The organism is Pseudooceanicola sediminis (assembly GCF_003575965.1).
Lineage (GTDB): Bacteria > Pseudomonadota > Alphaproteobacteria > Rhodobacterales > Rhodobacteraceae > Pseudooceanicola > Pseudooceanicola sediminis.
On record NZ_QWJJ01000016.1, the window covers coordinates 56,048 to 112,171 of the forward strand.

53 protein-coding genes and 1 tRNA gene (2 of these 54 only partly in view) are annotated in these 56,124 nt (G+C 64.2%); 29 read left to right on the forward strand and 25 right to left on the reverse strand.

The annotated features are described in order from the left end of the window. Positions 1-310: the end of an alpha/beta fold hydrolase gene (locus tag DL237_RS16725; protein WP_158585671.1), read on the forward strand. The gene continues 656 nt to the left of window position 1, outside the view; 310 of the gene's 966 nt are visible here — the last part of the coding sequence; the start codon falls outside the window, past its left edge; it ends in the stop codon at positions 308-310. Positions 311-318: 8 nt separating this feature from the next. Here the strand turns inward: DL237_RS16725 and DL237_RS16730 are convergent, their stop codons facing one another. Beyond that, positions 319-1,563, reverse strand: coding sequence for an MFS transporter (locus tag DL237_RS16730; RefSeq protein ID WP_119400234.1), 1,245 nt, complete (start codon positions 1,561-1,563; stop codon positions 319-321). A 138-nt stretch (positions 1,564-1,701) separates the two neighbouring features. On the opposite strand from DL237_RS16730, the gene zapE reads away from it, so the two are divergent. Then, positions 1,702-2,763, forward strand: a complete 1,062-nt coding sequence (gene zapE, locus DL237_RS16735) for a cell division protein ZapE (RefSeq protein ID WP_233545036.1) — start codon at positions 1,702-1,704, stop codon at positions 2,761-2,763. A gap of 398 nt (positions 2,764-3,161) precedes the next feature. Here zapE and DL237_RS16740 read toward each other — a convergent pair whose 3' ends face one another. The 4 genes from DL237_RS16740 to DL237_RS16755 all read right to left on the reverse strand — a co-directional run bounded on the left by DL237_RS16740 (position 3,162) and on the right by DL237_RS16755 (position 7,409). Further along, positions 3,162-4,412 carry a bifunctional folylpolyglutamate synthase/dihydrofolate synthase gene (locus DL237_RS16740; RefSeq protein WP_407691919.1) on the reverse strand — a complete coding sequence of 417 codons (1,251 nt, stop codon included), beginning with the start codon at positions 4,410-4,412 and terminating at the stop codon, positions 3,162-3,164. Positions 4,413-4,444: 32 nt separating this feature from the next. Beyond that, the gene (accD, locus tag DL237_RS16745; protein ID WP_119400237.1) at positions 4,445-5,506 is read right to left on the reverse strand and encodes an acetyl-CoA carboxylase, carboxyltransferase subunit beta; all 1,062 of its coding nucleotides are present in this window, start codon (positions 5,504-5,506) and stop codon (positions 4,445-4,447) included. 63 nt (positions 5,507-5,569) lie between these two features. Then, positions 5,570-6,481, reverse strand: coding sequence for a CPBP family intramembrane glutamic endopeptidase (locus tag DL237_RS16750; protein WP_158585672.1), 912 nt, complete (start codon positions 6,479-6,481; stop codon positions 5,570-5,572). 16 nt (positions 6,482-6,497) lie between these two features. Continuing rightward, positions 6,498-7,409 (reverse strand): CPBP family intramembrane glutamic endopeptidase, encoded by a 912-nt coding sequence (locus DL237_RS16755; protein ID WP_119400239.1) that lies wholly within the window; start codon positions 7,407-7,409, stop codon positions 6,498-6,500. 104 nt (positions 7,410-7,513) lie between these two features. Here DL237_RS16755 and ilvD point away from each other — a divergent pair, with 104 nt between their 5' ends. From ilvD to DL237_RS16780, 5 genes are all read left to right on the forward strand, one after another. Further along, positions 7,514-9,271: a dihydroxy-acid dehydratase gene (ilvD, locus tag DL237_RS16760; protein WP_119400240.1), complete on the forward strand. Its 1,758-nt coding sequence runs from the start codon at positions 7,514-7,516 to the stop codon at positions 9,269-9,271. Further along, entirely contained in the window at positions 9,258-10,004 is a 747-nt protein-coding gene (locus DL237_RS16765) for a hypothetical protein (protein WP_119400241.1), read from the forward strand. The genes ilvD and DL237_RS16765 overlap by 14 nt, the downstream gene beginning before the upstream one ends. Before the next feature lie 147 nt (positions 10,005-10,151). Further along, complete coding sequence (locus tag DL237_RS16770; RefSeq protein WP_119400294.1) at positions 10,152-10,925, forward strand: DUF6478 family protein; 774 nt, start codon at positions 10,152-10,154, stop codon at positions 10,923-10,925. Between the two features lie 69 nt (positions 10,926-10,994). Next, positions 10,995-11,522: a hypothetical protein gene (locus DL237_RS16775; protein ID WP_233545037.1), complete on the forward strand. Its 528-nt coding sequence runs from the start codon at positions 10,995-10,997 to the stop codon at positions 11,520-11,522. Positions 11,523-12,023: 501 nt separating this feature from the next. Further along, positions 12,024-12,929, forward strand: coding sequence for a LysR family transcriptional regulator (locus DL237_RS16780; RefSeq protein ID WP_119400242.1), 906 nt, complete (start codon positions 12,024-12,026; stop codon positions 12,927-12,929). Positions 12,930-12,960: 31 nt separating this feature from the next. On the opposite strand, the gene DL237_RS16785 is transcribed toward DL237_RS16780, so the two are convergent. The 4 genes from DL237_RS16785 to DL237_RS16800 are packed head-to-tail and all read right to left on the reverse strand — an operon-like array spanning position 12,961 to position 16,070. Further along, positions 12,961-14,022 (reverse strand): OmpA family protein, encoded by a 1,062-nt coding sequence (locus DL237_RS16785; RefSeq protein WP_119400243.1) that lies wholly within the window; start codon positions 14,020-14,022, stop codon positions 12,961-12,963. Then, a complete protein-coding gene (locus tag DL237_RS16790; protein WP_119400296.1) occupies positions 14,023-14,589 on the reverse strand; it encodes a peroxidase-related enzyme in 567 nt (188 codons plus the stop codon). Positions 14,590-14,604: 15 nt separating this feature from the next. Then, on the reverse strand, positions 14,605-15,351 hold the full coding sequence (locus DL237_RS16795; RefSeq protein ID WP_119400244.1) for a GNAT family N-acetyltransferase: 747 nt from the start codon (positions 15,349-15,351) through the stop codon (positions 14,605-14,607). Then, the gene (locus DL237_RS16800) at positions 15,348-16,070 is read right to left on the reverse strand and encodes a competence/damage-inducible protein A (RefSeq protein ID WP_119400245.1); all 723 of its coding nucleotides are present in this window, start codon (positions 16,068-16,070) and stop codon (positions 15,348-15,350) included. Before DL237_RS16800 ends, DL237_RS16795 begins: the two co-directional genes overlap by 4 nt. A gap of 48 nt (positions 16,071-16,118) precedes the next feature. Here DL237_RS16800 and sfsA point away from each other — a divergent pair, with 48 nt between their 5' ends. Both sfsA and map read left to right on the forward strand, forming a co-directional pair. Next, positions 16,119-16,838, forward strand: a complete 720-nt coding sequence (gene sfsA, locus DL237_RS16805; RefSeq protein ID WP_119400246.1) for a DNA/RNA nuclease SfsA — start codon at positions 16,119-16,121, stop codon at positions 16,836-16,838. Between the two features lie 162 nt (positions 16,839-17,000). Further along, positions 17,001-17,795 carry a type I methionyl aminopeptidase gene (gene map / locus DL237_RS16810; protein WP_119400247.1) on the forward strand — a complete coding sequence of 265 codons (795 nt, stop codon included), beginning with the start codon at positions 17,001-17,003 and terminating at the stop codon, positions 17,793-17,795. 72 nt (positions 17,796-17,867) lie between these two features. Here the strand turns inward: map and rsmD are convergent, their stop codons facing one another. Then, positions 17,868-18,428, reverse strand: coding sequence for a 16S rRNA (guanine(966)-N(2))-methyltransferase RsmD (gene rsmD / locus DL237_RS16815; protein WP_119400248.1), 561 nt, complete (start codon positions 18,426-18,428; stop codon positions 17,868-17,870). Continuing rightward, positions 18,428-19,636, reverse strand: a complete 1,209-nt coding sequence (locus DL237_RS16820; protein WP_119400249.1) for an NAD(P)/FAD-dependent oxidoreductase — start codon at positions 19,634-19,636, stop codon at positions 18,428-18,430. Before DL237_RS16820 ends, rsmD begins: the two co-directional genes overlap by 1 nt. 90 nt (positions 19,637-19,726) lie before the next feature. Here DL237_RS16820 and DL237_RS16825 point away from each other — a divergent pair, with 90 nt between their 5' ends. Further along, positions 19,727-20,215 carry a peroxiredoxin gene (locus tag DL237_RS16825; RefSeq protein WP_119400250.1) on the forward strand — a complete coding sequence of 163 codons (489 nt, stop codon included), beginning with the start codon at positions 19,727-19,729 and terminating at the stop codon, positions 20,213-20,215. 336 nt (positions 20,216-20,551) lie between these two features. Here the strand turns inward: DL237_RS16825 and DL237_RS16830 are convergent, their stop codons facing one another. Continuing rightward, a complete protein-coding gene (locus tag DL237_RS16830; protein ID WP_119400251.1) occupies positions 20,552-21,145 on the reverse strand; it encodes a protein-tyrosine phosphatase family protein in 594 nt (197 codons plus the stop codon). A 124-nt stretch (positions 21,146-21,269) separates the two neighbouring features. Here DL237_RS16830 and DL237_RS16835 point away from each other — a divergent pair, with 124 nt between their 5' ends. Further along, positions 21,270-21,878, forward strand: a complete 609-nt coding sequence (locus tag DL237_RS16835; protein ID WP_119400252.1) for a GntR family transcriptional regulator — start codon at positions 21,270-21,272, stop codon at positions 21,876-21,878. A gap of 84 nt (positions 21,879-21,962) precedes the next feature. Here the strand turns inward: DL237_RS16835 and DL237_RS16840 are convergent, their stop codons facing one another. From DL237_RS16840 to DL237_RS16870, 7 genes are all read right to left on the reverse strand, one after another. Further along, complete coding sequence (locus DL237_RS16840; protein ID WP_119400253.1) at positions 21,963-22,847, reverse strand: mechanosensitive ion channel family protein; 885 nt, start codon at positions 22,845-22,847, stop codon at positions 21,963-21,965. Beyond that, the gene (locus DL237_RS16845; protein ID WP_119400254.1) at positions 22,844-23,140 is read right to left on the reverse strand and encodes a 4a-hydroxytetrahydrobiopterin dehydratase; all 297 of its coding nucleotides are present in this window, start codon (positions 23,138-23,140) and stop codon (positions 22,844-22,846) included. The genes DL237_RS16840 and DL237_RS16845 overlap by 4 nt, the downstream gene beginning before the upstream one ends. Beyond that, positions 23,133-24,332, reverse strand: coding sequence for a GNAT family N-acetyltransferase (locus DL237_RS16850; RefSeq protein ID WP_119400255.1), 1,200 nt, complete (start codon positions 24,330-24,332; stop codon positions 23,133-23,135). Before DL237_RS16850 ends, DL237_RS16845 begins: the two co-directional genes overlap by 8 nt. Before the next feature lie 33 nt (positions 24,333-24,365). Further along, the gene (locus DL237_RS16855) at positions 24,366-25,139 is read right to left on the reverse strand and encodes a glycerophosphodiester phosphodiesterase family protein (RefSeq protein WP_119400256.1); all 774 of its coding nucleotides are present in this window, start codon (positions 25,137-25,139) and stop codon (positions 24,366-24,368) included. Continuing rightward, on the reverse strand, positions 25,139-25,603 hold the full coding sequence (locus DL237_RS16860; RefSeq protein ID WP_119400257.1) for a RidA family protein: 465 nt from the start codon (positions 25,601-25,603) through the stop codon (positions 25,139-25,141). Before DL237_RS16860 ends, DL237_RS16855 begins: the two co-directional genes overlap by 1 nt. Positions 25,604-25,953: 350 nt before the next feature. Beyond that, entirely contained in the window at positions 25,954-27,333 is a 1,380-nt protein-coding gene (locus DL237_RS16865) for an HlyD family type I secretion periplasmic adaptor subunit (RefSeq protein WP_119400258.1), read from the reverse strand. Continuing rightward, positions 27,330-29,087 carry a type I secretion system permease/ATPase gene (locus tag DL237_RS16870; RefSeq protein WP_119400259.1) on the reverse strand — a complete coding sequence of 586 codons (1,758 nt, stop codon included), beginning with the start codon at positions 29,085-29,087 and terminating at the stop codon, positions 27,330-27,332. The genes DL237_RS16865 and DL237_RS16870 overlap by 4 nt, the downstream gene beginning before the upstream one ends. A 232-nt stretch (positions 29,088-29,319) precedes the next feature. Here DL237_RS16870 and DL237_RS16875 point away from each other — a divergent pair, with 232 nt between their 5' ends. Together DL237_RS16875 and DL237_RS16880 are read left to right on the forward strand one after the other, a co-directional pair. Then, complete coding sequence (locus DL237_RS16875; protein WP_119400260.1) at positions 29,320-30,165, forward strand: MlaA family lipoprotein; 846 nt, start codon at positions 29,320-29,322, stop codon at positions 30,163-30,165. Further along, the gene (locus tag DL237_RS16880) at positions 30,155-30,766 is read left to right on the forward strand and encodes an MlaC/ttg2D family ABC transporter substrate-binding protein (protein WP_119400261.1); all 612 of its coding nucleotides are present in this window, start codon (positions 30,155-30,157) and stop codon (positions 30,764-30,766) included. The genes DL237_RS16875 and DL237_RS16880 overlap by 11 nt, the downstream gene beginning before the upstream one ends. Positions 30,767-30,906: 140 nt before the next feature. Here DL237_RS16880 and DL237_RS16885 read toward each other — a convergent pair whose 3' ends face one another. Next, a complete protein-coding gene (locus DL237_RS16885; RefSeq protein ID WP_119400262.1) occupies positions 30,907-33,192 on the reverse strand; it encodes a transglycosylase domain-containing protein in 2,286 nt (761 codons plus the stop codon). Positions 33,193-33,448: 256 nt separating this feature from the next. Here DL237_RS16885 and DL237_RS16890 point away from each other — a divergent pair, with 256 nt between their 5' ends. From DL237_RS16890 to DL237_RS16915, 6 genes are all read left to right on the forward strand, one after another. Beyond that, positions 33,449-33,787, forward strand: coding sequence for a P-II family nitrogen regulator (locus tag DL237_RS16890; protein WP_119400263.1), 339 nt, complete (start codon positions 33,449-33,451; stop codon positions 33,785-33,787). Positions 33,788-33,819: 32 nt separating this feature from the next. Next, complete coding sequence (locus tag DL237_RS16895; protein ID WP_119400264.1) at positions 33,820-35,142, forward strand: ammonium transporter; 1,323 nt, start codon at positions 33,820-33,822, stop codon at positions 35,140-35,142. A 198-nt stretch (positions 35,143-35,340) separates the two neighbouring features. Next, positions 35,341-36,561 (forward strand): urate hydroxylase PuuD, encoded by a 1,221-nt coding sequence (locus DL237_RS16900; RefSeq protein ID WP_119400265.1) that lies wholly within the window; start codon positions 35,341-35,343, stop codon positions 36,559-36,561. A 169-nt stretch (positions 36,562-36,730) separates the two neighbouring features. Then, complete coding sequence (mutL, locus tag DL237_RS16905; protein ID WP_119400266.1) at positions 36,731-38,656, forward strand: DNA mismatch repair endonuclease MutL; 1,926 nt, start codon at positions 36,731-36,733, stop codon at positions 38,654-38,656. Then, a complete protein-coding gene (locus DL237_RS16910) occupies positions 38,653-39,888 on the forward strand; it encodes a DNA recombination protein RmuC (protein WP_119400267.1) in 1,236 nt (411 codons plus the stop codon). Before mutL ends, DL237_RS16910 begins: the two co-directional genes overlap by 4 nt. Positions 39,889-39,987: 99 nt before the next feature. After that, positions 39,988-41,190 (forward strand): hydantoinase/carbamoylase family amidase, encoded by a 1,203-nt coding sequence (locus DL237_RS16915; RefSeq protein WP_119400268.1) that lies wholly within the window; start codon positions 39,988-39,990, stop codon positions 41,188-41,190. Between the two features lie 31 nt (positions 41,191-41,221). Here the strand turns inward: DL237_RS16915 and DL237_RS16920 are convergent, their stop codons facing one another. Further along, entirely contained in the window at positions 41,222-41,929 is a 708-nt protein-coding gene (locus tag DL237_RS16920; protein WP_119400269.1) for a response regulator transcription factor, read from the reverse strand. Further along, the gene (locus DL237_RS16925; protein WP_119400297.1) at positions 41,926-43,809 is read right to left on the reverse strand and encodes a hybrid sensor histidine kinase/response regulator; all 1,884 of its coding nucleotides are present in this window, start codon (positions 43,807-43,809) and stop codon (positions 41,926-41,928) included. Before DL237_RS16925 ends, DL237_RS16920 begins: the two co-directional genes overlap by 4 nt. A gap of 309 nt (positions 43,810-44,118) precedes the next feature. Between DL237_RS16925 and DL237_RS16930 the strand changes: the two genes are divergently transcribed. The 8 genes from DL237_RS16930 to DL237_RS16965 all read left to right on the forward strand — a co-directional run bounded on the left by DL237_RS16930 (position 44,119) and on the right by DL237_RS16965 (position 53,037). Next, positions 44,119-46,053 carry an AMP-binding protein gene (locus DL237_RS16930; protein WP_119400270.1) on the forward strand — a complete coding sequence of 645 codons (1,935 nt, stop codon included), beginning with the start codon at positions 44,119-44,121 and terminating at the stop codon, positions 46,051-46,053. After that, a complete protein-coding gene (locus tag DL237_RS16935; protein ID WP_119400271.1) occupies positions 46,050-46,901 on the forward strand; it encodes an ABC transporter ATP-binding protein in 852 nt (283 codons plus the stop codon). The genes DL237_RS16930 and DL237_RS16935 overlap by 4 nt, the downstream gene beginning before the upstream one ends. Positions 46,902-47,093: 192 nt before the next feature. Beyond that, positions 47,094-48,080: a branched-chain amino acid ABC transporter permease gene (locus DL237_RS16940; RefSeq protein ID WP_119400272.1), complete on the forward strand. Its 987-nt coding sequence runs from the start codon at positions 47,094-47,096 to the stop codon at positions 48,078-48,080. A 135-nt stretch (positions 48,081-48,215) separates the two neighbouring features. Beyond that, positions 48,216-48,443, forward strand: a complete 228-nt coding sequence (locus tag DL237_RS16945) for a hypothetical protein (RefSeq protein WP_119400273.1) — start codon at positions 48,216-48,218, stop codon at positions 48,441-48,443. Position 48,444: 1 nt separating this feature from the next. Further along, positions 48,445-49,521 (forward strand): branched-chain amino acid ABC transporter permease, encoded by a 1,077-nt coding sequence (locus DL237_RS16950; RefSeq protein ID WP_119400274.1) that lies wholly within the window; start codon positions 48,445-48,447, stop codon positions 49,519-49,521. Between the two features lie 77 nt (positions 49,522-49,598). Next, the gene (locus tag DL237_RS16955) at positions 49,599-50,879 is read left to right on the forward strand and encodes an ABC transporter substrate-binding protein (protein WP_119400275.1); all 1,281 of its coding nucleotides are present in this window, start codon (positions 49,599-49,601) and stop codon (positions 50,877-50,879) included. A 60-nt stretch (positions 50,880-50,939) separates the two neighbouring features. Beyond that, positions 50,940-51,764, forward strand: coding sequence for an ABC transporter ATP-binding protein (locus DL237_RS16960; protein ID WP_119400276.1), 825 nt, complete (start codon positions 50,940-50,942; stop codon positions 51,762-51,764). 52 nt (positions 51,765-51,816) lie between these two features. Beyond that, positions 51,817-53,037, forward strand: a complete 1,221-nt coding sequence (locus tag DL237_RS16965; protein ID WP_119400277.1) for a phenylacetate--CoA ligase family protein — start codon at positions 51,817-51,819, stop codon at positions 53,035-53,037. Between the two features lie 229 nt (positions 53,038-53,266). Here the strand turns inward: DL237_RS16965 and ykgO are convergent, their stop codons facing one another. After that, a complete protein-coding gene (gene ykgO / locus DL237_RS16970; protein WP_072857948.1) occupies positions 53,267-53,392 on the reverse strand; it encodes a type B 50S ribosomal protein L36 in 126 nt (41 codons plus the stop codon). Positions 53,393-53,468: 76 nt separating this feature from the next. Continuing rightward, a tRNA-Val gene (locus DL237_RS16975) sits at positions 53,469-53,543 on the reverse strand. Positions 53,544-53,690: 147 nt separating this feature from the next. Here DL237_RS16975 and DL237_RS16980 point away from each other — a divergent pair. Beyond that, on the forward strand, positions 53,691-54,551 hold the full coding sequence (locus DL237_RS16980; RefSeq protein WP_119400278.1) for an N-formylglutamate amidohydrolase: 861 nt from the start codon (positions 53,691-53,693) through the stop codon (positions 54,549-54,551). Positions 54,552-54,665: 114 nt separating this feature from the next. On the opposite strand, the gene DL237_RS16985 is transcribed toward DL237_RS16980, so the two are convergent. Then, complete coding sequence (locus DL237_RS16985) at positions 54,666-55,931, reverse strand: DNA polymerase IV (protein WP_119400298.1); 1,266 nt, start codon at positions 55,929-55,931, stop codon at positions 54,666-54,668. A gap of 89 nt (positions 55,932-56,020) precedes the next feature. Between DL237_RS16985 and DL237_RS16990 the strand changes: the two genes are divergently transcribed. Beyond that, a protein-coding gene (locus tag DL237_RS16990) for an NUDIX domain-containing protein (protein WP_119400279.1) crosses the window boundary here: on the forward strand, positions 56,021-56,124 show its 5' portion. It continues 367 nt past the right edge of the window; only the first 104 of its 471 coding nucleotides appear in the window; the start codon lies at positions 56,021-56,023; its stop codon lies off the right edge, out of view.

Consider the following 56,124-nt stretch of genomic DNA (forward strand, 5'->3'; position numbering starts at 1 on the left):
GATCGGCACCAGAGGCCTGCTACGCTCGGTCCTGTCGACCCGGCGCTTCATGCTCAGCGAGGATCTGTCGAGCGAGCATGAGGCCTTTGCCGCCTTCGGCCTGCCAGTGCTGGCAATCTGGGCTGAGGGGGATCGCGTCGTGCCCCTGCGGGCAAGCGATGCACTGGCGCAGGCCAACCCCGCCGCCCAGCAGGTGGTGATCGCGCAGGCGGGGCACGGCATGGTGCACACCCACCCCGCGCAGGTGACCGCGCCGATCATCGCCTTTCTTTCAGGCGCGCCGACAGCCGGGGTGGAAACCGGGGCCTGATCCATCCGTCATGCGGGCAGGGCCGGGGCCACGCGGTTTTCCCGGATCGGCAGATGCACCAGTGCGCTGAACGCCCCGATGCCGACGCCGATCCACCAGACCAGCGTGTAGTTGCCATAGATGTCGTACATGCGCCCACCCAGCCAGACGCCCATGAACCCGCCGATCTGGTGGCTCAGGAACACGATCCCGTACAGCGTGCCCATGTAGCGCATCCCGTACAGGTGCGCGATCAGCCCGCTGGTCAGCGGCACGGTCGCCAGCCACAGCCCGCCCATCAGCCCCGAAAACAGCAGCACCGACCCCGGCGTGATCGGCATCAGGATAAAGGCCCCCGCCACGATGGTGCGCAGCGTGTAGATCCCCGCCAGCAGGTATTTCCGCTGGTACCGTTTGCCCAGCCAGCCCGCGAACAGCGTCCCCACGATGTTCATCACCCCTATCAACGAGATCGAGATCGCCCCGAGCGCCGATGTCGTGGTGATCCCCAGCCCCGCCAGGATGCCGCCCGTGGCAATCGGCCCGCACAGCTCGGTCACGAAGGCCGGAAAGTGCGCCGTGATGAACGCCAGCTGATACCCGCATGAGAAAAAGCCAAGGAAAATCAACGTGAAACTCGGGTCTTTCGCGGCGCGTGTCAGGATCGCCCCCAGGCTTTCCTCCAGCTCGGCGCGGGTGGCGGGCGAACTTTCGGTTTTCAGGAAGGGCAGCAGAACCAGCGTGCACAGGATCGCGGCGGCAAAGACCATGAACACCGACTGCCATGGCATCATGCCCAGCAACCACTCGGCCACCGGCGCGCCAAAGACCTGGCCCGCGCTGCCCGCCGCCGTCACGACCGCCAGCGCCATGGACCGGTTTTCCGGCGCGGCGGTGCGTCCGACCACCGCCAGGATCACACCGAACCCGGTGCCTGCGATGCCAAAGCCGACCAGCACCTCCAGCCCCCAATGCGCCTCGGGCGTCACGGCAAATGACGACAGCACCAGCCCGGCGGCATAGGCCAGCGCGCCAAGCACCACCGCCAGCCGGTCGCCCATGCGTTCTGCCAGCGCGCCGAATATCGGCTGCCCGATGCCCCAGGCCAGGTTCTGGATCGCGATGGCCAGCGAAAAGTCGGCGCGCAGCCAGCCGAACTCGCTCGCAATCGGGATCTGGAACACCCCGAACGACGCGCGGATGGCAAAGTTGACCAGGATGATGGCACAGCCCGCGATCAGCACGGGGGTGAACAGGCGGGCGGAAACGGGCATTCTGGCTCTCCATTGGGTTGCGCGAGATTACTGTTCTGGCACAAGCCGTCAATTGAAGGTTTGTGGCCTGTCCCATTCGCATTCGTGACCTTTCCCCGGTGCGCGCGGCAGGGTATCACCCCGGGTATGAGCGCCCCTATGTCTGATCTTTACGCCGCCCGCGTGGCCGATGGCACCATCAAGCCCGATGATGCGCAGCAGGCCGTCCTGCCCGAATTTGACCGCATTTGCGCGGGCCTTCAGGCCGCGCCTGCGAAGCGCGGCCTGTTCCGGCGCGCAAAGGATCCCGAACCGCCAAAGGGGCTCTACCTCTGGGGCGGGGTCGGGCGTGGCAAGTCCATGTTGATGGACCTTTTCGTCGAAACCCTCGACGTGCCGGTGCGCCGCGTCCACTTCCACGCCTTCATGCAGGAAATCCACGAAGGCCTGCACGCCGCCCGCAAGGCCAATACCGAGGATTCCCTGGCCCCCGTTGCCGCAAAGGTCGCGGAAGAGGTCAAGGTTCTGGCCTTTGACGAGATGCAGATCACCGACATCACCGACGCGATGATCGTCGGCCGCCTGTTCGAGGCGCTGTTCGCCGCAGGTGTCGTCATCGTCACCACGTCGAACCGGGTGCCGGATGACCTGTACAAGAACGGGTTGAACCGTCAGCTGTTCCTGCCCTTCATCGCCCAGATCAAGGACCGGCTGGTGGTGCATGAACTGGCCAGCCCGAACGATTACCGCCAGAACCGCCTGTCCGGTTCCCCGGTCTATTTCACGCCGGTCGATGCCGAGGCGCGCGCCGCGATCGAGGGCATCTGGCAGGATCTGACGGGCGGCGACGCCGCACCGCTGGTGCTTAAGGTCAAGGGACGCGAGGTCGTGATCCCCGCTTATCGCAACGGCGTCGGGCGCGCGCGCTTTCACGATCTGTGCGGCGCGATGCTGGGTCCGGGCGATTACCTGGCGGTGGCAGATGCGCTCAAAGTGCTGATCCTGGAAAATATCCCGTCGCTGTCGCGCTCGAACTTCAACGAGGCAAAGCGCTTCGTCACCCTGATCGACGCGCTGTACGAGGCGCGGGTGCGCCTGATCTGCTCCGCTGCCTCCGACCCCGAAACGCTCTATCTTGAGGGCGAGGGCGTGTTCGAATTCGAACGCACCGCCAGCCGGCTGCGGGAAATGCAGGATCAATCCTGGGGCGCGCCAGACTAGGGCGCCGTCACGGATCTGATGTCGGAAAAAAGATGGCGGCTAGCTGAGCTTGGGGCGATCTGCTCTCAAACCGCCTGGTCGAAAAACGGAGCGGGGGTCGTTGAACCGACCCCCTGATTTTGCCCGTTGGTCCCAAGCCTGAATGACGTCTTGCGAATCGCTGTGATAGGCTGCCGATGCGATGGGCGAGACGACTGAGAATGCCTGTATCTGAAAGGATATTAGGCGATATTTTTCGAATCGGTCAATACCGCGCGAATCGCTTTTGCCAAGTTTCTGCCACGATTCGCCGCGCTGATTCGGAAAGCCGAATCGGAACAGTCGCTTAGGCGTTTCCAGGCCGCGCAAAAAAGAGTCGGATTGTCGGGGCAGGTACGTGAAACGCGGCCGCCACAGGTTCAGCCGTTGGTTTCCAGCACCCTGCCGGCCAGGTACAGCGACCCGCCGATCAGGACACGGGCATCGGGGCAGGCGGCGATGATACGCTGCAAGGCGATTTCGACCGTCTCGGCGACAAAGGCTTCGTGGCCGGTGTCGCGGGCGGCGGTGGCGGTTTCCTCGGCGCTCAGCGTATTTGCCTCGCCGGGAATCGGAACTGCCGTCAGGCTTTCCACATGCGCCGCCAGCGGCCGCAGATAGCCGCGCACGTCCTTGGTGTTCAGCATCCCGCAGATCATGTGCGTGGGCCGTCCGGCCATCTGGCTCAGGTGCAGGGCCAGCGCCTCGCCCGCGGCGGGGTTATGGCCCCCGTCCAGCCACAACTCGCCCAGCGGTGCACTCTCGGCCAAGGGTCCCTTGCGCAGGCGTTGCAGGCGGGCGGGCCACTCTGCCTTGGATACCGCGGCCTCGCAGGCGGTCTCGCACGCGGCCTGGCCCAGCGTCAGCTGGCGCAGCACGGCGATGGCGGCACCGGCGTTCACGATCTGATGCGCCCCCGGCAGGTTCGGCAGCGGCAGATCCAGCAGGCCGGTTTCGTCCTGGAACACCAGGCGACCGCGCTCTTCCCAGACATGCCAGTGCTGGCCATGCACAAACAGCGGCGCGCCCAGACGTGCGGCCCGCGCCTCGATCACCTCCAGCGCGGCCTCGCTCTGCGGGGCCACGACGCAGGGCACACCCCGTTTGAGGATGCCGGCCTTTTCCGCCGCGATCTTTTCGATCGTGTCGCCCAGAAAGCCTTCGTGATCCATCGAGATCGGCGTCAGCACCGTCATCGCAGGGCGCGCGACCACGTTCGTCGCATCCAGTCGCCCGCCCAGCCCGGTTTCCAGCAGGCACCAGTCGGCGGGCTGGCGGGCAAAGCCCAGCAGCGCGGCGCAGGTGGTGATCTCGAAATAGGTGATCGGGTCGGGGCCATTGGCGACCAGGCATTCATCCAGCAAAGCACTCAGCGCCGCTTCGGAAATCAGCGCGCCGTTCAGGCGGATACGTTCATGAAACCGCACCAGGTGGGGCGAGGTATAGGCATGAACCGATGCCCCCATCCCCTCCAGTCCGGCGCGCAGCATCGCCTGGGTCGATCCCTTGCCGTTGGTTCCGGCAAGGTGGATCACCGGCGGCAGCTTTTCTTCGGGGTGATCCAGCGCAGCCAGCAACCGCCAGACGCGATCCAGCACAAGGTCGATGACCTTGGGATGCAGCCGCATCATCCGGTCCAGCAGCGCGTCAGACGGTGCGGCGGTCACTTCTTGTCTTTCGCCTTGTCCTTGCCCGCGTCCTTGGGGACCTCTTTCGTCGCGGCCTTTGCCGGGGTCGGTGCAGCGCCTGCGGCAGGCTTGATGTCCTTGGCCTTGGCGTCGCTGACGCCAGAGGTCGGCACGACGACGGCCGCGGCTTCGGGGTCCGGCAGGGCCGCTGCCTTGTCGGGGGCGGGCAGGTCGCCGCGCACGGCGGGCGGCAGGCCCATCAACATGCGGGTGATCTGGATCAGCTCCTCGCGCATCTGGGTACGGGGGGTCACGCGGTCCAGCATGCCGTGGTCCAGCAGGTATTCGGCCCGCTGAAATCCTTCCGGCAGCTTTTCGCGGATCGTCTGTTCGATCACCCGCGGCCCGGCAAAGCAGATCAGCGCGTTCGGCTCTGCGATATGCACGTCGCCCAGCATTGCGTAGCTGGCCGTCACGCCGCCCGTGGTCGGATGCGTCAGCACCACGATATAGGGCAGACCGGCCTCTTTCAGCATCTGCACGGCGACCGTGGTGCGCGGCATCTGCATCAGGCTCAGGATGCCTTCCTGCATTCGCGCGCCGCCAGCGGCGGAAAACAGCACCAGCGGGCATTTCCGCTGCACCGCGCGTTCGGCGGCGGCCACGATGGCATTGCCGACGTACATGCCCATTGACCCGCCCATGAAGGAAAAGTCCTGCGCGGTGGCGACGATGGGCGTGCGCCCGATCTCGCCCTGCGCCACCAGCATCGCTTCGTCCTCGCCGGTCTTGCGACGGGCCTCGCGCATCCGGTCGGGATATTTCTTCTGGTCGCGGAAATGCAGCGGGTCATTGACCGGTTCGGGCACATCGACTTCGGTAAAGATACCGCCATCGAACAGCGCCCTGAAACGGTCACGCGGTGAAATCGCCATGTGATGCCCACAAGACGTGCAGACATTCAGGTTATCGCTCAATTCCCTGTGAAACAGCATCGTGCCGCAGCTGTCGCATTTGCTCCAAAGGTTCTCGGGCGTTTCCCGCCGCGAAAAGATAGAATTGATGCGCGGCCGGACGTAGTTGTTGATCCAGTTCATCGGCGATTTGCCCCCGGGGTTGCCAGTCGCGCATGAAATAAGCGGCTGCGCGCCGGATTGCAATCAACGCCTTATGGCAATGCGTGCCGCCAGCCAGGCCAAGCCGATGGTGCCCAGCTCGATGATCAGCGCCAGACTGATCAGGGGGCCCTGGGCCAGGGCCGGGTCGGCCAGGCCGTCGCTGGCCGGAAACAGAAACAGCGCCAGGCCGGAATCCGGGCCGCCGGCCTCGCCAAAGCACAGAAAAGCATAGGCATTATTGGCCAGGTGCAGCCCGATCGCGGGGCCTAGATTGCCACTGCGCGCCGTCAGATCCGATGCGGCCAGGCCAAAGCAGAAGGCCCAGATCAGGTACTGCCAGTTGTCCACCGGCGCGGCCCCGTCCTGCCAGTGTACGGCGGCAAACGCCAGGTTCGGCACCACCATCCAGACCAGCGGCGCGCGGAATCGTGCCGCCAGCTGTTGCTGGATAAAGCCGCGATACAGCAATTCCTCGGCCCCGGTCTGCACCAGCAGCGCGGCCAGCGCAAAGGGCAGCACGGCCAGCCAGCCCGCCATGCCACGTGCGCTTTCGGCAGCGCGGAAATCCAGCCAGGGCGGCAGCAGTTGAATCGCCACGAACACCGCCGCCGAGGCCGCAAATGCCAATGGCAGCATCGCGCCCGCCTGCTCCGGCGGACCGGTCAGGCTGGCGAAACCGCGTTTGTTCAGCCGCCGCGCCACCAGCCAGACGGCGCCCCCCAGACACCCGTAAGAGGCCAGTTGCACCACCAGCCCCAGGGCGGTGTCGCCGTAAAACAGCGCCTTGGCCAGGTCGGGCGCAAGGTACGCCAGCCCCCCGTCAAAGGCCCAGATCCCGGCATCGAACAGCCCCTCGATCAGCACCAACCCCAACAGCAGCCGCCACACCTGGGACGAGGCGCGCGCCGGTGCGGCATAGGCCACATGCGGGGCATAGGCGCGTGGTGTTCGCATCAACATCAGCATCCGCTCAGCGCCGCAAGGCCAGCCGGGCGGCCAGCCACAGCACCGCCGTCGTCGCCAGGTCCAGCGGCATCAGCGGGGTCAGCGCCGGGTCCGACGCCTCCACCGGCAAATGATACAGCGCCAGCCCGCCCAGTTCGTCCCCGAATCCGATGAACAGGATGGCCAGCACGTTGTTGATGAAATGCAGCGCCAGGGCTGGCCCCAGCGTCCCCGACCGCGCTGTCAGATCGGCGGCCGTCAGGGCAAACAGCGTCGCGCTGGCGACGAACCACAGCCCGTTCGGCCCCGCCGCGCCCTGGTAATGCAGCGCGCCAAAGACCAGCGATGGCAGCACCATCCAGACCAGCGGGTTGGCAAATCGTGCGGATAGTCGCGATTGCAGATAACCGCGAAACAACAGCTCCTCGGCAGCGATCTGGATCAGGATCGCGGGCAGGGCAACCGGCAGCAGGCCCACCCAGGGCGCAAGGCCCAGGTGCCGCTCAGGGCGCAGGTCCGCGGGCATCGGCAGCAACCACACGATGGCCTGCAACAGGGCCACATGCCCCGCAACGCGCAGAAACTGCGCCCCCGCCAACGGCCATGGCCCGATCAGCGCCGCCAGCCCGCGCCCATGCAACAGCCGCAGCATCAGCGTCAGGGCCACCAGCGCCGCTGCGAAAGACCCCAGGAACAGCAGCGTCGCCGCCGCGCCACTTGCCAGCGCGTCTCCCCCCGCCGCGTCAGCCCCCGGCGTGCCGGTCTGCACTGCCCGGGTCGGGTCGCCCAACCCGAACAGGCCCGCCGCGCCGATGAACCACAGCGACAGCAGCACCACATACAGCACCGTAAAGATCCCGAAGCCCGCCGCCGTGCGCCACAGCGCCGCCGGATCGTCCTGCCAGTGCGGTGCGTGCCGCTGTTCCGTTCTGCTCATGACGCGAAACTATCCTCGCCGTTTCGTGCCCGCAATCGCCCTTGTGCCTCTGCCGGTGGTCATTTATCCCCAAGCCAGCCAAGTTTCCGGGGGGAGCCGCACCGATGACAAAGTTTGACAAATCCAAATTGCCCAGCCGCCACGTGACCGAAGGTCCGGCGCGCGCACCGCACCGGTCCTACCTCTACGCCATGGGCATCTCGGAAGAGGAAATTCACCAGCCCCTCGTTGGCGTGGCAACCTGCTGGAACGAAGCGGCCCCCTGCAATATCGCGCTCAGCCGTCAGGCACAGGCCGTCAAGCAGGGTGTGAAGGCGGCCGAGGGCACGCCGCGCGAATTCACCACCATCACCGTGACCGACGGTATCGCCATGGGCCACGAGGGGATGCGCTCCTCTCTCGCCTCGCGCGAAGCGATTGCCGACACGGTCGAGCTGACGATGCGCGGCCACTGCTATGATGCGGTCGTCGGCCTTGCGGGCTGTGACAAGTCGCTGCCGGGCATGATGATGGCGATGGTGCGTCTGAACGTGCCGTCGGTCTTCATCTACGGCGGCTCCATCCTGCCGGGCAAGGCGCCGCAGATCGAAGAGATCCCCGCCGACTTCCGCTCGCGCGATCTGACCGTGCAGGACATGTTCGAAGCCGTCGGGCGTTTCCAGAACCAGGAGATGTCCTCGGCCGCGCTCGACATGCTGGAACGTGTCGCCTGCCCGTCATCGGGGGCCTGCGGCGGCCAGTTCACCGCCAACACCATGGCCTGCGTCTCCGAGGCGATCGGGCTGGCGCTGATGAACTCCTCCGGTATGCCAGCGCCCTATGAATCCCGCGACCAGTACGGCGAGGCCTCGGGCCGCGCCGTGATGAACCTGATCGCGAAAAACATCCGCGCCCGTGACATCGTCACCAGGGAATCGCTGATCAACGCCGCCCGCGTCGTCGCCTGCACCGGCGGCTCGACCAACGGCGGGCTGCACCTGCCCGCCATCGCGCACGAGGCCGGGATCGATTTCAACCTGACCGACGTCTGCGACATCTTCCGCGACACCCCCTACTTCGTGAACCTGAAACCGGGCGGCGATTACGTGGCCAAGGACCTGTACGAGGCCGGCGGCGTCCCCGTCGTGCTGAAGGAACTCGACAAGGCCGGCCTGATCTATCGCGATTGCATGACGGCCAGCGGGTATTCCATCGGCGAGGAGATCGACAAGGTCACCCGCGAAGCGGACGGCAAGATCATCCACTCCATCGCGACCCCCATCACCAGGACCGGCGGCGTTGTCGGCCTCAAGGGCAACATCGCCCCCGAAGGCGCCATCGTGAAGGTCGCGGGCATGAGCCCCGAAGAACAGGTCTTTACCGGCCCGGCGCGCGTGTTCGAATGCGAGGAAGACGCCTTCGAGGCGGTGCAGAACCGCGCCTATTCGGTCGGTGACGTCATCGTCATCCGCAACGAAGGCCCCGCAGGCGGCCCCGGCATGCGCGAGATGCTGGCGACCACGGCGGCCCTGTCCGGCCAGGGCATGGGCAAAAAGGTCGCGCTGATCACGGATGGCCGTTTCTCGGGCGCGACGCGCGGTTTCTGCGTCGGCCACGTCGGCCCCGAGGCGGCGCATTGCGGCCCCATCGCCCTGTTGAAGGACGGCGACATGATCACCCTGGACGCCATCAAGGGCAGCATCGACGTCGACCTCTCCGAAGAAGAACTCGCCGCCCGCAAGGCCGAATGGACCGGCCCGCGCGATACGATCTATGCCTCCGGCGCGCTGTGGAAATACGCCCAGCTTGTCGGCAGCACCTATCTCGGCGCCGTGACGCACCCGGGCGGCAAGGCGGAAAAGCATATCTATGCCGATCTCTGAGCGGACAGGCCTCGGGCGCGTCCTGCGCCCGGTCGCCCTGTGTGCCATGCTCGCCCTGCTGGCGGGCTGCGAGGCAACCGGCAATGCCGGTGCCCTGGCACGCGAAGACAAGGGCCAGGCCCTCAGCTTTCTGTCCAGCGTGAACCGGTCCTCGGGCATGGTGCTGCGCAGCGCCGAGGTGGCAGGCGGCGATGTCGTCATCCACGGCCCGGCCGGCTATTGCATCGAAGGCCGCAGCCTCAAGAAACGCGCCCGCTATGGCTTCGCGCTGCTGGCGCGCTGCGACATCCTCAGCGGTGGCAAGATCGGTACGCCTGTCGCCCTGGCCCTGCTGACCGTCACTGTCACCCCCTACGGGCAGGGGGCCGGTGATCCGGCGGACCTGCCCGATGCCCGCACCCTGTCGCGCGAATTTCCTGCGGGCGACGTGCTTGCGGCCAGCGACGTTGCCTCTGTCCGGTTGCTGCACCTGGCGACAGGGGGGGATTCCTTTGCCCCCGGTGCCGACCCCCGGCAGTGGCGCGCGGCCTTCGTGCTGAACGGGTATCTCGTTTCCCTGGCGGCCTATGGCCCCCAGGGCAGCACCGTCGCGGACAAGGGCGGGCGGGCGCTGTTGCTCGACATGGCCAAGTCGATGCGCACCGAAAGCCCGAAAACCCCGGCTCGCGCCACGGCGGACACCCCCGCACCCGCGCCTGCGACCCCTGAAACCGAGGCGACCAAGGCGGGCTGAGGCGGGAAAAACATCGCCCCGTCCATTCTGCCTGTTTGTTTCGTTGAACCTTTTGCGCCTATGCTGAACTCCGGGCGCATCCTGCGGGTGCGCCCGGAGCGCAGGGCGATACGGTCGAATGGCCGGGCAGGGGAAATGGCAGGGACCATGGCAAAGACAGGCAGGTCGGTTCTGGGCAAATGGGTGGCCCGGCGCGAATTGCGGCGCTGGCGCGACCGCGCTGTCCTGGCCGACGGCCTCCATCTGTCGCAATTGCGGGGCCAGTGGACGCAGGCCCGCGCGCTGCGCGATGAACTGGATCGGCTGATCCATGTGGCCGACAGCAGGCTGGCGCTGCCTGCCATCGGCTCCACCGCCTTTCCTGTGCCCCATGATGCCGATTGGTTCTGGCGGCCGCAGCTCTGGCGGGCGCCGCTGCCACGTTCGGGTATCGCCTCGGTACGCTCGGGCGAACAGCTCGGCGAAGAGGTCAGCCTGTTTCACGATTGCGCCGCGTCCGAAATCTCGTTGCGCCAGATCCGCAACTTTCGCGAGGCCGACCTCGCCCCCTTTGCGCTGCGCATGGATGTCTTTGCCTTTTCCGGGTCTTTCCTGTCCATCGTCGTCGACCTGCCCGAGGCGGCGGTCACCGACCTGCGCCGCCGTCACCTGATCTGCCTCGACACCGCCGTGCAGATGGAAAAGCCGCTCGATGTCTATGCCCGTCTCAATATCCGGCACGGCCCGAACACCGAACAGATCGTCCTGCAAGTGCCGCTGAACGAGGACGAGATGACAGTCGAATTTGACCTGGCCTACAGCGCCATCAACGAAAAGCGGGTCGAAAAGGCTTGGATCGACCTGATCTTCGACGGTCCTGCAATGAACGAATTGACCTTGCGCGATCTGACCCTGTGCCGCCGCCCGCGTGCCGAACTGTGACGTGCCGATGCGGACTGTGGGACGGCGCAATCGACCACCCAACGCAGGCCCGCCCCCTGAGGAGAGGTTATGACTGACGCGACCCTGACCAAGATCCGCCTGCATTCTGGCCAATGGGAAGGGCTGCTTGTCCTGCCCGACATTGCCGCGATTGACCCGGCACCGGCCCTTTCCGGGACCGGCACGGGGACGACGGACGCGACACCCCTGCACGGGACAGCAGCAAGCGCGGGTGCCGACGCGGATACGGCCGGGGGGCGGCCCGCCGGGGTCGCCACGACCGCCAATGCCGCCGCCGGCATGATCGAGGTGCTGTTGCACAATGAACCCGTCGCAGGGGTACGCGTTACCGCCTTGGACAAGCCGGGTGAATTTGCCGTGGTCATTCCCATTCCGCCCGACGCGATTGCGGATGGCGTTCAGGTGATCCTGATCCGGCACCGCCAAAGCAACGCCGTGCTGAATGCCTTTGCCATCCTCTCCGGTGACGTGCTGGGCGACACCCTGCATACCGAGGTGTCCTTGCTGCGAGCTGAGCTGGACATGCTGAAACGCGCCTTTCGCCGTCACTGTGTGGAGGCCGGGGCGGGCGGCTGAAACCTTTGGCAGCCTCCTCGGCATGTCCGCGCAAGGCCCGACTGGTCCGCAGCCATCGCCGATGACGCGACGCGGTGCCCCTCACCGCGCCGCACCACGCGATGCCGAACCTCGGCCTGTACCGCGCCTTCGTGCAGGCCCGCGCCCGCCTTACTGTCGGAAGGGCGCGCCGTATAGTATGGCGCCGCCCCCCGGTTTGCCGCCGACTGTTTCGCGCGCTGCGGTTTGGCGATTTCTGGCAGCCGACGCCGGGCCGAACACCGTTCAGATACCGACAGGATACCGACGTTGAAACCGATGGAAACTTGCGCCCCCACAGCCGTGCAGACGGGGCGAGCCGCTGCCCCGACGTTTGTGTCCAAATTGGAATTTCAGTGTTTCGCCGTTTCCCTGCCTTCAACGATCCTCGACAAAACCGCTTTATTGTCCGTCCCTTGCCCCCTTTCTGCCCGATTTGACGCCAATAAACGTCAGGACCATGTAGCGAGGCAGGCGTTCAGAATGGACAGGCTCACGGAAATGGAGGCATTCGCGACGGTCGTGGATCAGGGTGGATTCACCGACGCCGCGAAAAAGATGGGGATTTCCAAATCCGCCGTCTCCAAACATGTTTCCTCCCTCGAAGCCCGCCTCGGCGCGCGTCTTCTCAATCGCACCACGCGCCGCGTCGCCCCGACCGAGATCGGGTTGGCCTATTACGACCGCGCCCGCCGTGTGCTGAACGATGCCGACGAGGCGGATGCGCTGGTCACGTCGATGCAATCGGCCCCGTCGGGTCAGCTGCGCATCTGTGTCGCAACGGATTTCGGCGTCAATCACCTCAGCCCTCTGCTTGTGGATTTTCTAAGGGAATTTCCACAGGTTACGGTCAACATGGTGTTGGAAAACCGCCCCGTCGATCTGGTGTCCGGGAGCTTTGACATGGCGATCCGCGTCGGAGCGCCGGATGGCGCGCCCCTCACCTCGCGCAAGCTGGCCGAGACGGCGCAGCGCATGGTGGCCAGCCCCGGCTATATTGCCAGCTTCGGCCGCCCCGCACGTATCGACGACCTCAAAAATCACAAGCTGTTGCATTATTCCGACCTCGACAGCGGCAGTGTCTGGCGTCTGATCGCCCCATCCGGGGAACAACGCCAAATTCGCACGGCGGGGTGGCTTTCGGTCAATGACGGCCAATCGTTGCTGAACGCGGCCATCTCGGGGTTGGGCATTGCCTACCTGCCCAGTTTCCTGTGCGCGGACGCCCTGAAAGAAGGACTGGTCGAGGATGCGATGCCCGACCTGGCACCGGACCTGCAAGGTATCTACGCAGTTTATCCGTCAGCGCGTTTCACCCAACCCAAGGTGCGCGCACTTGTCGATTTTCTGGTGGCCGCGTTCCGCGACAAAGGCCCGGAAAAGTGGTGAATTTCAATTCGTTTCAATAGAGTACGGCGATCTAGTCGAGGCTCAGCAGAACGGCTTCTACCCTGCGGTTGGCCTCCCGGCCGGCCTCGGTCAGATTGGTTGCGCGCGGTGCAAGGTAACCCGCGCCCTCGGCTGTCATCTGGCCCGAGGGCACGCCGTAGCGGCGGCTTAGTCGCTCCATCACCGCGCGTGCGCGGCGTTTGGACAGGGCGATATTGCCCGCCAGCGAACCTTCGGTATCTGTGTGCCCGACCAATGCCACGCGCCGACCTGCCCCTGCCTTGAGAAACGCCGCCAGGGCCGTCAGCGCATCATAGGGGGCCTCGGCCAGTTCGGCTGATCCGGTGGCAAAGATCAGGTCGCCCAACACGACCCGACCACCTTGCGTCAACGCGGCGGCCATGGCTGCGGCGTCAGGGTCGGTAATCGTCACCTCATCAGCCGTGACCCCGTCCGCAGGATCACCGGGACTGTCGGCATGTGCGCCAACAAGGGAACCGCCATCGATGCCGTCTTGAGTGGCGTCCGCGGGATCGTCTTGCGGGAACAGCGCGACCGGCGCCGGGGTGATATGTACCAACTGGATATAGCCCACCGGCCCGGCCCGACTGACCAGAAGAAAGACGTAATCGGCATCTTTGCCGACGCCACGCCGCGCCGACAACGCCCGGAAATCGAAAAGGTCGACGTTCATGTCCGGCGCCTCGATCACATCGACGGCAAAGCGAAAGTCAAAGCCACCGCAGGCGTCGGTGTCGCATTGCAGCAGCGGAACAAAGCCCATGCCTTCCAGCTTTTCGCGCAAGGGTGCCAGCAATTGCAGGGTGGTCATCTGCCCGCCCACCTGCCAGGCCATGCGGCTGACCTCTCCCTCCAGGGGCAGACTGGTCACGTTCCCGTCGGCAAACGGGGCCGTCGGCAGCGCAAAGGAATCGATGCTGGTGACACTGTGGGTCTGACGTGCCGAAAATGGCAATTCAAAGGCCAGTGGCGCGGCCTGACCATCCAGGGCGCGCACCGCCAGCCCGAGTCCCAGCAGGGCAGCGATGACTTTGCCTTTTCTCGATATGGCGTGCCGCGCCCCTGTTTGCATTCAGCGGGCCTGCCCGTGATATTCCGGGTTCGGTTGCATCTCGATGGCATTCGCGACGCGATTGGACATGTTGAAAAAGCCGGTGACATTGGCAATGTCCCAGATGTCGCGGTCCGTAAAGCCGACATCGCGCAGCGCCTGTCGGTCCGCTTCGCCGATTGTCGCGCTGTCCGTCGTGATCCGTGCGGCAAAATCCAGCATGGCGCGTTGGCGTTCAGACAGGTCGGCGGCGCGATAATTCATCACCATCATCTCGCCCAGCTCGGGGCGGCCAGACAGCTCTCTTACGGCAGCACCATGCGCGGTCAGGCAATAGAAACAGTGGTTGATTGAGCTGACGACGACCGCGATCATTTCGCGTTCCAGCTTGCTAAGCCCGCTCTGGCCCAGCATCAGGTCATTGTAGAGCCCGGCAAAGGCATCCAGCTTGGCAATGTCGAAGGCATGGGCCTTGAGCACGTTTGGCACCATGCCGAGCTTTTCGTCGCACAGGTCGAAATACGCCTGCGTCCGTTCGGGCAAGGGTGACACCATCGGCAGATCCAGGGCCGTAATCTTCTCGTTCATGACCATCTCCTCCTGTCAGTCTTTCTGACGGTAATGGTAATGACCGACCTTTGTCATGCCGAGCGCAGTGTAGAGTGCGTTTGCGGCGATATTCGCCTGCGTACAGACGACCGAGAACGTGTTTGCCCCGTTCTGCGCCGCCCAGCGGGCCGCGTCGATCATCATTGCCTTGCCCATCCCACGCCCGCGCATCGCCTCCAATACCTCGAGCGCGTGCAGCATTCCGACGTGATCCGAAACCGCGACAAAGGCGGTCCCGGCGGGCGAATTGTCGAAACGTCCGATCAGGGTCGTGCGCGGCTCACCGGCGCGCAGCATCACGTCGATCCGCGCGTCACCAATGCCGCCCGTGGCCCAGATCTCGCGCTGGATGGCCAATGGTTCCCAGGTGGCCAGGCTATGCTGTTCCGGGCGCTTTTCCTGTTCAGCCAAGACGTTGACGGGGCAGGCATAGATGTTCACCGGGTCAACCACGACATAGCCGCGCGCCGCCAGCTTGGCATCCAGCGCTTCCTGCCCGGGGCGGAGGCTGAACAACAGCGGCTGCGACATCGCACGCATCGCGGCCTCTGCTTCGACGACGTCCGCATCTGTCACAGGCCCCATCGCGGACGCAGCCGAGACGCGCTTGCCCCCACCGCCGCCACGGCGCAGCAGCCATGCGCCCTGGTGGCGCATCTGCGCGGGCGGCCAGGTCGCGTCGACAACCGCCATGTAGCGGTCGGTATTCTCGACCACGGCGGAGGAGGGGGCGGTGCTCATGCGGGAAAGCTTTCGGCCAGCCGCGACATGGCGGCGTCGATCATCGCGCCGTCGCTGCCCCGGATCACGATCGTCGCGCCATAGACGCCGTCGCGTTGGAACGGGTACGACCCGATGGACAGATCGGGATAATCCCCTGCCAGCAGGCGCAGCGGGCCGGCGATCTCGCCCTCGCCGCGATTGATGCGCAGCGACTGGCTCAGCAGCGGCTTGCCCCCGGTCAGACGCGGCAGGATCGACGCGACCATCGCCTCGAATACGCTCGGGACACCGGCCATCACATGCACGTTGTCGACCGAAAAACCCGGCGCGATGGACACCGGGTTGTCGATCAGGGTCGCGCCATCCGGGATACGCGCCATGCGCAGGCGGGCCTCGGTGATCTCAACGCCTCGCCCGCTCCAGTGATTGACCAGCAGGTCGCGGGCATCGTCGCGCACGTCGATATGCTGATCAAAGGCTTCGGCGATGCAATCCGCGGTGATGTCGTCATGGGTCGGGCCGATCCCGCCAGAGGTAAAGACCTCGTCATAGGCGGCCGACAGCGCCTTGACCGCCTTGATGATGGCCTTGGCGTCATCGCTGACCACGCGCACTTCCTTCAGGTCGATGCCGACCTTGGTCAATTCGTTGGCAAGAAAGTACATGTTGGCATCCCGTGTGCGCCCCGACAGGATCTCGTCTCCGATGACGAGCATGGCAGCGGTGGGGTTTGGCATGGGGTCAGCCTCCTTGAGTGTGATTACAGAAATCTATAGGGCGCGCTCATGCGCTTTCAAACCCCCCTTGTTCCGGCCATCTTGTTGCGACGCTACAAGCGTTTCCTTGCAGATATCCGGCTGGCGGACGGACGCGAGGTTGTCGCCCATTGTGCCAACCCCGGTTCGATGATGGGGCTGGCCGAACCAGGCAGCCGCATCTGGGTCGAAGCCAACGACGATCCCAGGAAAAAGCTGAAGTACGGCTGGCGTCTGGTCGAACATCCGGGCGGCCATTTCACCGGTGTCGACACGTCCGTCCCCAACCGCGCCCTGCGCGAGGCGCTGTTGGCGGGGCAGGTGCCCGGCCTGCAAGGCTATGCCCAGATCCGCCCCGAACAGAAATATGGCACTGAATCGAGCCGTATCGATTTCCTGCTGACAGACCCCGACCGCCGCGATTGTTATGTCGAGGTCAAGTCGATCACCCTGTCACGCCAGCCGGGCCTGGCCGAATTTCCCGACAGCACGACCCTGCGCGGGCAGAAACACCTGCGCGAGCTGGCCGAGGTCGCGCGTGCCGGACATCGGGCGGTGATGCTCTACCTCGTGCAGCGCACCGATGCCCGCCGGACGGCGATCGCCGCCGATATCGACCCTGTCTATGCGGCGGCCTATCGACAGGCCCGCGCTGCCGGGGTCGAGGCGCTGGCCTTTGCCTGCCATATCACACCGCAGGAAATCACGCTGGGGGCTGCGTTGCCTGCGCCGGACGTGGATGCGGCGTGATGACACTTTGGCCCGAATGCACGTGCCTCTCTGGCATTTTGCGGCGGAATGCACTAGATCAGGCCTGTGGCGCCTGCCGGATTTCTTCGTCGTCTCGCCACACATTGGGCGAGACCGTATCGACAAAGGCGAAATGAATTGAAACAGGAACATCGTGGTCGCATGACGCGTGAAGGCATTCGCATACACGAAGCCGCCGATTTCGACGGCATGCGCAAGGCGGGCGAGGTCACGGCCCGCATTCTCGACGAAATCGCGGACCATATCTTTGTCGGCCAGACCACCGGAGAGATCGACCGCATCATCGAAGAGAAGGTGACCGAATACGGCACCACCTCGGCGACGATCGGATACAAGGGGTACAAACATGCCTCCTGTATCTCCGTGAACCATGTCGTGTGTCATGGCATCCCCGGCGACAAGAAGCTGAAAGACGGCGATATCCTGAATATCGACGTGACCGTCATTCTGGATGGCTGGTTCGGTGACAGTTCCCGCATGTATGCCGCCGGCAACCTGCCTCGCAAGGCCGAGCGTCTGATCGAGGTGACACATGATTCCCTGATGCGGGGGATCGAGGCCGTCAAACCCGGCAATACCTTTGGTGACATCGGTCACGCCATCCAGACCTATGTCGAGGCACAGCGCATGTCGGTCGTTCGGGATTTCTGCGGACATGGTCTTGGCCGCGTGTTCCACGCACCCCCCAACGTGCTGCACTATGGTCGCCCCGGCACCGGCCCGGTGCTTGAGGAAGGCATGTTCTTCACGATCGAACCCATGGTCAACGTCGGCCGCCCGGAAACCAAGGTGCTGGCAGACGACTGGACGGCCGTGACCCGCGACAAATCGTTGTCGGCACAGTTTGAACACTCCATCGGTGTCACTGCGGATGGGTGCGAGGTGTTTACCCTGTCGCCCGGCGGGTTGTTCCACCCGACCTACAAGCAGGGCTGATCCTGGCCCGGCGGGGTGGCGCGTGGAGATCACGCGCGACACCTTGCCAAAACCCGCGTGCCCTAACCTGCCTCAGATCTTGCGCAGAAAGCTGATCGTGCTGTCGCCAAAGGGGCGCGCGTCGATCACCTCCCAGCCTTCGGGCGCTGTGACCTGCGCGCTTTCCTCCCAGACGATCAGCGCATCGCCGTCGATCCAGCCCTGTGCCAGCGCACTCCGCAACGCCGTTTCTCCCAACCCCTTGCCATAAGGCGGGTCGAGAAAGACAAGCGTTGCCGCTGGCTCGGGGCAGGGGGGCAGCCGGATCGCATTGGCCTTGATCAGCCGCACCCGCTCCTTGATCCCCAGCGTCGCGATATTCTCGGCCACGAGGCGCCCGGCGACCCGGCCATCATCGACAAACGTGCAGGCTTCGGCGCCCCGCGACAGCGCCTCCAGGCCAAGCGCGCCTGTTCCGGCAAACAGATCCAGCACCTGTGCGCCCTCGATCGGGTCGCCAAAGCGCCCGCCGGACAGGATGGAAAACAGGCTCTCGCGTACCCGGTCGGTGGTCGGGCGCAGGTGCGCACCCGCGTCGCCCTTGCCAAGCGCGGCCAGCCTGCGGCCCCTGAACTCTCCCGCAATGATGCGCATCAGGCGCGCATCAGGGTCTTGAGGTCCACGGACGCATCGGCAACCAGTGCCGGGTCCGCCGTCCTGCCGGCCTCGATCAGACGTTTTCCCACCATGTAACCGCGTGGATCATTCATCGCGTCGACCGCCAGCAATGTGTCGCCCGCGTAGTACCAGTGGCTCACCGCGCCCTTGTCGCCATGACGCGCGACAACCCGGTCGTACCCTGTGTTCAACCCTGCGATCTGCAATTTCACGTCGTACTGATCCGACCAGAACCAGGGTTTCGGGTCATATTCCTTGCCCGCCCCCAGCATGTTTTCCGCCACGCACTCCGCCATGTCGATGGCGTTCTGCACGCTCTCCAGCCGCAGGCGCGCGCCCTTGAACGGGAAACTGGCGCAATCACCCGCCGCCCAGATCGCGGGGTCGCTGGTGCGGCCCTGCGCGTCGCAGCGGATGCCGTTCTCGATGTCCAGCCCGGCCTCTTCGGCCAACGTCTCTCCGGGCAGGATCCCCATGCCGATGATCACGAAATCGGCTGCAATCTCGGTCCCGTCACCCAGGATCGCGCCGGCGACGTCGCTGTCTCCGACCAGCCGCTCCAGCCCCGTACGTTCGCGAATGTCGACGCCATGGCCCCTGTGCAGCGCGCGGAAATAGTCCGACGTCGCCTCGCAGGCGACACGTTGCAGGATGCGCGGTGCCATCTCGATCAACGTCACCTTCAGGCCCTTCTTGGCGGCCACCGCCGCTGCCTCCAGCCCGATGTAGCCGCCCCCGACGATCAGCACCCGCGCCCCCTCACGGAACTGCGGCTCCATCGCGTCTACATCCGCAAGGGTGCGGACAGAAAAGACATTGCCCAAAGCCCCTCCAAGCGCCTCCGGCAGATGACGCGGCACCGATCCGGTGGTCAGGGCCAGCTGGTCATAGCGGATCACCTCACCGCCCCGAAAGATCTCTTTTGCGGCGGGGGAAATCGCCTCGACCGGGGTGCCCAGCCGCAGTGTGATGCGGTTGTCGTCGTACCAATGCAGCGGGCGCAGGTACAACCGCTCCTCTGCCATATCGCCCAGCAGGTAGGATTTCGACAGCGGCGGGCGCTGATAGGGGGGTGCGTTTTCACCGCCGATCAGGGTGATTTCCCCGTCGTGGCCAAGGCTTCTCAGCTTGGCGACCAACGATGCCCCGGCCTGTCCGGCGCCAATCACGGCGATATGCGTCATCACTTTGTCCTTACTGTGTCTGGCTCCCCCCGGCGGGACAGCTATAGTCGCTGCCATGTGGAACACAAATCAATGACAGGACACAAGCATATGACCATTTCAACAGGGGATCACCTCCCCGACGCCACCCTCGTCGCAATGACCGACTCCGGCCCGGCGCCGGTTTCGATGAAAGACAAGACCGCGGGTCGCAAGGTCGTCATCTTCGGCCTGCCCGGCGCGTTCACCGGCACCTGCTCCACGGCGCATGTGCCCAGCTTCATCCGCACCAAGGACCAGTTCGATGCCAAGGGCGTGGACGAAATCATCTGCGTGTCGGTCAACGATCCCTTCGTCATGGGCGCCTGGTCGGAAACGACCGGCGCAGGCGCGGCGGGCCTGACCTTTCTCGGCGACCCGTCCAGCGAATTCACCAAGGCCATCGGGATGGAGTTCTCTGCTCCGCCTGCCGGTCTGATCGATCGTTCCAAACGCTATGCCATGCTGGTCGAAGATGGCGTGGTCAGCGTCCTCAACCTCGAAGATAACCCCGGCGCCTGCGAGATTTCGGCCGGCGAAGGTCTGCTCGATTCGATGTGATCTGGACGAAACCGGGTCATGCAGCTTTTGGGGGGTGGGGTGAACCTGCCCCCCATCATGCCGATGATCAGGCGCGTTAATCAGAAAACCCGAAGCCTCATCCCCAAGGCTTCGGGCCGGTACAGCAGGTGCGTTCTGCCCCGATGCTGCGACTTCTACCCCATTCCCCTTATCGACCCAGCAATGGTATCGAGCGTCTTGGTTTTGGAACGGCATGTGCTTGACGCTAACGTAAACCGTATCTGCATGACAAATTAATGTCAACGAAATGAGTCCCCATCAGGCGCGCGTTGGCATCACCCGACGCGCCTTCTCCGCGGTGCGGTGCGGCCCCTGCTAAGACGGGGCGTCGCGCATCGGAAAGCGGTCCGCGCCAAGGGGGGAGCGCGCGTGCAACCATGCGATCTGGACATCACTTTCGACCGCCTCGGGAAAGGCGCGACGGACATGGGCGATGGCCTGATCTGCCGGCATTCCGCGTTCGATCAACACCAGCGCGGTGACCAGACCACTGCGCCCAGCCCCGTACTGGCAGGTGATGGCGAAGGTGCCGCCCCGGTTCAGCATCGCATGCAGGCGTTGCCGCAGCACCTGCCAACGGCCCAGAAAGGCCGCGTCCGGCGCGGCGTAATCGCGGATCGGCAGCAGGATGGCGTCGATCCCCGCGTGCACCAGCGCATCGTAACCCTGTTGCAGCGCACCTTCGGGCAGTTCGCCGGGTTCGGGCAGCAGCAAACAGACCTCTGCACCCATGGCGCTGATGCGGTGCAGCGTCAGTTCCATCCGTGCGGGATCTATATAGGCGCGCCCGTCGATCCCGCTGTCCAGGCCCGGAAAGCCCGCCATCACCACGTTGCCGCCACCCGGAATCGCGACGCGGGCGCGCACGGATCCCTCGTCAGGGTTGTCGGTGTCGAGGGGCTGGGTCACGGGCCTATCCTTGTTTCGGGCGGCTGGGTCGTTTCCAGATCTTAACGTTTGGTATACAGTCGTGTATCGCCTTGATAACGCTTTTTTGGCGCCAGTTGCGCCGCACAACCAGGTTAGTACACCAATGAGACAAAACAGCAGCGACATTGCGGCGGTGATCCGCGAACGGATCTGCCTGCATGCCGGTGCCGAAGAGATGGTGTTGCACGAAGGCCAGCTGGCCACCGAGTTCGGCGTATCCCGCACCCCCATTCGGCAGGTCCTGCAGATGCTGGCGTACGAAAGCCTGGTTGAAACCCGTTCGGGCATCGGCACCATCGTGCCCCCGTTGCTGGCGGCGTCGCGGGACCGCGATGAAACGGCCTTTCGCGCGATACTTGCCGCCGCGGCGGCCTGTCCGTCACCGCACGGCCACATCCCGGAAACCGTGCGCCTCAGGCTGGGCGAGGGTCGCCGCGCCCTGCGCGACACCAGGATGTCCGAGGCTCAGGCGCTGTTTGCAAGCCTCGCCGCCCTGCTGGATGCCACCGTGGCGCTGATCGGGGATCATATCGTCGTTACCGCGCTGCGGGCGGCATATTGGCGTCACATCCGCTGGACCATCGCCCAGGATAGCACGACGCGCGCCGCCGCCCTGACCCGACTGCGCCAGTTGATTGCCGATTCCGAAGGTCTGGCAGACGCTGACGATCTGCCCGGCCTGTTGATGCTGCTGACGCGCAACGCGATCTGAAAACGAAAATGCGCCCCGGCCCTGTGTTCGCAAACGCGGGCGGGGCGCATCTTGTCATGCGGTCCAAGGGGCATTCCCGGCAGGTCAGTCCACGGTGTTGGCCGTCGATCCCGGTTCGCCGCTGGGCTGCTGCAAAAGGGTCCGCGTGGGGAAGGGGATGTCGATCCCGCCCGCATCCAGCGCTTCCTTGACCTTGCGCTTCATGTCGGCCTGAAACTGGAACAGCTCGGCACGATCGCACCAGACCCGGACCAGAAAATCGACCGAGAAATCCCCGAGGTTGTTCACCTGGATAAAGGGCGCGGGCTCTGCGTGGCTGCGCGGATCGGACATGATCGTGTCACGGATGATGTCTTCGGCCTGCTTGAGGTTGCTGCCATAGCCGACGCCAAAGACCCACTCCGCACGGCGTGTCGGATAGATCGAATAGTTGACGATCGTATTGCCCCACACCTCGCTGTTGGGGATGATGATCTGTGTATTCGACAGGCTCGCCAGTTCGGTGAAGTTCAGAGAGATGTTCTTGACCGTCCCCATCTGCCCGTTCACTTCGACAAAATCGCCGTTCTTGATCGGGCGGAAAAAGATGATCATCACGCCGGCGGCAATGTTCGACAGCGTGCCCTGCAGCGCCAGACCGATGGCCAGACCGGCGGCACCGATGACGGCGACCACCGATGTCGTCTGCACACCAAAGGTGTTCAGCACGAACAGGAACGCAAAGGCGATGATCGCATAACTCAGGATCGAGCCGAGGAATTCGAACAGCGTCTCGTCCAGCCGTTCGTGGCGCTTGGACAGGTTGGTGATACGACGCTTGGCCCATCCGGCCAGGAACAGGCCCGCCAGCAGGATCAGGACGGCGGCAAGGACATTGCCAAACAAACTCGCCAAAAAATCCAGCGTCAACAGATCGCCAATGCTCTTGCCGTTCAGGATCTCGGTATTCAGTAAAGTGTCTAGGTTCATGTCAGGATCTGATCCATCTTTCTTGCCAGTTTCGCGTCCAGGGCCGTGACCCCGCCCACGTCATGCGTGGTCAGCCTGACCGTAACCTTGTTGTACCCATTGCTCCAGTCCGGGTGGTGATCCCACTTTTCCGCCCAGAGCGCGGCACGGGTCATGAAGGCGAAGGCTTCGGTGAAATCCGCGAACTTGAATGTCTTTTTCAGGACGTCCTTTTCAGCGTCGAGTTCCCAGCCTGTCTCATACAACGGGGCCAGCAGCGTCTCGCGGCCGGATTCGCTCAGTTTCTCAGTCATCTTGTTCCTCCTGTGTGTCGCGGCGGAAAGGTCCATAGGCGGTCAGCACCTCGATATCCTCGTCCACCGCGCGGGCCTCGGCCTGAAGAAATTCTTCGATGGCGTGGGCAAGGCCCGGATTTGCAATCCAATGCAGTGAATGCGTGTGGGCGGGCAGGTATCCGCGCGCCAGCTTGTGTTCGCCCTGGGCGCCCGCCTCGACGCGCGCCTTACCATGCGCGATGGCATAGTCGATGGCCTGATAGTAGCACAATTCGAAATGCAGGCAGGGGTGGTGTTCGGTGCAGCCCCAGTACCGCCCAAATAACACCTCGCGCCCGATGAAATTCAGCGCCCCCGCAACATAGCGCCCGTCGCGTTCTGCCAGCACCAGCAGCACGTCGTCGCGCATCGTTTCCTGCACCGCATCGAAGAAGGCCCGCGTCAGGTAGGGCGTGCCCCACTTGCGATTGCCCGTGTCCGTGTAAAACCGCCAGAAGGCATCCCAATGCTCGGGCTGGATGTCGTCGCCGCTCAGGGCGTGGATGGTGCCGCCAAAGGCCTGCGCCTGCGCACGTTCCTTGCGGATGTTCTTGCGCTTGCGCGACGACAGACTGGCGAGAAATCCGTCGAAATCCGCGTAGCCGTCGTTATGCCAGTGGAACTGCTGCGAATGGCGGCGCATCAGTCCCATCGCCTCGCCCGCCTCGGCCTCGGCCTCGGTGCAAAAGGTCACATGCACGCCCGAAAGATCGTTGTCCGAGGCAAGCTGCACAGCCCCCTGGACAAGCGCCGCTGTTGCCGTCGTCTCGTATGCGGGTTTGACCAGGAACCGCCGCCCGGTGGCGGGTGTGAACGGCACCGCGATCTGAAGCTTTGGGTAATAGCGCCCGCCCGCCCGTTCAAACGCATCGGCCCAGCTGAAATCAAAGATGTATTCGCCCTGGCTGTGACCCTTGGCAAACAGGGGTGCGGTGCCGATCAGCGTCTCGCCATCATAGGCCGCAAGGTAATGGGCCTCCCAGCCGGTGCGAGGCCCGACCGACCCGCTGATCTCCAGCGCGTTCAGGAAACGCCAGGTTGTGAACGGGTCGTTGGGGCGTCCGCCATCGGCCGCTTCGGGGCAGGCGCAGGCATCCCATTCCGCTTCCTCCAGCCCGCTGATCGCGGACAGGGTGCGGATTTCAATCGTGGTTTCCGGGGCTTTATCCATGCCCCGGACTATCTGTGCCGCGCCGGGGCAGGATCAAGCGGGAATGGCCGCCGCATAGCCTTCAAAGGTCACATTGTCGGCAAGTTGGCGCGCGTCGGCCTCGGCTGCGGCACTGCGGATCGTCCAGCACAGCACCGGCCAGCCCTGTTGGGCAATCTCGCGGACGCGCGCGCGCCCCAGATCTGGCGCGTGGTGGCTGATGAACGATGCGCCCGTGCGCTCCATGTCGGGGATCGCGGCCAGACGCGCGCAGGTCTCGGGCGACAGCATCGTCCAGTCGCGCGGATCGTAGGCGGCGGTGATCAACCCGCGCGGGGTGTCGGGCATCAGCTCCGCCATCCGTGCCACGCTATGCGGATTGAACGACATGAAGGCCAGCGGCCCGTCATAGCCCCGCGCGGTTTCGGCGGCCGCCGCTTCAAGTGCGCCGATCGCGTCGCCCATCTGCCCGTCCTGATCCTTGATCTCGACCAGCAGCGGCACCCGGCCTGCCACGATCTCAAGCGCTTCGGCAAAGGTCGGAATGCCGCTGGGGCCATCGTTCAGCAGGGTCGTTGCCAGATCGGCGGCACTCCGGCCCTTGATCGGGCCGGTGTCACCGGTCAGCCGGTCCAGCGTGTTGTCGTGAAACACCATCGCCACCCCGTCAGAGGAAGGCTGAAGGTCGATCTCGATTCCGTAACCCGCCGCCACCGCGGCTGCGATGGCCTCGCGGCTGTTTTCCGGTCGCCCCGCCGCGCGGTCGTGCAGCGCACGGTGGGCGATCGGGGCATGCAGAAAGCTCTGCGGCAGCGGCGGGCGTTGCATCAGGCGATCTCGAAGATGGCTTCGATTTCGACGGCGACGCCAAACGGCAGGGCAGCGGCGGATACGGCCGAGCGTGAATGACGGCCCGCGTCGCCCAGCACCTCGACCAGGAAATCCGAGGCGCCGTTCACCACCTTGGGCTGATCGCCGAAATCGCCGGTAGAGTTGACGAAACCCGTCAGCTTGATCACGCGCTTGAACCTGCTCAGGTCGCCGCCGCAGGCGGCCTTGGCCTGGGCCAGCAGGCCGATGGCACACAGTTTGGCGGCGGCGGCACCGGCCTCGACATCCATCGTGTCGCCCAGCTTGCCCTGGACCAGGCCGGTGGCGTCCTGGCTGACCTGACCCGAGACAAAGACCATGTTGCCGACGGTCACGAAAGGCACGTAGTTCGCGGCAGGCGCTGCGGCGACGGGCAGGGTGACGCCAAGCTCTGCGAGGCGGGATTCGATGGCATTGGTCATGGTGTTCTCCGTGTTGGGGCGCTGGATGGTCGCGCCGCTTGCGCGGACGCTACAATCCGGGGCCGGGATTGCAACCGTCAATGCACCGATTGTCCGCCTCCCTGCCCTGAGGCGCGCGTATCGGATGGCCAGCGGGCCGGGTGCAGGGGCGCAACCCTTTAGGCACCTGTGTCGTGGTGGCGGCAAACGGGCTCGCCCTGCTGCTGCATGATCGCTTTGCGGCCATTGGCACCGTGCAACACGCGCCTGGTCGCGCAAAGCCAAGGTGACGACGCGGCGGGCTTGACCGCGATACCTGCGCCGCGGGTTGTGGCGTGGTCAGATGCGGCGCCCACTGCGCGCCCCGGCACCTAGCCCTCGCGCATCGCCTTGGCAAAATAATCCGTCAGCGGTTTCAGCAGGTAGGCCAGTGGTGTCCGGTCCTCGGTGCGCAAATAGGCCTCGACCGGCATCCCCGGCAGCAGGGTCAGGCCCGCAGGCAGCTTGGCCAGGGCGGCCTCGTCCAGCCGGATCTCGACGCGGAAATAGGTCCGCCCCGTCGCCTCGTCGCGGAACGCATCCGCAGAGATGCGTGTCAGGTGGCCGGCCAGTTCGGGTGTCGTGCGCCGGTCGAAGGCGGGAAAGCGCAGCATCACCTCCTGCTCCAGATGCAGCGCATCGATGTGTATGGGCTCGACCTGCGCGGCAATGACCAGGGGGCGGTCCTGCGGCACGAGATACATCAGCGGTTCTGCCGGGCGCAGCACCGATTGCGGCGCAAAGACGCTGAGGTCATAGACCAGCCCGGCAACGGGCGCAGTGATCTGCAACTTGTCGAGGCGCGCACGCAGGGCACGTCGACGCTCGGCCAGTTCCATTTCGCGATAGGTCAGGTCGCGCAGGGTTGTGATCGCGCTCTCCTGTCGCTCGGTTTCAAGCTTCAGCAGGTCGAGACCGATCTCGGTGATGCGCCCCTCCGCCTGGGCTTTCTGGGCGGTCAGGTCACCGATGGCGCCGCGCAAGCGGGCCTCTTCGCGTTGCAGGGCCTGCACGCGGGCAACCTGCGACAACCCCTTTCCCAGCAGAACGCGCTGTGTTGCCAGTTCCTGTGCGATCAGCGTCAGCTGCGTGTCCAACGCCTGCGACTGGGCCGCGATTCCGGCGATCTGGCTGTTGACCTGCTGAACGCGCTCATGCACCTGGCTGACCTGTTGCAGCTGGGCCGCGCGCCGCGCCACCAGCAATCGCTCCTGCCCGCTCAGCAGGTCGGCAACCTCGGGCTGCCGGGTCGCGGCCTCGGCCAGCAGCGGGGGCGGCACCAGGTGGCGCAGCCCGTCGCGCTCGGCCTCCAGACGCGCATGGCGGGCCATCAACTCGAACAGCTGCCCCTCGACGATGGCAAGGTCCGACCCGAGGGCGTCTGGTGCCAGCCGCACCAGGACCTCTCCGGCTTCGACCCGCTGGCCTTCGGCAACCAGTACGGCCTCCACCACGCCGCCCTCGGGGTGCTGCACCACCTGGCGATTGCGCTCGACCTCCAACTGGCCGGGGGCGACGATTGCCCCGGCGATCCGGGTCAGCGCCGACCAGCTGCCGAACCCCGCCAGCAGGATCAGCAATGTCACCCCGCCCAACAGCAGCGGAAACCGCACCGAAAACGACCTGTCGCGCCTGCCGTTCAGGCCGGACCCCTTTGGCAAAGGCGCATCCGGGCTGCCTGACCGGGGTGGTGTCCTTGCGTCACCCGTCATTGCACACCCCCCTGCATGCCGCCCTGCACGGCACTGCGCCGGATCTGGTCGTGGTTCTGCACCACTTTCCGCAACACGTCGTCACGCGGACCGAAGGCCACGCGATTGCCATCCTCCAGCATCAGCAAAAGATCGCATTCCTGAATGGCAGCCGGGCGGTGTGCCATGATCATCACCGCGCGCCCCTCGGCCTTCATCGCCCGGATCGCGGTGTTCAGCGCCTCGCTGCCCTCGTTGTCCAGGTTGGAGTTCGGCTCATCCAGAACCAGCAGCACCGGCGCGCCGTACATCGCCCGCGCCAGGCCGATCCGTTGGATCTGGCCGCCGGACAGGCGCGTGCCATGTGGGCGCACGGCCGTGTCATAGCCCTCGGGCATGCGCAGGATCATGTCGTGTGCGTCGGCCGCCCGCGCCGCGGCGACGACCGCCGCATCGTCCGGAACCTCGGCCATGCGGGCGATATTCTCGGCAATCGTGCCCTCGAACAGCTCCACTCGCTGCGGCAGATAGCCGATCAGCTGGCCCCGCACCGTCGCGTCGTAATGCTCCAGCGATGCGCCATCCAGCCGAATGCAGCCGCCCGCGCAGGGCCAGGCGGCGGTCATCGCCCGGGCCAGCGTGGATTTCCCCGCCCCGGACGGCCCGATCACACCAAGCGCCTGACCGGGCCCGATCGAAAACGTCAGCATCCGCAACGCCGCCATGGAGTGCCCGGGCGGGATCACGGTGGCTTGCACGACCTCGATATGTGCCTTGGGATGGGGCAGCCCGGTGCGTGGGGCTATGACCGGGACCGCGCCCAGCAAGCGGGCAAGGTTCTGCCAGGCCTGCCGGGCGCGCAATGCCAGCGGCCATTGCGAAATCAGCATCTCGATCGGCGTCAGCGCCCGCCCCAGCAGGATCGAGCCCGAGATCATGGCCCCCCCCGTCACTTCGCCGCGCAAAACCAGCCAGGCACCAAGGCCCAGCATCCCCGATTGCAACGCCAGGCGCAGCGACCGCGTCAGCACGGAAAATCCCGCCGTGACATCCGTCGCCATGATCTGCTGCGTCAGCGCGCGTCGGCGCATCCGGTGCCAGCGCGCAAAGGCTGCGTCGCCCATTCCCATGGCCCGGATCATGCCGGCCTCCGTGCGCATCTGGTCGGCCTGCGCCTGGGCGGTGATCGCCGCCCGCAGCGCCTCTTTCTGGGGGGCCTGGCTGCGCATCCTGCTCAGGGCGGCCACCCCGATCAGCACGGCGCCCCCGCCCAGGGCCATCAGGCCCAGCAGGGGGTGAAACAGGGCGATTGCCCCCAGGAAAAGCGGTGTGAAAGGCAGGTCGAACAGGGCCGCCGGCACCGGAGAGGCCAGCAAACGCTGGATCGCCTCCACGTCTTGCAGGGCGGTGTCGGCATCCGGGTCGCGTTGTATCGCGCTCTGACGCAGCGCCGCGTCATAGGCACGCGGATCCAGCGTCGCCTGAAACCGAGCACCGATCCGCGACAGGATTCGCCCCCGCACCAGGTCCAGCACCCCCATGTTCAGATACAGGAATGCGGCCAGGATCGTCAGGGCCAGCAGCGTCTCGACGGAACGCGAGGTCAGAACCCGGTCGTAGACCAGCAACATGTACAGCGGGCCGGTCAGCATCAACAGGTTGGCAAACACCGAAAACAGCCCCGCAGCCCAGTACAGGCCCCGGCTCCTGCGCCGCAGGTCGCGCAATTCCTGCGCCCCGGCTTCGGTTTTGCGATCTCGGTTTTGCTGCCGCACGATATGCGCCTTTCCGCCTATTCAGATTTCCGGGTTTCCCGTCATATGCCATCGCAATAGACTGCGCCTGCGGCATGCCGTACTGGCTCGGGCCGATCCGATTTGTCGCCAATTGGCCACAGGAATCGCGCTCGCCCACTATTGCTATGGCCCCAATGCGCTTAAGGATTAGATAAACGTGGGCCGCAATTGGCGGCGCGCTCATATGGGATTTAACACGAATGTTCTCTGCATGATTTCACGCACCGCTCTCCGCGCGACCCGTACTGCCCTGACCTCGCCCCGTGCCGTCCTGTCCGTGATCCTTGTCGCGGCGACACTGGCGTCGGCGGGCTGCACGCGTCCGGCGCCCGAGGCCGCGACGCAGCAGTATTTCGACCCCTACGAGGCGCGCAATCGCAAGATCCACAACTTCAACAAGGGCCTGGACAAGGCCGTGCTGCGCCCCGTCGGTGTGGCCTACGCCACCGTGGTCCCCGAAGAATTCGCGACCCTGGTGACGAACTTCGGTGAAAACCTCGCCACCCCGGCGGACGTGGTCAACGATGTCCTCCAGTTCCGGCTCAAGGATGCCTTCGTCAACACGGTTCGCTTCACGATGAACTCGACCATCGGCCTTGGCGGGCTGATCGACGCGGCGACCCTGTGGGGCATTCCGGCGCGCGACACGGACTTCGGCGAAACGCTGTATGTCTGGGGTGTGCCCGAAGGCGCCTACATGGAGCTTCCGATCCGTGGCCCGTCCACCGAACGCGACACCGCCGGGCGCATCGTCGACTTCTTTACCAATCCGCTTGGATATGTCCTTGACTCGCCTGAGAAATCCTATGGAACGCAGGCCCGTGTCGTCAGCGCGATCGGGTATCGCGGCCGCTATGCGGACACGGTTGACTCCGTGCTCTACGACAGCGCCGACAGCTATGCGCAGTCGCGGTCGATCTACCTGCAACGGCGGCATTACCAACTGGGCGACATCGCTGCGACCTCGCAAGCCGAAGATGCCTATACCGACCCCTATGGCGCCCCTGCGGCGTCCAACACTTACGACGACCCTTATGGTGACCCCTATGCTGAATGACCTGACCCGGCGCCGCTTTGTCGGCGGTGCACTGGCGCTGGCGATCGCGCCGCTCTTCCTCTCTCCCCGTGCCGCTCTCGCGCTCAGCGATGCGCAGGCCAAGTCCATGGTCGACAGCCTCGTCGCGCGGATCAACCAGGTGATCGCCTCGGGCAAATCCGAGGCGGCGATCATCCGGGATTTCGAACAGATCTTCGACCAGTACGCCGATGTCTCGATCATCGCGCAATCCTGCCTCGGGCCGGCGGCACGCGGCCTGTCAGGGGCGCAGCTGGCGGCCTACACAGCGGCCTTTCGCGGGTACATCACCCGCAAGTACGGCAAGCGGTTCCGCGAATTCGTCGGTGGCCGGATCGAGGTCAACGACGCTCGCGAGGTCAAGACCTGGCACGAGGTGATCACCACCGCCTACCTGCGTGGCGAAGCCCCGTTCGAGGTCAAGTTCCTGGTGTCCGACCGGTCCGGCCGGGACCTGTTCTTCGACATGTTCATCGAAGGCATTTCGATGCGCCTGACGGAACGAGAGGAAATCGGCGCCATGCTTGACCGCAACCGTGGTGACATCGCCGCCCTGACCGCAGACCTGCAACGCGCCGGCTAACGGACAGGCGGATTTTCGGCCCACGACAGGGCCGCCCTGAAAGAAAGCCCCGAATGGTCCACGCCATTCGGGGCTTTCGCGTTTCGGGCCCTTCCCGACCGCACAATGTGCAGATCAGGAAGGAGAGGCGTGGGCAGCAATCAGTTCAGGCCAAAGATATCCTTCAACGCCTTCTGGATGATCGTGTCCAGGCGTTGCGGTTGCTGCTGGCTCTGCCTGGCGTTGTCGCTGCTGGCGGCGACATTGCGCCCGGCGTTGGGGTCGGGCCGCAGCATGGGCAGGGGTTTGGGTTCGACCCCGTCCTCGACCCGGCTCATCACCTCGTGAAAGATCTCGGCGGGCAGGCCGCTGCCGGTCACGCCGGTCAGCGGGGTGTTGTCGTCATAGCCCATCCAGACGCCGGCCACGTAATCGGCCGAGAACCCGATGAACCACGCGTCCCGCGTGGATGATGTCGTTCCGGTCTTGCCGGCGATTTCGTGATCGTCCAGCCCGGCGCGCGTACCGGTCCCGTGCAGCACCACCTGGCGCATCATGTAGATCAGTTCCTGCGCGGCACCTTCGCTGATGACACGCTCGCCGATCCCGCCGTCGCTGCCCATCAGGGGCTGGCTGTCGCCCTGCAATGTCACCGATTCGATGCCATAGGGTTCCACGGACGACCCGCCATTCAGGATACCGGCATAGCCGCCGACCATCTCGATCAGCGTCGATTCCGAGGCCCCGAGGGCCAGCGCCGGCCCCTGCGCCAGGTCGCTCTCGATGCCGAAATCCGATGCGACCTTGCGCACGTTGTCCAGCCCGGCGGCCTCGGCCAGCCGTACCGCGGGGATGTTCAGCGACTTCATCAACGCCTCTTCCAGCGTCACCGGGCCGCGGAACTTGTGGTCATAGTTCTCGGGTTTCCACGGGCCTGATCCCGGCACGTTGATCGTCAGCGGTTCATCCTGCACGACATCGTTGTAATGCCACCCGAGGTCCAGCGCCGCCCCGTAGACGAACGGTTTGAACGCCGATCCGGTCTGACGCAGCGCCTGCGTGGCCCGGTTGAACACACCCTTCACCCGCGTGTCACGGCCGCCGACCATCGCGCGCACTGCGCCGTCCGGCCCCATGACGACGATGGCGGCCTGCGCCTTCGACGTGTCCTTCACCTTTTCTTCAAAGATGTACTTCATCGCTTCTTCGGCGGCCTTCTGGATCCGCTGATCCAGTGTCGTCCTGAAAATCACGTCCTGCGTCGATTTCTTGGTCAGGAAATCCGGCCCGGACGACATCACCCAATCCGCGAAATACCCCCCCGACTGTGCCTCGGCCGCGGCGGACAGACCGGCAGGATGAGCAATGGCGTTGCGCGCCTGCGTGCTGTCCAGATACCCCTGCTCCTGCATCAGGCCGACGATCACGTTGGCGCGGTTCTGCGATCGTGCCAGGTTGTTGGTCGGGGCATAGCGCGTCGGTGCCTTCAGCAGCCCGGCCAGCATCGCGGCCTCGGCCGGGGTGACATTGGCGGCGGATTTGCCGAAATAGCGCTGGCTGGCGGCTTCGAAACCACGGGTGCCCTCGCCCAGGTAGGCGCGGTTCATGTAGACGGTCAGGATCTCGTCCTTGGAATAGCGCATCTCCATGCCGATGGCATAGACGGCCTCCTTGACCTTGCGCCACAGCGTCGTCTGGCGACAGTCGTCCTCATACGCGGTTTCGTTCTTCCACTGCTTCGGATCGTAGGGCGTGCCGAGGCACAGCAGTTTTGCCGTCTGCTGGGTGATGGTCGACCCGCCATGTCCATCCAGCGGCCCCCGCCCTTCGCTCAGGTTGATGCGGATGGCCCCGGCCACGCCGCGCGGGCTGACGCCAAAGTGCTTGTAGAACCGGCGGTCCTCGGTCGCGACGATGGCATGGCGCAGGTTGGGCGACACGCTCTGCGCATCCACCACGCCGCCGAACTGGTCACCGCGCCAGGCAAAGACCTGGCCATGCGTGTCCTGCATCGTCACGGACCCGCGCGCGCGCCCGTCGAACAGGTCGTCCACGGGCGGCAGCGTCGCCGCGACATAGGCCGAGGCCAGCAGCACCAGCGCGACACTGACCGCCGTCAGCCGCCAGACGAACCGCCAGATCAGCGCGATGATCCCGCGCAGCAGACGCACGATGGGGTTGCGCGACCCGCCGCCGCCACCACCCCGGCCGCCACGCCCCTTGCGCGGGGGCTTGCGGGGCGGTTGCTGGCGCGATGCGGGTTTCGCAGACCGCGCGGCAGGTTTGGCCGTCTTCGCCGAGGGCTTGCTGGCGGCCTTCGCCGCGCCCGATTTGGAGGCATTTGCACGGGATCCGGTCTTGCCTGTCCCCGATGTGCGGCCTGCACGCGGCCCGCCCACTCGCCTGTCCGCCACGAGTGGCGGTTTGCGACGTCCTGAATCACTCATTTTTTACTGCCCGGAGCTTTTTGCTTTTCGACACTTTACAGACTTTGCCCGCGAATGTTGAGGCAGAAGCGCAAGGCTGAAGAGTTTTTGATTTGCCCAATTTTTGTGCTTATTTTGAAATACGGGCAAAAAAACGGCATCCGATACGCAATTTACCCTAGCCAACTCGGCCCATTGTTCCGCATTCCGGGCAGGGACGGCTTATCTGCGGGTGCCAAACTGTGGACCCGTGTCCGCAACAAGGAAGGGGAAAGTAGTGAAACTCATTATCGCAACAATCAAACCGTTCAAGCTTGAGGAGGTCCGCGAGGCGCTGACCGAAATCGGCGTGCGCGGGATGATGGTGACGGAAATCAAGGGCTTCGGCTCTCAATCGGGCCATACTGAAATCTACCGTGGTGCGGAATACGCGGTGAATTTCGTCCCGAAAATCAAGCTCGAGATCGCCGTGACGGCCGCGATGGCCGATCAGGTTGTCGAGACGATCACGACGACTGCCAAGACCGGGAAAATCGGCGACGGCAAGATCTTCGTGCTGGATATCCAACAGGCGGTTCGGGTGCGGACCGGCGAAACCAACGACGACGCACTCTGAACTGCGACCGGACAGGGGAAAGGACTCACTCTATGAAAACCGTTACCAAATTTGGCCTGGCTGCCGCGTTGATCGCGCTGCCCAGTCTCGGCCTTGCGCAAGAGGCTGACACGACGCCTCCGATCGAAGAAATCGGCTATATCTTCACCACGTTCATGTTCCTCGTCACCGGCTTCCTGGTGATGTTCATGGGCGCGGGCTTCGCCATGCTCGAAGCCGGCCTCGTGCGTCAGAAGAACGCCACGATGCAGCTGATGAAGAACGTCGCGCTCTTCGCGATTGCAGCGATCATGTACTACCTCGTCGGCTACAACCTGATGTACCCGGGCGACGGCTGGACCGTCCTCAACGTCATCGGTGCCTTCGGGACCGCCGTGATGGAACCCGTCGGCCTGGCAGACACCGAAACCGACCTGACCTATGCGTCGGTTGGCTCGGACTTCTTCTTCCAGCTGATGTTCTGCGCCACCACCTGCTCGATCGTTTCCGGCACCCTGGCCGAGCGTATCAAGCTGTGGCCCTTCCTGATCTTCTGCGTCGTGCTGGCAGGCTTCCTCTACCCGATCCAGGCATCCTGGAAATGGGGCGGCGGCTTCCTGAACGAAGCGGGCTTCCTCGACTTCGCCGGTTCCACCGTCGTGCACTCGGTCGGTGGCTGGTGTGCCCTGACCGGCGCGCTGATCCTCGGCCCGCGTATCGGCAAGTACAAGAACGGCACCGTCACCCCGTTCCCCGGTTCGAACCTGACGCTCGCCACTCTGGGTACGTTCATCCTGTGGCTGGGTTGGTTCGGCTTCAACGGCGGTTCGCAGCTCTACATGGACACGGCTGCCAACGTTGCTGACATCTCGCGCATCTTCGCAAACACCAACACGGCTGCGGCCGGCGGTGCCATCGCGGCGATGATCCTGACGCAGATCCTGTACAAGAAACCCGACCTCACCATGGTGCTGAACGGCGCCCTGGCCGGCCTCGTGTCGATCACTGCCGAACCCCTGACCCCCGGTCTGGGCGCGGCAACGATCATCGGTGCCATCGGTGGTATCCTGGCCGTCCTGGCCGTGCCGATGCTGGACAAACTGAAGATCGACGACGTTGTCGGCGCGATCCCGGTTCACCTGGTCTGCGGTATCTGGGGCACCATCGCGGTTGTCTTCACCAACGGTGACGCAACCATCGGCGCACAGCTCTACGGCATCATCACCGTGGGTATCTTCACGCTGGTGGCCTCTGCCGTCGTCTGGTTGATCCTCAAGGTCATCGTCGGCCTGCGGGTCTCCGAGGAAGACGAGATCATGGGCCTCGACATGGCCGAGCTGGGCATGGAAGCCTACCCCGAGTTCTCCAAGGGCTGAGCTTCCCCTCCTGAAACGGACTGAGATCGGCCCGGGCGTTCGCGCCCGGGCTTTTGCATGTCCGTCGTCCGGGCGGTGGCGTGGCAAACCGGCTCATGTCGTCACGACAAAGGCGATCCCGCCGCGCCGGGCAATTGCCGCACCGCCAAATCCGTGGTTAGGATTCCTGCAAAGACCAAGAACAAGGGAACGGGACAGATGTACGACATCGCGGCCATCGGGGCCTGGCTGGAATTTGCTGTGCGCTGGCTGCACGTGATCACCGCCATCGCCTGGATCGGATCTTCCTTCTATTTCATCGCGCTCGACCTCGGGCTGCACCGCGACCGCAACCTCGCCTCCGGCGCGGATGGCGAAGAATGGCAGGTCCACGGCGGCGGCTTCTACCATATCCAGAAATACCTGATCGCGCCCGACGCGATGCCCGCCCACCTCGTCTGGTTCAAGTGGGAGGCCTATTCGACCTGGCTCTCCGGGTTCTTCCTGCTGGCGCTGGTCTACTACCTCGGCTCCGACTTCTATCTGATCGACCCGGCGGTCATGGACCTTGCCCCCTGGCAGGCCATCGCGATTTCGCTCGCCTCGCTCGGCCTCGGCTGGCTGGCCTATGACACCATCTGCAAATCGAAGTTCGGGGATGACAACACCCGCCTGATGATCGGCCTCTACGCCATCCTCGTCTGCCTGGCGTATTTCTATACGCATGTCTTCTCGGGCCGTGCTGCCCTGCTGCATCTCGGGGCCTTCACCGCCACGATCATGAGCGCGAACGTCTTCTTCATCATCATGCCGAACCAGCGCATCGTGATTGCCGACCTCAAGGCGGGCCGCAAACCCGATGCGAAATACGGCAAGATCGCCAAGCAGCGGTCGACCCATAACAACTACCTGACGCTGCCGGTCATCTTCATGATGCTGTCCAACCACTATCCGCTGGCGTTTTCCACCCAGAACACCTGGATCATCGCGTCGCTGGTGTTCCTGATGGGCGTCACGATCCGGCATTTCTTCAACACCATGCACATGCGCAAGGGCACGCCCTACTGGACCTGGCTGGTGACCGCGATCATCTTCCTTGCCATCGCATGGCTGTCGACCGCGCCGATGTTCCGTGCCGATGAAGACCCCGAGGCCGGCATCGTCACCCGTTTTGCCGAGGCCGAGGGATTCGCGCATGTCACCGACATCGTCATGGGCCGCTGTTCGATGTGCCATAACGCCGAACCCTTCTATGACGGCATCCTCTGGGCGCCTAAGGGGGTGCGGCTGGATACCCCCGCCAATATCACCCGCAATGCCCGCATGATCTATCTGCAGGCCGGGCTCAGCCACGCCATGCCCCCGGCCAACGTCAGCTTCATCGAACCGGCGGAACGTCAGGCGATCATCGACTGGTACGCGGCGGCAACCAAGGGCTAGGGCGTGGGCACCCCGCCTCGGGCAGCGCACGCGCGGCGGGACGGGGCGGCGGGGTGAACCCCGCCCTGCGGCCCGCCCGACCCGCCCACAAGATCCATCCACAGCAAACCACCGCCAGCGGCGTTTCCCCCCGTTCCCGACTCATCACAGACATGCTAAGTCTTGGGTTATGCACCGCCCAGACCCCAACATACGCGACACCCAACCTGTCATTCGCCAACTCGACGACTCCGCGATCAACCGCATCGCGGCGGGCGAGGTGGTCGAACGCCCTGCCTCCGTGGTCAAGGAACTGGTCGAAAATGCGCTCGACGCCGGGGCCACCCGGATCGAGGTGACCATCGCGGATGGCGGCAAGACCCTGATCCGCGTGCGCGACGACGGCTGCGGCATCACCCCCGATGCGCTGCCGCTGGCCCTGTCGCGCCACGCCACCTCCAAGATCGACGGCTCCGACCTGCTCAACATCCACAGCTTCGGATTCCGGGGCGAGGCGCTGCCCTCCCTCGGTGCGGTCGGTCGCCTGACCCTGACCTCACGCGCGCGCGGATACGAGGCCGCCGAGATCCGCGTCAGCGGTGGCCGTACCGATCCCGTCCGCCCTGCCGCGCTCAACTCCGGCACCGTGGCCGAACTGCGCGATCTGTTCTATGCCACGCCCGCCCGCCTGAAATTCCTGCGCACCGACCGCGCTGAAACACAGGCGGTCACCGACATCATCAAACGCCTCGCCATGGCGGAACCCTTCACCGGCTTTACCCTGCGCGATGCCTCGGGCGGCGGCGAGGGGCGCGTGCTGTTCCGCGCCGACCCCGAGACGGGCGACATGTTCGACGCACTGCATGGCCGCCTCGCCACTGTGCTGGGCCGCGAATTTGCCGAAAACGCGCTGGCGATTGATGCCGAACGTGAAGGCCTGCACATGACCGGCTACGCCGCCCTGCCGACCTATTCACGTGGCGCGGCGGTGGCGCAGTTCCTCTTCGTCAATGGCCGCCCGGTGCGGGACAAGCTGTTGATGGGCGCGCTGCGCGCCGCCTATTTCGATTTCCTTTCGCGGGACCGCCACCCGGCGGCGGCGCTGTTCATCGATTGCGACCCGGTGCTGGTCGACGTCAACGTCCATCCCGCGAAATCCGAGGTCCGCTTTCGCGACCCGGCCGTCGCGCGCGGCCTGATCGTGTCGGGCCTGCGTCACGCGCTGGCGAACGCCGGGCACCGTGCCTCGACCACCGTCGCAGGCGCGACCCTCGGGGCCTTCCGCCCCGAGCGTCCGTCGCAGGCGGCCCTCGGCGCTGCGCAACAGGCCCTGGCGCCGGAAGATCACGATGCGCCGCGCGTCTATCAATACGACCCGCGACACCGTTCAGATACCGCTCAGATACCGTCCGGATACCGACGTTCGAATCCTGGCTTTTCAGACACTTACGCCGACATGCTGCCCAGTCTGACACCGACACCCTCTGCGCGCGCCGAACTGCCGGTGGAAAATGACACCCAGACCCCGCTCGAAGCATACCCCCTCGGGGCGGCCCGCGCGCAGGTGCACGAGAATTACATCATCGCCCAGACGACGCGCGGCATGGTCGTCGTCGATCAGCACGCCGCCCACGAACGGCTGGTCTATGAAAAGCTGAAGGCGCAGATGGCGGCCAGTGGCGTGCCCTCGCAGGCCCTGCTAATCCCGGAAATTGTCGAGCTTTCTCAATCGGATGCCGCCCGCCTTCTGGACGCTGCGGACGACCTCGCACGCTTTGGCCTGCATATCGAAGCCTTCGGCGGGGGCGCCATCGCGGTGCGCGAAACCCCCGCGATCCTGGGCGAAATCAACGCCGAGGCGCTGATCCGCGACGTGCTGGACGAGCTCACCGATCAGGATGACAGCATGGCCCTTCAGGCGCGGGTCGAGGCGATCCTGTCGCGGGTCGCCTGTCATGGGTCGATCCGTTCGGGTCGCCGTATGCAAGTCGCTGAAATGAATGAACTTTTGCGGCAGATGGAGGCAACCCCCCATTCCGGTCAGTGCAACCATGGCCGCCCCACCTACGTGGAGCTGCAACTCTCTGATATCGAACGGCTTTTCGGGCGCACATGATCCAGATCGGTTCCCTCACGCTGGATACCTCCGATCCGCTGACCCTCGTAATACTCGGTGGCGCGGCGGGCTTTGTCATCCTGTTGATTCTGCTGATCTTTTCGCTGCGCGCTGCCGCTCGCGCCTCTGATCCGCTGATCTGGCAGATGACCCAATTGTCGCGTCATGTCGAAGGGCTGGGCCGCGGTCAGGAACAACTCGCCGGGAATTTGTCCAACGTTTCCAACGCACAAACGACAGGGCAGGCACAGATGCTGCAATCGATGGAGGCTCGTCTGGCCCACGTCCAGCAGCAGATGAACGACCGGCTGCACGAAAACGCCATGCGCCAGGCCCGCTCTCTCTCCGAGATGCAGGAGAAGATGAACGCCCAGCTGCGCGGCGGCTCCGAGAACACCGTCAAGAGCCTGAGCGCCCTGCAAGAGCGGTTGCAAACGATTGACAAGGCTCAGGAAAATATCACGAAGCTGTCCGGTGACGTGCTGTCGTTGCAGGATATCCTGTCCAACAAGCAGACCCGTGGCGCCTTTGGCGAGATCCAGTTGAACGATATCGTCTCCAAGGCGCTGCCACCCGACAGTTATACGCTTCAGGCCAAGCTCTCCAACGACCGCCGCGCCGATTGCCTGATCCATCTGCCGAACCCGCCCGGTCCCATCGTCGTCGATGCCAAGTTCCCGCTTGAGGCCTACGAGGCCCTGCGCCGCGCTGATACGACTGAGCAGAAGGCCCGCGCGGCGCAGATGTTTCGACAGTCCGTCCGCCATCATATCCGTGCGATTTCAGACCGTTATATCATCGAGGGCGAGACTGCGGACGGTGCGCTGATGTTCCTGCCCTCCGAAGCGGTCTATGCGGAACTGCACGCCAATTTCACGGATGTGGTGCGCGAAAGTTTCAACGCCCGTGTCTGGATCGTCTCGCCCACGACCTGCATGGCGACGCTGAACACCATGCGTGCCATCCTGAAAGATGCCCGGATGCGCGAACAGGCGGGTGCCATCCGCAAGACCCTGCACCTGCTGCATCGCGACGTCGAACTGGTGGTCGAACGCGTCGGAAAGCTGGAAACGCACTTCGATCAGGCGCGCCGTGACCTGGATGGTATAGGCACCGCCGCCGAACGCGCCGGTAAACGTGCGCTGCGCCTCGATAATTTCGACTTCGAAGAGCTGACGTCAGAGGATGCGACGCCGCTGGAAAGCCTGGCGCAGGCGCCGTCAAACGGGTGAAATTGGCGCCGATCACCGCAGGGGCTTCCGCCGGGGGCATTTGCGTTCCAGGCCAAAGCTGTGGTCTTAGGTGACTGACCCGTAGCACCGGAGGCCCCCATGATTCCCGTTGATCCAGACCGATTTCTGGCTGATTTGCACCATCTGCGCAGCTTTGGCGCCTCTGGCGTCGGCAAGGGCGTGGTGCGCCAGGCCTATTCCGACGCCGACATCGCCGCGCGTGAATGGCTGGCCGCGCAATACGCCGAGGCCGGATTGCAGGCCACCATCGACCCGCTGGGTACGGTCTGGGGGCTGGCACCCGGGAAATCCCTTCTGGTCGGGTCGCACAGTGATACCCAACCCGAAGGCGGCTGGCTGGACGGTGCGCTTGGGGTGATCTGCGGGCTGGAACTGGCGCGGGCGGGGGTACAGGCTGGCCTCCCGATCTCTGCAGTGTCCTTTCAGGACGAAGAGGGCCGCTTTGGTGTCATGACCGGCAGCCGCGTCTGGTCGGGCCGAACGACCCTGGCCGATGCGGATGCGCTGCGCGATTCCGGCGGTGTCACCTTTGCCGAGGGCCGTGCCCGAATGGCCCACATGGTCACGGGCGAGGTCGACCCCTCCAGGTTCTCCGGCTTTGTTGAATGCCATATCGAACAGGGCCCGTGGTTGGATGAGGCACAGGAGGCCGTGGGCGTTGTCACTGATATCGTTGGGATTCGTGACCTGACCATCACGTTTTCCGGTGAACAGAACCACGCGGGAACGACACCGATGCACCGCCGAAAGGATGCCTTGAAAGGCATGTTGCGCTTTCAGTCCCTGATCGAAGAGCGGTTCCGCAACGTTGTGACCCCGCAAACGGTCTGGACGACTGGGCATGTGGATTTGCACCCCGGATCGCACTCCATCGTTCCTGGGCGATGCAGTTTTTCGATGCAGTGGAGGGACGGTGACGCGGCACGCCTGGACCGAATGGAGACGATCGTGCGGGCAAGCGCGGCAGACGTCGCGGAAGAAACCGGGCTGACGCTTGAGATGTCGCAGATGCTGGGGCTGGAACCTGTGCCGATGGACCCTGCCTTGCAGGCTGCGTTGGCGATGGCCGCAGAGGGTCAGCTCCCGGGCCGCTGGCGCAAGATGCAATCGGGGGCCCTGCATGATGCGGCCAGCCTGTCGCGCCTGATGCCTGTGGCCATGCTGTTCGTGCCGTCGATCAACGGGATCAGCCACGCCTTTGCAGAAGACACCGAGGAGGCGGATCTTGTCGCGGGGCTGAAGGTGCTCGCCGACGCTGTCGAGGCGATTGCCACCGCTTGATGTGCGTCAGATGAGTGCCGGCCAGGCCGCGCTAGCCCCAGGTGACATCGCCTAGAAAGATATACCCCGCGCCGTAGATCGTCTTGATCAGGCGTGGGTTTTTCGTGTCTTCGCGCAATTTGGTACGTAGTCGAGAGATCCGCACATCCATCGCACGATCAAAACTTTCACCTGCGGCGCCGCCCAGAACCTCCTGCATGGTGGCCCGTGACACGAGGCGTTTCGGGCGTTCGAGGAACAGGCGCAACACTTCTGCTTCGGCATGGGAAAACGGCGTCTCCTCTCCGTCTGCATCCTCTAGCGAGAAGCGGTCGAAATGGGCAGTCCAGCCGTTGAAGTGCGCGATCTGACCTGCGCCCGACCCCGTGACAAGGTGATCCCGACGCAGGCGTGCACGAATGCGCGCCACGACTTCGCCAGGGTCGAAGGGCTTGATGATGTAGTCGTCAGCACCGAGTTCCAGGCCGGTTACCCGATCCTGCACTTGTGCACGGCCTGAAATGATGATGATCGTCGCCCCTTTTTCCAGCGCCAGGCGATGCACCAGGGTCAGACCGTCACGGTCGGGCAGGGACAGGTCGACCAGGCAAACATCGGGAGTGATGGTTTTCAGAGCAGCTTCGAAGTCTGTCGCGCGGGCAAAGGCGCGCGTCCGAAAACCTGCCTGTTCCAGCGCGGTGACAAGGATATCGCGGATTTCGGGTTCGTCATCCAGGATCGTGACCAGGGGGCTACTCATTCGACGCGCGCTCCTTCTTGCAGGAATGTACGTAGCTGGGTGGCATCGAAAGGCTTTTGCAGGACAGGGCCACGGGCCCGCGCGGCCCTGTGCAGGCCGTGGTCGGGGCGCAGCGAGGTCATCATGACAAAGGGCGGCGCAGCGGCCGGCAGCGCATCAAGCAGATCCAGGCCGGTCGCGCTGCCCTCAAGCGACAGATCGCTGAGGATCAATGCCAGATCGTCGAGATCCGCGATGATTTCCAGCGCTTCGGCGGCGGTGGGGGCCTCGATCACGGAATAGCCTGTCTCGACCAGCATCTGCCGGATCGATTGGCGCAGGTCGGTGCTGTCTTCGACCAAAAGCGCCAGACCTCCCGGAGAGGCCATTTGCGGCAATTCTCGCCAAGGTAGCGAAAGTATGACCTCCGCTCCCGAGGGGTGGTTTGCGATCCGCATGCGGCCACCGGCGCGCTGCGTCATGTCATAGACCATCGAAAGACCCAGCCCCGAGCCCTCCTTTCCCTTGGTGGTAAAGAAAGGGTCTGTCGCCTTTTTCAGTGCCGTGGCGGCAAAGCCGGGGCCGCTGTCCGACACCCGGATCTGCAACCATGTCCCCTGGACGTTGCCGCAGGTGATCACGATCCGCCCCGGTCCGTCGCCGATCGCGTCGCGGGCATTCAGGACGAGGTTCAGCAGACTGTCTTGCAGCATACCCGAATCCAGCCAAAGCCGTTGCGCCTTTGCGGTGTTGTCGATTGTGAGGTGCACGTTCACCGGCAGGGCAGAGCGGGCAAGCGTGGCGAAATCCGCCAGAAAGGCCGCCCAATCCGTCGGGCCGGGGCTGTGTTCGCGCCCCCCGGTCATGTCCGCGATCCGGTTGAGCAGGTCACCACCGCGCTTGGCCGCCCGCTGAGTCGCGGAGACCAGCGTCTGTGCCGCATCTGGAAGGTCTTGGCGCGCGAGTTGCGATTGCAGTCCAAGGATGATTGTCAGCAGGTTGGAAAAATCGTGCGCCATGCCTGATGTGACCTGCGCCGCCAGTTCTCTCCGTCGGGTCTGCGTCAGGGCGGCACGGGTCTGGCTTTCTTCGGTGACATCCATCGACATGATATAGACGCCTTCGGTGCCATTCGGTGTCAGGGCGGTCCGGATGCGGCGGCTGCTGGATTCGTCCGTGAACTCAAACGCGGCGGCGCGCCCCTGCATCGCGGAATCGATATAGGGCCGCACGGCCTGGTGCACCTGGTGACCCAGAACATCCGCGATATGCAGCCCGACGATATGCGATGGTCGGCCGGGCAGAATGGTGTTCAGACGGCGGTTTGAATAGGTGTAGATCCGCTGCGGAGAGATATGGGCGATATGGGCGGGCAGCATCTCGGTCGTCAGTCGTATGCGAGCCTCCATTTCCGTCAGGCCGCGACGCGCCTCCTCAAGCCGGGAATTTGCCGCCTTAAGCTGGCGGTTGGTGGCGGCCAGCTCTTCGGCGCGGGTCAACAGTTGGTCTGACAGCTCTTCGGAGCGGGCGCGAAGCAAGGCTTCCTGCCGTTTGGTGTCCGTGATGTCGGTATAGACGGCAACCCAACCGCCCTGCGGCAAGGGCGCACCTTCGACACTGACAACCCGACCGTTGGCACGTGTTCGTTCCATGTAATGTGGCTGAAAGGCGCGCGCAGTCTCGACCCGCTGGCGAATCGCCGCCTCGATATCATCAAGGGGGCCGTATTCGCCGCTGATGCAGAGGTGGCGGATTGTATCTTCGAACCGGGCACCGGTGCGCACAAGTTCGGGCGGCAGATCGAACATCGCGCGAAACTGGCGATTGGATTGCACGAGGCGAAGATCCTGATCGTAAACGGAAAGTGCCTGCTGAATCAGGTTCAGACCGGCCATGGTCATCGTCTCTTTCTGCGATGCGCTGGTGTTCAAATGCCGTCCTCCTCTGCCATCGCTAGCGGGGAACGGGCTCCGGCGAAAGGGTGCCGCAGCGCAACCGCAGCGAGATCTCTTCGCAGGCGCAGTACCCGTAACAATTCGTTAGGTTTTGGAAATGATCCAGTAAAAATTGCCGACAAGGCTGGCTTTGTCGCTAGGGTGATCCCCTGCGATCCGCTTTGAGGAGAGCGGCGTCCGGCTTGGGAGGGCCGGACTACGGGAGGACAAAGAGTGACGGCAAATGCCCATGACGCGGGCGGGGCGGCGCAATCTATGCCGGCCCTGCTGGATCGCAACGCCAAGGCGTACCCAAAGAAGGCAGCCTATCGCGAGAAAGAGTTCGGGATCTGGCAAAGCTGGACCTGGGCCGAGACCCGCGAAGAGATCCGCATGCTGGCGCTTGGGCTGCTGGACCTTGGTGTGCAACGTGGCGATTTCATCGCGATCATCGGGGCGAACCGCCCACATCTTTATTGGTCCATCGTTGCGGCCCAGATGATCGGAGCGGTCCCGGTTCCCCTGTATGCCGACAGCGCGGCTGACGAAATGGCCTATGTCCTGGATCACTGCGGCGCGCGCTTTGTCATCGCAGAAGATCAGGAACAGGTCGACAAGATCAGCGATATCCGGGCGCAGCTGGGCGCGCTTGAGGAGGTGATCTATCTGGATCCTAAGGGGATGCGCAAATACGACCATTCGCATCTGCATGACTTTGTCGGAATTCAGACCCGCGGCAATGCCGCACGCGGCACACTTCTGGTGGAGCTGGAGCGGCGCCAGGGCGACATCACTTATGACGACATATGTGTCATGCTGTACACGTCCGGCACGACGGGCAAGCCCAAGGGGGTGGTGCTGTCGAACCGCAATATCATCGAGACGTCGAAAAACTCCTCTGATTTTGACAACTTGGGGCCGGGGGACGAGGTCTTGGCCTATCTGCCGATGGCCTGGGTCGGCGATTTCATCTTTTCCATCGGGCAGGCGTACTGGACCGGTTTCTGTGTCAATTGCCCAGAGAGCGAGACGACGCTGATCACCGATCTGCGCGAGATCGGGCCGACCTATTATTTCGCGCCGCCACGGGTGTTCGAGACGCAGCTGACCAACGTCATGATCCGCATGGAGGATGCCGGGCGTCTGAAGAAAAAGCTGTTCGATCATTTCATGGGGCTGGCCCGGCGGGTGGGGGGCGACATTCTGGATGGCAAACCCGTGGGGGTGCTGGATCGCTTGCGATACCGGCTTGGCAGCGTCCTGATCTATGGTCCGCTTAAGGATACGCTCGGGTTGGGCCGGGTGCGGGTGGGCTATACGGCGGGCGAGGCGATCGGCCCTGAAATCTTTGATTTCTATCGCTCTCTCGGGATCAACCTGAAACAGCTGTATGGGCAGACCGAGGCCAGCGTCTTTATCACGCAACAACCCGACGGTCAGGTGCGCAGCGATACGGTGGGGGTCGCCTCGCCCGGTGTCGAGATTCGCATCGGGGACAGTGGCGAGGTGTATTATCGCGGTCCGGGAGTTTTCGAGTATTATTACAAGAACGCCGAGAGCACGGCCTCGACCAAGGATGCGGAGGGGTGGGTGGCTACAGGGGATGCCGGTTTCATCGAAGAGGAGACCGGACATCTGCGTATCATCGACCGCGCCAAGGACGTGGGCAAGATGGCGGACGGGCGCCTCTTTGCGCCAAAGTACGTTGAAAATAAACTGAAATTCTATCCCAATATTCTCGAAGCCGTGGTTTTTGGCAACGGTCGCGACTGCTGCACCGCCTTCATCAACATCGACCTGAACGCGGTTGGCAACTGGGCGGAGCGCAGGAATATCGCCTATTCCAGCTATCAGGAACTGGCGGGGCACCCCCAGGTGCTGGATGCCATTCAGGGGCACGTCGAAGCGATCAATGCCTCGATCGCGGAGGATGAGATGCTGTCCGGCTGCCAGATCCACAGGTTCTTGATATTGCACAAGGAACTGGACGCCGACGATGGCGAGATGACCCGAACGCGCAAGGTGCGGCGGCGGATCATCGAGGAGAAATACAAGGACCTGATCCAGGCCCTGTACAGTGACGCACAACAGGTCAGCACGCGCACCGAGGTGACCTACGAAGACGGGCGCAAGGGGCATATCGCGGCCACTCTGGTGCTGCGCGATGCCGCTGTGACGACGCCTGCACAACCACGGGTGGCCGCAGAATGAGCCTTGCAGAACAATATGTTGCGGATGATGTCGCAGAGACTTCGGATGGGTATGTCACCGCTGATGGGCGCAAGATCGGCGGGGTGATGATGGAGATGCGCAACATCACCCTGAAGTTTGGCGGTGTCGTGGCGATCAAGGATATCTCGTTCGACATCCGGCAGGGCGAGATCCGCGCAATCATCGGGCCGAACGGCGCGGGCAAGTCCAGTATGCTGAATGTTATCAGTGGCTTTTACCACCCGCAGGAGGGCGAAGTCTGGTACAACGGGGCCCGCCGCGCGCCGCTGCGCCCCTATCAGGTGGCACGTCAGGGGATCGCGCGGACCTTTCAGAACATCGCGCTGTTCGAAGGCATGACGGTGCTGGACAACGTCATGACGGGGCGGCTGAACTTCATGAACACCAACCTGCTGCAACAGGCGGTCTGGCGCGGCAAGGCGGCGCGGGAAGAGGTGCATAACCGTGAATTCGTTGAAAAAATCATTGATTTTCTTGAGATTCAGGCGATCCGAAAGACCCCCGTGTCGCGGCTACCTTATGGGCTGAAAAAACGGGTGGAGCTGGCGCGGGCGCTGGCGGCGGAGCCGCATCTGCTGCTGCTGGATGAACCGATGGCAGGCATGAACGTCGAGGAAAAAGAGGACATGTCGCGCTTTATCCTGAACGCGAATGACGAATTCGGGACGACGATTGCGCTGATCGAGCATGACATGGGCGTGGTCATGGACCTGAGCGACCGGGTGGTCGTGATGGACTATGGCAAGAAGATCGGGGATGGCACGCCGGACGAGGTCCGCAACGATCAGGCGGTAATCGACGCCTATCTGGGGGTGGCACATGATTGATCGCCGCGCCGCAGCAAGTCCTTTGGAAACATGGAAAAATGCCTGTCGGTATCTGTACGGTATCGGAGCGGTATCACGTCGGTGCCGCAGTGCGGAAACCGCGTCAGGTCTGCTGACATATATCGGCGCCACCACGGCGTGCCCCCGGGGCAGTGACGCGGGCCGCCGGGGCAGTGACGGGGAGGGGATCTGATGCCGGATCAGCTGCTATTCGCGATGGAGGTCCTGCTGAACGGGCTGATGGCGGGGGTGCTGTATGCGCTGGTCGCCCTTGGCTTTGTGCTGATCTACAAGGCCAGCGGGATCTTCAATTATGCACAGGGCGTGATGGCGCTGTTCGCTGCCATGACACTGGTCGGGATCATGGAGGGGCAGGTGCCCTTCGCACATCTGATCAACGCGGCCTTTGGCACGGACCTGCATGTCTTTGGCTGGCAATTGTCGGGGCTGGTCGGGATCGTTCTGACGGCGCTGATCATGATCGCTCTGGCATGGGCCGTGAACCACCTGATCTTTCGCCATCTGGTCAATCAAGAGCCGATCATCCTGTTCATGGCGACCATCGGGCTGGCCTACTTCATGGAGGGGCTGGGCGATCTGATGTGGGGTGCGGACATCAAGAAACTGGATGTCGGGCTGCCGCAGGGGATCAACGGCTGGATCGACACGGTGACCTTTGATGCCTTCGGTTACGGGTTCTTCATCGACAACCTGGATATCTGGGCGACGGTGATCGCCGCCGTGCTGGTAATCGCCCTGATGATCTTTTCGCAATATTCCAAGCAGGGGCGGGCGCTGCGGGCGGTGGCGGATGATCATCAGGCGGCGCTGTCGGTCGGGATCAGCCTGAATTTCATCTGGGTGCTGGTGTGGTCCATCGCCGGGTTCGTGGCGCTGGTCGCAGGCATCATGTGGGGCACCAAGAGCGGGGTTCAGTTCAGCCTGAGCCTGATCGCGCTGAAAGCCTTGCCGGTGCTGATGCTGGGGGGCTTCACCTCGATCCCCGGCGCGATCGTCGGCGGGCTGATCATCGGGGTCGGTGAGAAACTGTTCGAATTTGCCATCGGGCCGATGGTGGGGGGCGCGACCGAAAACTGGTTCGCCTATGTTCTGGCGCTACTTTTTCTTGTGTTCCGCCCGCAAGGGTTGTTCGGTGAAAGACTGATCGAACGGGTGTGAGGGGCGCGCAGGAGGAGCGTGCCCGTCAGGAGAGGCCCGGGAAGATCGACTGCGCGCTGCGCGCGACACCCGCCCCCCCGGATCCATACCGTTGGGGGCAGGGTGACAACCATCAAGACTCTGGGAGGAGTGACGATGACCAAGACGATGATGGACAGGACGATGATGGTCGGAGCGGCCGTGACCTGGAGCGCATTCTGGGTGTTCTGCTACTGGGCTGCGGCCAATGCCCCGATGAAGGAACGCCATGAGATCGTGATCGCGGTGCTGACCGGATTGGGCGTGTTGGGGGCGATCTTTGCCTACAAGCTGATCTGCGCCGGCATAGACTGGATCGGGCAGGCCCCCGATCAGGGCGTCTGACGTGCTGTACCGCGAGGCCGGCGATTTCAAGACCAGCTATGAGGAGGACAGCCAGACCTTTCCGATCCGGTTCGACCGGTTGGCCTATCATGGCGCCCTTGTCGTGGCCTTTGCCATCGTGCCGTTCTTTATAAACGATTACTGGGCCAACGCCGTCGCGCTGCCGTTCCTGATCTATGCGATTGCGGCCATCGGGCTGAACATCCTTGTCGGGTTCTGCGGGCAGGTGAGTCTGGGCACCGGCGGTTTCATGGCCGTGGGGGCCTATGCCACCTACAAGCTGATGACGGCCTTTCCCGAGGTGAACATCTTTTTTCACGTGCTGATCGCGGGCGGAATCACGGCGCTGGTCGGTATGCTGTTCGGTCTGCCCAGCCTGCGGATCAAGGGGTTCTATCTGGCGGTGGCGACGCTGGCGGCGCAGTTTTTCCTGGTCTGGCTGTTCAACCGGGTGCCGTGGTTTTACAACCACTCGGCCTCGGGGCAGATTTCCGCGCCCGAGCGTACGGTGATCGGCGTGCCGGTGACCGGGCCGCATACCGAGGCCTGGGCGACCTATCTGTTCTGCCTGGTGTTTCTGGCCGGGTCCGCCCTGATCGCGCGCAACCTGACGCGCGGGGCGACGGGGCGCAAATGGATGGCGATCCGCGACATGGACATCGCCGCCGAGATCATCGGGGTGAACCCGTTGCGCGCCAAGCTGAGCGCCTTTGCCGTGTCGAGCTTTTTCATCGGGATCGCGGGGGCGCTGTTCTTCAGCGTCTACCTGGGCGCAGTCGAGGTGGGCGAGGCCTTTGGCATCAACAAGAGCTTTCTGGTGCTGTTCATGGTGATCATCGGCGGGCTGGGGCGGATCTTTGGCTCGCTCGCCGGGGCGGCGTTTCTGGTGCTGTTGCCGGTGCTGCTGAAAAACACGCTGGTTGGCACATTGGGCTGGCCGACGGATCTGGCGGCGCATCTTGAGATCATGATCGTCGGCGCGCTGATCGTCATTTTCCTGGTCGCGGAACCGCACGGGCTGGCGCAGCTGTGGCGGATCACCAAGGAAAAACTGCGGCTCTGGCCCTTTCCGCATTAGGGCCGGGGATCGCGCCGGGAGAGGAGGCCCGGCGCGCAAGAAGAAACATCGCAACATCACTGGGAGGAGATGAAAAGATGAAGAAAGTTCTCGTAAGTGCCGTGGCGGCCGCGCTGGTGGCCGGACCGGCCGCGGCGGATCTGGTGTTCCCCGATCTGAGCTATCGCACCGGGCCATATGCGGCAAACGGCATTCCGTTTTCCGACGGCTATCAGGATTACATGACCCTGCTGAACGAACGCGATGGCGGCATCGGTGGCGAGATGATCAAGGTCATCGAATGCGAAACCGGGTATAACACCGAGAAGGGCGTCGAGTGCTACGAGGCGACCAAGGGCGAGGGCGCGCTGCTGTACCAGCCGCTGTCGACCGGCATCACCTATCAGCTGATCCCCAAGGCAACGGCGGATGGCATTCCCGTGCACTCAATGGGCTATGGGCGCACCAGTGCCAAGAATGGCGAGGTGTTTCACAACATCTTCAACTACCCGGCCAACTACTGGGACGGTGCCAGCCATGCCATCACGCAGATCCTGAACGAGAACGAAGGCGATATTGCGGATCTGAAGATCGCGCTGGTCTATCACAACTCGGCCTACGGCAAGGAGCCGATCCGCACGCTGGAGGAACTGTCGAAGAAGCACGGCTACGAGCTGAGCCTGCTGCCCGTCGACAGCCCCGGACAGGAGCAGAAAAGCCAGTGGTTGCAGATCCGCCGGGAACGCCCCGATTACGTGATCATGTGGGGCTGGGGTGTGATGAACCAGGTCGCCATCCAGGAAGCGGTGAACATCCGCTATCCGATGGACCACTTCATCGGCATCTGGTGGTCTGGGTCTGAGAACGATGTGCTGCCGGCGGGCGAGGCCGCGGATGGCTACAAGGCACTGACGTTTCACAACCTCGGCAGCGATTACCCGGTCTACGACGATCTGAAAAAGTACGTTGTCGACGCTGGCAAGGCGGCGGGCGCGGGCGATCAGCTGGGAACCGCGCTCTATTCCCGCGGCATGTACGCGGCGATGCTGGCGACCGAGGCCGCGCGCACCGCGCAGGACATGTTCGACACCAAGGCGCTGACGCCGGCGCAGATGCGCGATGGCATGGAAAACCTCGAGATGACGGAGGCGAAGATGGCGGCGCTCGGCCTGCCGAACTTCGGCCCCGAATTCAAGGTGACCTGCTCCAACCACGGTGGCGACGGCCTGGGCGCCGTGGCGCAATGGGACGCGAAGGCAAGGGAATGGTCGTTGATCACCGACTACTTCCCGGCGGATGAGGAGGTTCTGAACCCCCTGATCACCGCCGACAGCATGGCCTTTGCCGAGGAAAACAACATCACCCCCGGGTGCATGTGACACCACGCGCACCCCGGCCTGCCTGGCGGGTCGGGGGCATTTGAACGGGGGATGGCCGGAATGCTGGATGCAGGCAAGGCGCAGGACAACCTGCTGGAAGTGAACAACATCGAGGTGATCTACAACCACGTGATCCTGGTGCTCAAGGGCGTCAGCCTGTCGGTGCCCAAGGGCGGCATTACTGCCCTGTTGGGCGGCAATGGCGCGGGCAAGACGACGACGCTGAAGGCGATTTCCAACCTGCTGCATTCAGAGCGTGGCGAGGTCACAAAGGGATCGGTGCTGTACCACGGCAAGACGGTGCAGCACCGCGACCCGGCCAGCCTGGTCAAGGCGGGCGTCATCCAGGTGATGGAGGGTCGGCACTGCTTCGAGCATCTGACGGTCGAGGAAAACCTTCTGACCGGCAGCTATACCCGCGCGGCCAGCCGGGCCGAGATCGAACAGGATCTGGAACTGGTCTACAGCTATTTCCCCCGCCTCAAGCTGCGCCGCAAGAGCCAGGCGGGCTATACCTCGGGCGGGGAACAGCAGATGATCGCCATCGGTCGCGCACTGATGAGCCGCCCCGAGACGATCCTGCTGGACGAGCCGTCGATGGGCCTGGCGCCGCAGTTGGTCGAGGAAATCTTTACCATCGTGAAAAACCTGAACGAAGAGGAGGGGACGACCTTCCTGCTGGCGGAACAGAACACCAACGTGGCCCTGCGCTATGCCCACTACGGCTATATCCTGGAATCGGGGCGCATCGTGATGGATGGCCCGGCCGCAGAGCTGCGTGAAAACCCCGACGTCAAGGAATTCTACCTCGGCATGTCCGACGAAGGGCGCAAGAGCTTTCGTGACGTGCGTTCCTACCGGCGGCGCAAACGGTGGCTGTCGTGATCGGCCTCCCCCGGGTGCCGGGCGCGCACTACAGATCCTGAGAGGCGAAACCATGTCGCAACATTTCGATACGCTTGAGACCCGCAGCATGGAGGCCCGCGAAGCGGCCCTGGCCACGGATCTGCCCCGCCAGATCGCGGCGGCGCAGCGTCTTGCGGGGTATGGCGACCGGCTGGCCGGCATCGACGCGGCCCGGATCGCTTCGGTCGGCGCGCTGGCGACACTGCCCATCCTCAGAAAATCCGACCTGGTGGCGGCGCAGAGCGCCAGCGCCCCTTTGGGCGGGCTGACCACCCTGCCGATCAGCGGATTCGCGCATGTGTTTCAGAGCCCGGGTCCGATCTACGAACCCGGCGGGGCCTCGCATGACTGGTGGCGAATGGGGCGGTTCCTGCACGCCTGCGGTATCGGCAAGGGCGACATCGTGCAGAACTGCTTCGGCTATCACCTGACGCCTGCCGGGATGATCTTTGAAAACGGTGCGCGCGCGGTCGGGGCCTCGGTGCTGCCCGCAGGCACCGGCCAGACCGACCTGCAGGCGCGGGCCGCCCATGACCTTGGCATTACCGCCTATGCGGGGACACCGGATTACCTCAAGGTGATTCTGGACCGGGCAGAGGCGCTGCACCTGCCGCTGAAAGTCACCCGTGCCGCAGTGGGCGGCGGCGCGCTGTTCCCCAGCTTGCGCGCCGAATATGCGGACCGCGGCATCGCCTGCCTGCAATGCTATGCCACGGCGGACCTCGGCAACATCGCCTATGAAAGTGCTGCGATGGAGGGGATGATCGCCGACGAGGGCGTGATCATCGAAATCGTCCGCCCCGGCACGGGCGATCCGGTCGCCCCCGGCGAGGTCGGCGAGGTGGTGGTGACCACCCTGAACCCGGATTATCCGTTGATCCGCTTCGCCACCGGTGACCTCAGCGCGGTACTTCCCGGCATCAGCCCCTGCGGGCGGACAAACCTGCGCATCAAGGGCTGGATGGGGCGTGCCGACCAGACAACCAAGATCAAGGGCATGTTCGTGCGCCCCGAACAGGTCGCCGATTTCGTGCGCCAGCACGCCGATGTCAGCCGCGCCCGCGTCATCGCCCGACGCGAGGGCGAGATGGACATCATGATCCTGCGCATCGAAAGCGACGGCGGCGACAGCGCCCGCTACCAGCCGAGCGCACTTCAGACCCTGAAACTGAAGGCCGAGATCGAGATCGTCGCCAGGGGTTCCCTGCCCAACGACGGCCTGGTGATCGAGGATCAGCGCGTTTACGACTAGGCGCGCGCCCGCTCGCTCATCTGGCCGGAAATACCCCCGCCGGAGGCTCCCGTCTGCGGTGCCAGGTGCAGCCCGCGCCGCCCGGCACTCCCCCTGGGGACAGGGCCGTCAAGCAACAGAGCCGTCAAGCAAAAGGGCCGCGAAGGAAAAAGGGCTGCCAAAGAAAAAGGGCCGCCAAAAGCGACCCTTTCCGGTAAGTCTTGTGCTGCTGTCGCGGCACCCGGGGCAATCAGCCCTGGCGTGCCTTGAAGCGAGGCTGCGTCTTGTTGATCACGTAAACGCGGCCTTTACGGCGCACGACGCGGCAATCGCGGTGGCGCTGCTTCAGCGAGCGGAGCGAGTTACGAACCTTCATGGTCATCTCCTCTTGTCGCGGCGCGGCTAGCGCCAGTGTTTCGCGGTTGGCAATCAGACGATTACCGATGAATTCATGGTGGGCGATACAAGGTTCGAACTTGTGACCCCTTCGATGTCAACGAAGTGCTCTACCACTGAGCTAATCACCCATGACCGGTTTGGCCCCTGCCCCTTTTAACCAAAAGGAGCGCGGAGTTCCGCGCCGGTTCGGGTCGTATAAAAGGAGTCGATGGCGGGATCAAGGGGCTTTTGGCATTCCTTTTTTGGGGTAGTATCAGGGCGCATCCGGAGTTGTCATGACACGATCCGCCTTTGAACTGTTTCGCCCCGTTCGCCTTGGGACCAGTGTGGTTTTCGCGTCGCCCCATTCCGGGCGCGACTACCCCGACGATCTGATGCAAAGGACCCGTCTGGACAGGCATCAGGTGCGCTCCTCCGAGGATGCCTTCATCGACCGTCTGTTTGCTTCGGCACCGGATGTCGGGGCACCGCTGCTCTGCGCGACGGCGCCCCGGGCCTATGTCGACATGAACCGCGCGATCGACGAGTTGGACCCCGCGCTGGTCGAGGGTGTCCGGCGCCGTGGGCATAACCCGCGAATCGCGTCCGGCCTCGGTGTGATTCCGCGCGTCGTGGCGGGCGGAATGCCGATTTATCACGGAAAACTGACGCTGGAGGAGGCCGAGGCGCGGCTGGAACGCACCTGGAAGCCGTATCACGCCACGCTGCAAAGCCTGCTGAACGAGGCCCGCGCGGCCTTTGGCGAGGCGATCCTGCTGGATTGCCATTCGATGCCGCACGAGGCGCTGGACGGGGTGGCGCGCAATGCCCGGCGTCGCCCGGAGGTGGTGATCGGGGACCGGTTCGGTGCTTCGGCCGACAGTTTCCTGATCGACCGGATCGAGGCCGCCTTCGTGAATGCCGGGCTGAACGTGGTACGCAATGCGCCCTTTGCGGGGGCCTATGTCACGCAGCACTATGGCCGTCCCGCGCGGGCCCAGCACGCGGTGCAGATCGAGATCGACCGCGCCATCTACATGGACGAAGCCCGCATCGAGCCGCTGCCGCGATTCGATGCCTTTGCCGAAGTGATTCGCGGTGTGGTGGCGGAAATTGCCGATCTGGGGCGCAGCGGGGTGCCGCTGGCCGCCGAATAGCTCGGGGCCCCAGCGACACGAGATCATTTCTCAGGCAGATCGAAACTCAGGCAATTCGCAGGGATCGCCGGGCGCTTTCGGGGTGGGCTGCGCGGGCGGGGTGGGCTGCGCGGGCTAGCGCAGCGCCCGTCCCTTGCGGATGGCATCGGGGCCGAAGCGGGCGCGAATAGCATCTGTGGCGCGCTCGGCCTCGCTGCGGCGGGCCGCGTTCGGGTCCAGCAGGTCGGGGGCGCGATCGGCCTCGGCGTCGGACGTCAGATCGGTCAGTCCGACCCCGATCAGGCGAAACGGCCCCTGGTCGCCCAGGGCATCGAACAACGCGCGCGATTCGCGGTACAGGCGGTCGGCCATCTGGGTGCTGTCGCGCAGCGCATGGCGGCGGGTGATCAGTGAAAAGTTGGCGCGTTTCAGCTTCAGCACCACCACGCGGCCCGCCAGATCCTTGGCCTTGGCGCGGTCTGCGACCTTTTCGGCCAGCCGCCACAGGTGACCGTCCAGCAAATCCGGGTCCGAGGTATCCTCGAAAAACGTCGTCTCGTTCGAGATGGATTTCATCGGGGCGTGGGCGGTGACGCGTCGCATGTCCTCGCCCCGTGCGAGGTGCCAGAGGCGGTCGCCCATGGAACCGAACCGCGCCGCCAGATCCCGCTGGTCCCAGCGACGGAGATCGGCAAAGGTCTGGATTCCGGCCTTGTCGAGCGAGGCCTGCCCGGCCGCCCCGACACCCCAGATGAGGCGCACTGGTTTGGGGGCAAGGAAATCCTGCGTTTCGGCCTTGCCGATCACTGAAAACCCGTGCGGCTTGTCCATGTCCGAGGCGATCTTGGCCAGGAACTTGTTGTGGCTGAGGCCGATGGAGCCGGTCAGGCCGAGTTCGTCGCGCATCCGCTTTACCAGACGCGCCAGCATCACCGCAGGGGCATGGCCATGCAGGCGGAGAGTGCCGGTCAGATCGAGAAACGCCTCGTCCAGCGACAGGGGTTCGATGGCCGGCGTCATCTCTTCCATCATGGCGCGGATGGCGCGCGATGCCTCGACATAGGCCGACATGCGCGGTTTGATGACCACCGCGTCGGGGCAGAGTTTCAGGGCCTGGAACATCGGCATGGCGGATCGCACGCCACGGATGCGCGCCACGTAGCAGGCGGTCGAGACCACGCCGCGCCTGCCGCCGCCGATGATGACGGGTTTGCCCGCCAGATCCGGGTTGTCGCGCTTTTCGACAGAGGCATAGAAGGCATCGCAATCCATATGCGCGATGGAGAGCGACATCAGTTCGTCATGCGCGATCACCCGCGGGCTGCGGCAGGCGGGGCAGCGCAGGTGCGACGCGCGCGGCGCGTCGAAATCGGTGAGGCAGTCGCGGCAGAGTGCGTGCATGGGGGCCTGCGGGGCGGGAAATGGGGCGCGACGCCGGTCGGGCGCCTGCGTCTTGGTGCAATTGGCTGGGGGCATGATATACCGCTGCCATGGACAGGCAAACCGACATTTCCCCCGGGGCGTTCGACCGCGCACGCGATGTATACGGCGCCAAGCTGCTGATCCTGTTCGGCACGCGAATGCCGGTGATCCT

What these genes read in the sequence shown, in the direction of transcription:
- DL237_RS16730 (WP_119400234.1), bottom strand. Translation starts at nt 1,563, where the DNA reads ATGCCCGTTTCCGCCCGCCTGTTCACCCCCGTGCTGATCGCGGGCTGT.
- zapE (WP_233545036.1), top strand. Translation starts at nt 1,702, where the DNA reads ATGTCTGATCTTTACGCCGCCCGCGTGGCCGATGGCACCATCAAGCCC.
- DL237_RS16740 (WP_407691919.1), bottom strand. Translation starts at nt 4,412, where the DNA reads ATGATGCGGCTGCATCCCAAGGTCATCGACCTTGTGCTGGATCGCGTC.
- accD (WP_119400237.1), bottom strand. Translation starts at nt 5,506, where the DNA reads ATGAACTGGATCAACAACTACGTCCGGCCGCGCATCAATTCTATCTTT.
- DL237_RS16750 (WP_158585672.1), bottom strand. Translation starts at nt 6,481, where the DNA reads ATGCGAACACCACGCGCCTATGCCCCGCATGTGGCCTATGCCGCACCG.
- DL237_RS16755 (WP_119400239.1), bottom strand. Translation starts at nt 7,409, where the DNA reads ATGAGCAGAACGGAACAGCGGCACGCACCGCACTGGCAGGACGATCCG.
- ilvD (WP_119400240.1), top strand. Translation starts at nt 7,514, where the DNA reads ATGACAAAGTTTGACAAATCCAAATTGCCCAGCCGCCACGTGACCGAA.
- DL237_RS16765 (WP_119400241.1), top strand. Translation starts at nt 9,258, where the DNA reads ATGCCGATCTCTGAGCGGACAGGCCTCGGGCGCGTCCTGCGCCCGGTC.
- DL237_RS16770 (WP_119400294.1), top strand. Translation starts at nt 10,152, where the DNA reads ATGGCAAAGACAGGCAGGTCGGTTCTGGGCAAATGGGTGGCCCGGCGC.
- DL237_RS16775 (WP_233545037.1), top strand. Translation starts at nt 10,995, where the DNA reads ATGACTGACGCGACCCTGACCAAGATCCGCCTGCATTCTGGCCAATGG.
- DL237_RS16780 (WP_119400242.1), top strand. Translation starts at nt 12,024, where the DNA reads ATGGACAGGCTCACGGAAATGGAGGCATTCGCGACGGTCGTGGATCAG.
- DL237_RS16785 (WP_119400243.1), bottom strand. Translation starts at nt 14,022, where the DNA reads ATGCAAACAGGGGCGCGGCACGCCATATCGAGAAAAGGCAAAGTCATC.
- DL237_RS16790 (WP_119400296.1), bottom strand. Translation starts at nt 14,589, where the DNA reads ATGAACGAGAAGATTACGGCCCTGGATCTGCCGATGGTGTCACCCTTG.
- DL237_RS16795 (WP_119400244.1), bottom strand. Translation starts at nt 15,351, where the DNA reads ATGAGCACCGCCCCCTCCTCCGCCGTGGTCGAGAATACCGACCGCTAC.
- DL237_RS16800 (WP_119400245.1), bottom strand. Translation starts at nt 16,070, where the DNA reads ATGCCAAACCCCACCGCTGCCATGCTCGTCATCGGAGACGAGATCCTG.
- sfsA (WP_119400246.1), top strand. Translation starts at nt 16,119, where the DNA reads ATGCGCTTTCAAACCCCCCTTGTTCCGGCCATCTTGTTGCGACGCTAC.
- map (WP_119400247.1), top strand. Translation starts at nt 17,001, where the DNA reads ATGACGCGTGAAGGCATTCGCATACACGAAGCCGCCGATTTCGACGGC.
- rsmD (WP_119400248.1), bottom strand. Translation starts at nt 18,428, where the DNA reads ATGCGCATCATTGCGGGAGAGTTCAGGGGCCGCAGGCTGGCCGCGCTT.
- DL237_RS16820 (WP_119400249.1), bottom strand. Translation starts at nt 19,636, where the DNA reads ATGACGCATATCGCCGTGATTGGCGCCGGACAGGCCGGGGCATCGTTG.
- DL237_RS16825 (WP_119400250.1), top strand. Translation starts at nt 19,727, where the DNA reads ATGACCATTTCAACAGGGGATCACCTCCCCGACGCCACCCTCGTCGCA.
- DL237_RS16835 (WP_119400252.1), top strand. Translation starts at nt 21,270, where the DNA reads ATGAGACAAAACAGCAGCGACATTGCGGCGGTGATCCGCGAACGGATC.
- DL237_RS16840 (WP_119400253.1), bottom strand. Translation starts at nt 22,847, where the DNA reads ATGAACCTAGACACTTTACTGAATACCGAGATCCTGAACGGCAAGAGC.
- DL237_RS16845 (WP_119400254.1), bottom strand. Translation starts at nt 23,140, where the DNA reads ATGACTGAGAAACTGAGCGAATCCGGCCGCGAGACGCTGCTGGCCCCG.
- DL237_RS16850 (WP_119400255.1), bottom strand. Translation starts at nt 24,332, where the DNA reads ATGGATAAAGCCCCGGAAACCACGATTGAAATCCGCACCCTGTCCGCG.
- DL237_RS16855 (WP_119400256.1), bottom strand. Translation starts at nt 25,139, where the DNA reads ATGCAACGCCCGCCGCTGCCGCAGAGCTTTCTGCATGCCCCGATCGCC.
- DL237_RS16860 (WP_119400257.1), bottom strand. Translation starts at nt 25,603, where the DNA reads ATGACCAATGCCATCGAATCCCGCCTCGCAGAGCTTGGCGTCACCCTG.
- DL237_RS16865 (WP_119400258.1), bottom strand. Translation starts at nt 27,333, where the DNA reads ATGACGGGTGACGCAAGGACACCACCCCGGTCAGGCAGCCCGGATGCG.
- DL237_RS16875 (WP_119400260.1), top strand. Translation starts at nt 29,320, where the DNA reads ATGATTTCACGCACCGCTCTCCGCGCGACCCGTACTGCCCTGACCTCG.
- DL237_RS16880 (WP_119400261.1), top strand. Translation starts at nt 30,155, where the DNA reads ATGCTGAATGACCTGACCCGGCGCCGCTTTGTCGGCGGTGCACTGGCG.
- DL237_RS16885 (WP_119400262.1), bottom strand. Translation starts at nt 33,192, where the DNA reads ATGAGTGATTCAGGACGTCGCAAACCGCCACTCGTGGCGGACAGGCGA.
- DL237_RS16895 (WP_119400264.1), top strand. Translation starts at nt 33,820, where the DNA reads ATGAAAACCGTTACCAAATTTGGCCTGGCTGCCGCGTTGATCGCGCTG.
- DL237_RS16900 (WP_119400265.1), top strand. Translation starts at nt 35,341, where the DNA reads ATGTACGACATCGCGGCCATCGGGGCCTGGCTGGAATTTGCTGTGCGC.
- mutL (WP_119400266.1), top strand. Translation starts at nt 36,731, where the DNA reads ATGCACCGCCCAGACCCCAACATACGCGACACCCAACCTGTCATTCGC.
- DL237_RS16910 (WP_119400267.1), top strand. Translation starts at nt 38,653, where the DNA reads ATGATCCAGATCGGTTCCCTCACGCTGGATACCTCCGATCCGCTGACC.
- DL237_RS16915 (WP_119400268.1), top strand. Translation starts at nt 39,988, where the DNA reads ATGATTCCCGTTGATCCAGACCGATTTCTGGCTGATTTGCACCATCTG.
- DL237_RS16920 (WP_119400269.1), bottom strand. Translation starts at nt 41,929, where the DNA reads ATGAGTAGCCCCCTGGTCACGATCCTGGATGACGAACCCGAAATCCGC.
- DL237_RS16925 (WP_119400297.1), bottom strand. Translation starts at nt 43,809, where the DNA reads ATGACCATGGCCGGTCTGAACCTGATTCAGCAGGCACTTTCCGTTTAC.
- DL237_RS16930 (WP_119400270.1), top strand. Translation starts at nt 44,119, where the DNA reads ATGCCGGCCCTGCTGGATCGCAACGCCAAGGCGTACCCAAAGAAGGCA.
- DL237_RS16935 (WP_119400271.1), top strand. Translation starts at nt 46,050, where the DNA reads ATGAGCCTTGCAGAACAATATGTTGCGGATGATGTCGCAGAGACTTCG.
- DL237_RS16940 (WP_119400272.1), top strand. Translation starts at nt 47,094, where the DNA reads ATGCCGGATCAGCTGCTATTCGCGATGGAGGTCCTGCTGAACGGGCTG.
- DL237_RS16945 (WP_119400273.1), top strand. Translation starts at nt 48,216, where the DNA reads ATGACCAAGACGATGATGGACAGGACGATGATGGTCGGAGCGGCCGTG.
- DL237_RS16955 (WP_119400275.1), top strand. Translation starts at nt 49,599, where the DNA reads ATGAAGAAAGTTCTCGTAAGTGCCGTGGCGGCCGCGCTGGTGGCCGGA.
- DL237_RS16960 (WP_119400276.1), top strand. Translation starts at nt 50,940, where the DNA reads ATGCTGGATGCAGGCAAGGCGCAGGACAACCTGCTGGAAGTGAACAAC.
- DL237_RS16965 (WP_119400277.1), top strand. Translation starts at nt 51,817, where the DNA reads ATGTCGCAACATTTCGATACGCTTGAGACCCGCAGCATGGAGGCCCGC.
- ykgO (WP_072857948.1), bottom strand. Translation starts at nt 53,392, where the DNA reads ATGAAGGTTCGTAACTCGCTCCGCTCGCTGAAGCAGCGCCACCGCGAT.
- DL237_RS16980 (WP_119400278.1), top strand. Translation starts at nt 53,691, where the DNA reads ATGACACGATCCGCCTTTGAACTGTTTCGCCCCGTTCGCCTTGGGACC.
- DL237_RS16985 (WP_119400298.1), bottom strand. Translation starts at nt 55,931, where the DNA reads ATGCACGCACTCTGCCGCGACTGCCTCACCGATTTCGACGCGCCGCGC.